The following is a 57,052-nucleotide window of genomic DNA, read 5'->3' on the forward strand; positions in this document are numbered from 1 at the left end:
CGGCAGACACCAGCCCAGGCGGCCGCCGCCTTCGTCGACGCGTGCAAGGCCGCGATCGCCTAGCTGACACGAGGGCGCCGGCCACGCACGCGCGGGGTCGGCGCCCCCGATCGGAAGTTCGGAGAGGAGTCAGCTCGTGGCGTTGACCACGGCGCCCAACCCGACACCGAGCGCCGACGACACCGCCCCGACCCCCGCAAAGCCGCGAGGGTCCGGACGGGTCCGACAGCGTGAGGGTCTGGCGGGGTACGTCTTCCTGTCGCCCTGGCTCATCGGTCTGATGGGCATCACGGCGATCCCCATGCTCTTGTCGCTCTACCTGAGCTTCACCAACTACGACGTCCTCAGCGACTGGTCCGACGTGCAGTGGGTCGGGTTCGCCAACTACGAGCGGATGTTCACCAGCGACCCGTCCTACTGGCACTCGGTGAGCGTGACGCTGTCGTTCGCGCTCATCGCCGTACCGCTCAAGCTGGCCGCGGCGCTCGGCGTCGCCCTGCTGCTCAACCGTGCGTGGCGCGGCGTCGGCCTCCTCCGCGGCCTGTTCTACCTACCGTCCCTGCTCGGCGGCAGCGTCGCGCTCGCCATCGTCTGGGTCAACATGTTCAACCGCGACGGCGCCTTCAACTCGTTCCTGGACCTCTTCGGGATCGAGGGCAAGCCCTGGGTCAACGACCCGGACTGGGCGCTGGAGACGCTGATGGTCCTGGCCATCTGGCAGTTCGGCGCACCCATGGTCATCTTCCTGGCCGGGCTCAAGCAGGTGCCCACCGAGCTCTACGAGGCCGCCTCCGTCGACGGCGCCAGCCCCTGGCGCCAGTTCGTGAGCGTCACGCTGCCGATGCTCTCCCCGGTCATCTTCTTCAACCTGGTGCTGGAGACCATCAACGGCTTCCAGGGCTTCACCGCGGCCTTCGTGCTCAGCAACGGCACCGGCGGCCCGGTCGACTCGACCCTCATGTACACGCTCAACCTCTACATCAAGGGCTTCACCGAGTTGGAGATGGGCTACGCCTCGGCGATGGCGTGGGTGTTCCTGCTCGCCATCGCGCTGATCACGATCGTGCTGTTCAGCACCGGCCGGTTCTGGGTGCACTACTCCGACGGGGAGGACCGCTGATGGTCGCGCAGACACCAACGGTCACCGGCCGCCGCTCGGGCGGCGGCCGGCGCCTGCTCCGGCTGATCATCCTGCTGGGCCTCCTCGCCGCCGTGCTCTACCCGCTGTTCTGGATGATCGGCACCGCGTTCAAGTCGCAAGAGGAGATCGTCAGCAACATCGGGCTGCTGCCGGAGACGTTCACCCCGGGCAACTTCAGCGACGGGTGGAACAACTTCGACGTCAGCTTCGGCCGGTTCTTCCTCAACAGCGCGCTGCTCAGCCTGCTCACGGTGGTCGGCAACGCCACCTCCTGCCTGCTGGCCGCGTACGCCTTCGCCCGGCTGCGGTTCCGGCTGCGCGGCTTCTGGTTCGCCGTCATGATCGGAACGCTGCTGCTCCCCGGTCACGTGCTGATGGTGCCGCAGTACATCCTGTTCCGCAGCTTCGGCTGGGTCGGCGCCGACTGGCCGTACCTGCCGCTACTGGTGCCGCAGTTCCTCGCCACCGAGGCGTTCTTCGTCTTCCTGATGGTCCAGTTCATGCGGGGCATCCCCCGCGAGCTGGATGAGGCCGCGAAGATCGACGGAGCCAGCTCGTACGGGATCTTCCGGCACGTCATCCTGCCGCTGAGTCGGCCGGCGCTGGTGACCACCGCGATCTTCTCGTTCATCTGGACCTGGAACGACTTCTTCCGACAGTTGGTCTTCCTCTCCGACCTGTCGGACTACACCGTTCCGGTGGCGCTGACGCTGTTCATCGACTCCACCAGCCAGAGCGCGGTGGGCCCGATGTTCGCGATGTCGCTGCTCTCCCTGCTGCCGGTGTTCCTGTTCTTCGTGGCATTCCAACGGATGCTGGTCGAAGGCATCAACACCAGCGGCCTCAAAGGGTGAATTCGGATGGTCACGGCGGGGTGGTCGGTGGGCACGGAGACTGGTCGAGCCGAGTCGTCGGCTGAGGTGTCCCGCGGGGGACCGGCGCCTGCTCCGCCATGGTCTGAGTTCGTCGGCGGCGAGTCCGCGCGGCGGGACTGGCGCGACACGGTGCGGGGCGCCGCCGACCTCGCGCTGCTCGGCATCCTCACCACCGTCGCCTCGCTGGGGGTGGTGACCGCGGGCGCCGCGGTCGCCACCGCCAGCGCCGCGCTGCACCACTGGATCGACCAGGACGGCTGGCCCGGCGTACGCCCGGTGCTGCGGACCTTCGTCCGCGCGCTGCTTCCCGGTGCCGCCGCCACAGCGGTCGCCGTCGCGACGGCCGGACTGCTCACCCTCAACCTGCTCGCGCTCGCCCGCGGCGCCGTGCCCGGTGGCGTCCCGCTGATCGCCGTCACGGCCGCGCTCATTCTCGCGGCGGCGGCCTTCGCCGGCCTGACCGTGGTGGAGATGGGGCGCAACGGCGGACAGGGATGGCGTAATGCCGCGCGCGCGGCCGTGGCTACCGCCGAAGCACGGCCCCTCGCTCCCCCCGCCACGGCGGGCGTGATCGCATTGTCGGCCGTGCTCGGCGTCCTGGTGTTGCCGCCGCTCGCGCCGATCCTGGCCGGCTACACGCTCCTCGCCCTGCACGCCGTGACCCGCCGGACGGTCCGTTAGCTCAACCGCGAGCCGCGAAGCCGTCCGCGTCGGCCCACGCCGGAGCACGCCGCCGGGACGGCGGCAGTGCCCGGCGGGAGGGCGTCAGGCGACGAGGCGGCGGCGGGCCACTTCGGCGAGAGTGACCGCGGCCGCGACGCTCGCGTTGAGCGACTCGACCGTGGACATCATCGGAATGCTCACCCGCAGGTCGCAGGTGGCGCCGACCAGGCGGGACAGGCCGCGTCCCTCCGAGCCGACGACGACCACCAGCGGGCCGACCGCGGCTTCGAGCGAGTAGAGGTCCGTCTCCCCGTCGGCGTCCAACCCGACCACGGTGAAGCCCGCGTCCTGGCACGCCTTCAGAGCACGGGTCATGTTGATCACCTGGCTGACCGGCACCCGCGCGGCCGCACCGGCACTGGTCCGCCAGGCGGTCGCGGTGATCCCCGCGGCCCGCCGCTCGGGCACGAAGACCCCTTGAGCGCCGAAGGCCGCCGCCGAGCGGATGACGGCGCCGAGGTTACGCGGGTCGGTCACCCCGTCGAGCGCGACCAGCAGCGGCGCCGGGTGCTCACCGGCCGCGGCCAGCAGGTCATCGAACGGCTCGTACGCGAAGGGCGGCACCTGCAGCCCGACGCCCTGGTGCAGCACCCCGCCGGTCATCCGGTCCAGCTCGGTCCGGCTCACCTCGAGGATCGCGATGCCCCGGTCCCCGGCCGTGCGGACCAACTCGTTGACCCGCTCGTCGATCTCAATGCCCTGCGCGACGTAGAGCGCGGTGGCCGGAACGTGGGCGCGGAGCGCCTCCAGCACCGGGTTGCGCCCGACGAGCAGCTCGGGGGCGTCCCTCGGCGGATTCGACTTGCGTCCCGGCGCGACGCGCGGACCGGACCGGGCCGGTGCCCGACCGCCACCGCGTCCCGCCGCGCCCCGAACCGCGCCACCGCCGCGGCCGCCCTTGACGCCACCGCCGCCGGCGCCCCAGGTGGTGTCCTTCGCCCCCGGGGTGCCGATCTTGGGGGCGCGCCCCTCTTCGGCCGCCGCGCGGCGCTCCTTCTCCTGCTTCCAGGCGGTGCGCTGCGGCAACTGCTCGGTGCCCGAGTAGCCCTTGTGCCACGGCCGCTCATCGGCCGGGAGAGTGCGGCCCCTACCGGCCAGGCTGGCCCTGTTCTTACCGCCCGTGCCTTTGACGGCGCCCTTCTTCGGGGTCAGCCGCTTCGCGCGACGCTGGGAGTTTCCGGGCATCAGTCCTGCTCTCCAATGGTCCAACGGGGGCCCTGCGGGGTGTCCTCGACCGCCACGCCGGCGTGCTTGAGCTGGTCGCGGACCGCGTCCGCGGCAGCCCAGTCCTTACGGGCCCGGGCCTGCGCCCGCTGCTCCAGCGCCAGCGCCACCAGCGCATCGATCACGCCGCGCAGCTCACCAGTCTGCTCCGCCGCGCTCCACTGCGCGTCGAGCGGATCGACGCCGAGAATGCCGAGCATAGCCCGTACCCGGGCGAGGCTGGCCCGGACAACGCTGTCATCACCACTGGCCAACCCGGTGTTGCCGTCGCGCGTCTCCTCGTGGACGTACGCCAGGGCGCCGGACGTGTTGAGGTCGTCGTCCATCGCGGCGGCGAACCCCGCCGGAATCTCGCCGCGCGTCCCGGCGCCGACCCGCTCCACCGCACGCTGCACGAACCCCTCGATCCGCCGGTAGGCGACCGCGGCCTCCTGCAGCGCCTCGTCGGAGTAGTCGATGCGGGACCGGTAGTGCGGCGCGGCGAGGTAGTAGCGCAGCTCCACGGGACGGATGCCGAGCTCCGCGACGTGCGCCAGATCGATGACGTTCCCCAGCGACTTGCTCATCTTGGCCTCGCCGAGATTGAGCAGCGCGTGGTGCACCCAGTAGCGGGCGAACGGCAGGCCGGCGGCCTTGGACTGGGCGAGCTCGTTCTCGTGGTGCGGGAACGTCAGGTCGAGGCCGCCGCCGTGGATGTCGAACTCGGCGCCGAGGTAGCGCCAGGTCATCGCCGAGCACTCGATGTGCCAGCCGGGACGGCCGGGGCCCCAGGGCGACGGCCAGTAGGCGTCAGCCGGCTCGTCCGGTTTGGCGCCCTTCCAGAGTGCGAAGTCACGCGGGTCGCGCTTGGCGCGCTCGACCTCGTCGCCGCCGGCCAGCATCGCGTCGGGTCGCTGCCCGGAGAGCGCGCCGTACCCGGGGTACGACGCGACGTCGAAATAGACGTCTCCGGAACCGTCCCCGGCGACGTACGCGTGCCCGTCGTCGATCAGTTTCTGGATCAACTGGTGCATCTCGGGGACGTGCCCGGTGGCCCGGGGCTCGTAGGTCGGCGGCAGCACGTTGAGGCTGCGGTAGGCCGCCGCCAGGACCAGCTCGTTGGCGTAGGCGATCGACCAGAACGGGCGATCCTGTTCCAGCGCCTTGACCAGGATCTTGTCGTCGATGTCGGTGATGTTGCGGATGAACGTGACGTCGTAACCGGTGTGCAGGAACCAGCGACGCAGCACGTCGTAGTTGACGCCGGAGCGAAGGTGGCCGATGTGCGGCTCGGACTGCACGGTGAGGCCACACAGGTAGATCGCGACCTTGCCAGCCTCCCGCGGGACGAAGTCCCGCAGCGATCGGGTCGCGGTGTCATACAGCCGTAGCGTCACCGTACAAGGGTAGCCGTCAGCACTTCCGTGTGGGCCGCCGGACATACCCGGCAGTAAGCGCGACCGGCCCGACGGGCGCGGGTCGCCGCCGAACCCGGTCGATCAAGGACTTTTCCGTCGATCAAGGGCGTATTCTCGCGATTGAAGATCCAACCATGCGAATATGCCCTTGATCGACGGGCCGGACCCATTGCGGGGCGGGCCGTACGCTCGCGGTGTGGGAGCCCCGATCAGACCGACCGAGACAGCGCAGACCCTCGACCGGGGGCTCCGGCTCCTGCAGCTCGTCGCCGACGCCCCCGCGGGCGTCACCGTGACCCAGGCGGCGACGCGACTCGGCGTGGGGCGGGCGGTCGTCTACCGGCTGGTCGGCACGCTGGTCGAACACGGCATGCTCCGCCGTGACGGCGGCGGGCGGCTCCACCTCGGCGCCGGGCTGCTGCAGCTCGCCCGCCGCGCACAGCCGCTACTCGCCGACGCCGCGCTGCCGGCGCTGCGCCGCCTCGCCGAGCAGGTGGGGGCGACCGCGCATCTCACCATGGCCGACGGTGGCGAGGCGGTGGCGCTGGCCGCGGTCGAGCCGAGCTGGACTGCCTTCCACGTGGCCTACCGGACCGGATCGCGGCATCCGCTCGATCGCGGCGCGGCCGGTCAGGCGATCCTCGCCGGCCGCGCTGGCGACGCAGCCCTGATCGCGACCAGCGGCGAGCTGCAACCCGGGGCGTACGGCGTCGCCGCGCCCGTCCTCGGCGTGGCGGGCATGGAGGCGAGCGTCGGCGTCGTGGCGCTGGGCCCGCTGGACGTCGCCGTCGTCGGTCCGCAGGTGCTGGCGGCGGCCACCGCCGTCGCCGCCGCGCTGTCGTAACGAAACGAACGGGGCCCGGTCGACGACCGGGCCCCGCTGGAATGACGTGCCGTGTTACGGGCGCTTCCAGGGCTGCAGTGGGCTCGTCACCGCGGCGTACGCGTCGACGATGCCGTAGCCGTAGAAGCCGTTGAAGTTCTCGTCGCCCTCACAGAGGGCGTTGAACTCCGCGGACCGACCTTCGTTGGTGTAGGTCTGCAGGCGCGGCTCCGGGCAGGCGTGCTCGGCGGCCGTCCGCAGCAGCTGGTGCTCCACCAGGTCCGGCGACAGGGTCAGGCCGCCGCGACGGAAGTCGGGGCGACCGAACCGGCTCACGATCAGCGACGCGACACCGGCGGCGTGCGGGGAGGCCATCGAGGTGCCCTGCAGGTAGGTGTAGTACCCGCAGCGGCCGTCGGTCTGGCACTCCTTGAAGACGACGCCCTCGTTGCCCGGCACGATGTTGCCGTCGGCGTCGACCAGCCCTTCCTCCTTGAGCACCTTCACCGGGTAGGACGAGAGGATCCGGTTGCCGGCCGCGAGGTAGCTCGGCGTGCCGAAGCCGTCACGGGCCCAGCCGCCGGGAGCGGCGACCGAGATCTGCTCGACCCCGTAGTTGGAGAAGTCGGACTTCTTGCCGGACGGGCCGAGCGAAGAGACGCCGATGACGTGCGGGCCCTCGACCGGCAGGTCCCAGCAGGTGCTGTTGTCGATCGGGCGGTCGTGCGGCGTACCGCCGTAGTTCGGGCTCGACGAGTCGGTGCGGGGCGCGCCGAGGTCCTCGTGGTTGTTGCCGAGAGCGCCGACGAGCGTCACGCCGCGGGCGTGCGCGTAGTCGAGCGCCCGCCGCATGCCCTTGATGGTGGCCTGCTGCGCCGCCTGCTCCTCGGCCGAGTCGGCCGGGTTGTTCAGGCAGTTGAACGCCCACGGGTCGACGTAGAACGACATGTTGACCACGTCGATGCCCTTGTCGGCCGCGTAGACCAGCGCGTTGACGACCGAGTCGAGGAAGAAGTAGCCGGAATCCTGGCCGGTCTTGAGCTCGACCAGCGAGACCTTCGGCGCGACGCCGGAGAGGCCGACCCCGTTCGCGGCGGCGCCGATCGTGCCGGCCACGTGGGTGCCGTGGCCGTTGTCGTCGGTGCCGACCGCGTCGACACAACTGGCCACCTCGCAGGGACCGTCGACGTCGGGGAGATCCTTGGCGAAGTTCTTCGACAGCGCCCAGTTGAAGTTGGCCGCCAGGTCGGGGTTGCTGGCGTCGAGGCCGGTGTCCATGACACCGACGGTGACCCGCCGGTCGCCCGGCTCGACCGCGCGCGCCGCGGTCGCCCGCAGCATCTCCAGACCCCAGAGCTTGTCGTCGAGCGGGTCGGCCTTGACCGGGCCGCGCCGGTTGTTCTTGCCCGCGGTCTTCGCCGCGGCCTGCAGCTCCTCGCGCTCGACCTTCTCGAGGCGGGCCTTCGGCGCGTGGCCGATCGCCTTCCGCTCGGCGGCGCCGACCAGGACGGCGGAGTCGGCGGCGCGCTTGGCGAAGTCACTGCGGTCGCTGACGACCTGGAAGAGGCCCACACCATCGGTGCGGGAAACGACAGTGCCGCCGGCCGCGGTGATCGCGGCGAGCGCAGCGTCGGCGGAGACCCCGTCGGCGGAAACCACGGTGTATTCAGTCGACCGGGTAGGCGCGGCTGTGGCCGCGCCGGTCGGCACCGTCGCCACCATGACCAGTGCCGTCGCGGTCGCGACGGCACCGGCGGTAAAGCGTCTGCTCAACACATTTTTTCCTCTCGTTGAGGCACGTGTGAGCCATCACACCTGATCGCGTTCAGGTCCGCCAGTGGGGAGGCTGAATTACCCCCGTTCGCGCCTCGGGTCTAGGGCTCGGAGCCCGTCGAGCGCGGCGGGCAGGTCGGCCAGAGACGAGATCTCGCTGTCCGGCGCGGGGCCGGCCGGTCGCGGCAGACCGGCCCGGTTGAGCCAGATGGTCCGCAACCCGGCAGCCCGGGCCGCCAGCACATCGTGCTCCCACGTGTCTCCAACGTGGACGATCGAGGACGGCCGCACATCGGCCGCCGCGATCACCGCCTCGTAGAACCCCGGCGCCGGCTTCTTCGGCACGCCGTCGAGGTGCGCGTACAGCTCGAAGGCGAACTCCCCGGCCAGACCGCACCGCTCGGCCCGACTGTTGCCGTTGGTCGCGAAGCCCACGACGTAGCTGCCGCGCAGTCGGGCCAACGTCGGCAGCGCATCGGCGAAGGGGCGGCTCAGCGCGAAACGGCGGGCGAAGAAAAGCTCCGCGACCCGGTCGAGATCGCCGTCGAGGCCGGCGCGCGCCAATGATCGGGCCAGCGCCGCCCGGCGGATCTGCGTCACCGGCGCCGCCGCCAGGTCGCCGAAGACCGCACCCCAGTCGGACTCCAGGTCCGCGAGCGAGACTGCGGCCGCCGCCGGCGTCAGCCGCCGCATCTCTTCGAGTACGGAGACCAACGCCCCGGTCACCGCCGGGCGCAGGTCGATCAGGGTTTCATCGGCGTCGAAGACGACAGTGCTGATCACTCACGCAAGGGTAGGGGGCGCCCGAGCGGTCCCCGAAGGCGCCGCACCAGGCGACGTGTGGCGCCGTTCCGCAGAGCCCGCAAGATCGCGGTGCTTCGGGGATGTGGTGGCTTCGCGCCACGAGGAAGGCACTACATCGGGGCAGTAGCGCGATCCTCAGGGAAATAGCGCGATCTTCATGGCGTGATCACTCCACGCTCGCGGGCGTCTCCGGCACGGGCCGGGTCATCCGCAGCACGTCGAGCGCCTCGTCGAGTTGCTGCTCGGTAAGGCGGCCGGCCTCCACATGCCCGCGCTCGACGACGACCGCCCGGATCGCCTTCCCCTCGGCAAGGGCCTGCTTGGCGATCGAGGCCACTTCGTCGTATCCGAGGAAGCGGTTGAGCGGAGTGGCGATCGAGGGCGAGCCCTCGGCGTACTCCCGGCACATGTCCTCGTCCGCGACGAGGCCCGCCACGCAGCGGTCGGCGAGCAACCGGCTGACGGCGGCCAGCAGCCGGATCGATTCGAGCAGGTTGCGGCCCATCACCGGGAGCATCACGTTGAGTTCGAAGTCGCCCTGCGAGCCGGCGAACCCGACCGTCGCGTCGTTGCCGATCACCTGCGCGCAGACCTGTCGCACCGACTCGCAGACCACCGGGTTCACCTTGCCGGGCATGATCGACGAGCCGGGCTGCAGGTCGGGCAGGAGCAGCTCGCGCAGCCCTGCGCGGGGCCCGGAGCCCATCCACCGGATGTCGTTGGCGATCTTGTAGAGCCCCACCGCGATCGTGCGGAGCTGGCCCGACGCCTCGACGAGGGCGTCCCGCGCGCCCTGCGCCTCGAAGTGGTTGCGCGCCTCGGTCAGCGGCAGCCCGGTCACCTCGCGGAGCCGGCCGATGACGGCGGCGGCGAACCCGGCCGGCGTGTTGATGCCGGTGCCGACCGCGGTGCCGCCGAGCGGCAACTCGGCCAGCCGGGGCAGCGACGACTCCAGCCGATCCACCCCGTAGCGGACCTGCGCGGCGTAGCCGGAGAACTCCTGACCAAGGGTGACCGGGGTGGCGTCCATCAGGTGCGTGCGCCCGGACTTGACCACGGACGCGAACTCCTCCGCCTTCGCGGTCAGCGACTCGTCGAGGTGACGCAGCGCCGGCACCAGGTCGTGCAGCACCGCGTACGTGGCGGCGAGGTGGATCGAGGACGGGAAGACGTCATTGCTCGACTGCGACGCGTTGACGTGGTCGTTCGGGTGCACCGGCTGGCCCAGCTCACGGGCGGCCAGGGTGGCGATGACCTCGTTGGTGTTCATGTTGGACGACGTGCCGGAGCCGGTCTGGAAGACGTCGACGGGAAACTGGTCGTCGTAGCCGCCGCTCGCCACGTGCGCGGCCGCCGTCGCGATCGCCTCGGCCACGCCGGACGGTATGACGCCGAGATCCGCGTTGACCTGCGCCGCCGCCCCCTTGATCTGGGCCAGCGCCCGGATGTGCGCCGGCTCCAGGCCGCGCCCGGAGACCGGGAAGTTCTGCACCGCACGCTGCGTCTGGGCTCCCCACAGCGCGTCGACGGGGACCTCGACCTCGCCCATCGTGTCGCGCTCGATCCGGAAGCCGGGCACCTGGTTCGTCGTCACGCGTCCATCCTGCCCGGAACCGCGTTCGTCTACTCATCAATCCGTCGGACGTGGTCCGGCCGGACGCGGTCACAACACAGGAAAGAATCCTCAGAGGATTTTAGAAAAACGCGGCTGAGCACCGATGATGTCTGATCAACATACGTCCGGAACCAGAACGGAAACTCTCGATGCGACGTACCCCTGCCGTCCTCACCCTGGCCGTCGCGCTCGCCGTCGCCGCCGGTTGCGGCAGCACCAAAACCCCCGTCCCGGCCCCGGCCGCGACCTCCGCGTCCCCGAGCCCTTCACCGACCCCGTCCGCCGACTACACCGCGGACACGAAGAAGATCTGCGACGAGTTCGGCACGCTCGTCGACACGGAGATGAAGAGGTTCGGCGAAGCGGCCGTCAAGATGATGCTCTACAACAACGTCGGCAACGCCACGCAGGCGGCGAAGGCGAAGACCAACGTGCAGAACGTGCTGCGGAAGTTCGCGGGCAACATCCGGACAACCACAGCGAAGGCGCAGAATCCCGCACTGCGGGAGGCGGGCGAGGAAGCCGCCACGAACGTCGAAACGACCGCGGCCGACGGCAAGGTCTTGGACAAGCTGAAGACCCCGGACGACTTGGACAAGGTGTTGAAGCCGGAGTTCACGTCGTGGATCGTGCCGCTCGGGGTGCTCTGCGGCTGAGCCGCCGACCCGTATGGGCGATCATGAGCTTCGCCGCACCGAGCCGCGCCCCGCGCGGCGAAGCTCACCACATGGAGGTCAGCCGCGACCGATCGTCAGCACCGGCTTGGTGACCTCGGCGAAAAATCGTTGCCCTTGTCGTCGACCACCACGCTGCGTCTGGGCTCCCCACAGCGCGTCGACGGGGACCTCGACCTCGCCCATCGTGTCGCGTTCGGCCCGGTAGTCGCTCATCCCCTCATACTGCCGCGTGCCACCGCGACCGCCAGCGCAGTAGCGGTCGCGCCACGTCGGGAGAACGCGGCCGTGTCCGTGCCACAGCAAACGTTCAGGCTTCCCGTAGACTCCGCCGGCCGATCTGATCACTTCGCAGAACAGGAACCACTGATGCGTCGAACCCTCGCTGTCCTCACGCTGGCCGGTGCGCTCGCCGTCGCCGGCGGCTGCGGCACGAAGTCCGAGCCGAAGGCCGCCCCCGCGGCCACCTCCGCCGCCCCGTCGCCCACGCCGTCCGAGGACTACACCGCGGACACGAAGGAGGTCTGCGGCAAGATCGACACCCTGCTCGACAAGGACATCGTGCCGTTCGCCGAGGCGCTCGCCAAGACGGTGGTCTACCGGGAGGCCGGCAACACCGCGCAGGCCAAGAAGGCGAAGGCCACCGGGCAGGCCGAGCTGAAGAAGCTGGCCGCGAAGATCCGGACGGCCACGGCCGCCGCGAAGGACCCGAAGGTGCAGGAGGGGGGCGAGGAGGCGGCCACGAACGTCGAGGCGAGCGCGACCAGCGGCAAGATCTTCGACACGATGAAGGCCAAGGACCTCGAGGACGAGAGCAAGACCCTCGAGAACGAGATGACCGCGTGGTTCGTGCCGCTCGGGGTGCACTGCGGCTGACGCACCGCCCACCCGCTCGCGCTGATCAAGGGGTCCCCCGCACCGCCTCCGGCGTGTCGCGCTGCGGGCCCCTTGATCACGCAGAGGGGCGGGAGCGGTCAGCCGCGGCCGATGGTGAGAACCGGCTTGGTGACCTCGGCGAAGAAATCGTTGCCCTTGTCGTCGACCACGATGAAGGCCGGGAAGTCCTCGACCTCGATCTTCCACACCGCCTCCATACCCAGCTCCGGGTATTCGAGGACCTCGACGTGCTTGATGCAGTCCTGGGCCAGCCGCGCGGCGGGGCCACCGATCGAGCCGAGGTAGAACCCGCCGTTCTCCTGGCACGACCGGGTCACCTGGCTCGACCGGTTGCCCTTGGCGAGCATCACCTGCGAACCCCCGGCGGCCTGGAACTTCGCCACGTACGCGTCCATCCGCCCCGCCGTCGTCGGCCCGAACGAGCCGGAGGCGTAGCCCTCGGGCGTCTTCGCCGGGCCGGCGTAGTAGACCGCGTGGTCGCGCAGGTACTGGGGCATCGGCTCGCCCGCGTCGAGCCGCTCGGCGATCCTGGCGTGCGCGATGTCCCGGGCGACCACCAGTGGACCGGTCAGCGACAGCCGCGTCTTGACGGGGTATTTCGAGAGCTCGGCGCGGATCTCATCCATCGGCCGGTTGAGGTCGACGCGGACCACGTCGGCGCCGGCGTCGAGCTGGGCGTCGGTCACGTCGGGCAGGAAGCGGGCCGGGTCGGTCTCCAGGCGCTCCAACCACACCCCCGACGGGGTGATCTTGGCGACCGCCTGGCGGTCGGCCGAGCAGGAGACGGCGATCGCCACCGGGCAGGAGGCGCCGTGCCGGGGCAGCCGGATCACCCGCACGTCGTGACAGAAGTAGCGACCACCGAACTGCGCGCCGATGCCGAACTGACGGGTCAGCTCCAGGACCTCGGCCTCGAGCTCCACGTCGCGGAAGCCGTGGGCGAGCATCGACCCGGACGTCGGCATGGTGTCGAGGTACTTCGCCGAGGCGAGCTTCGCGGTCTTCAGCGCGTGCTCGCCGGAGGTGCCGCCGATGACGACCGCCAGGTGGTAGGGCGGGCAGGCGGCGGTGCCGATCAGCCGCAGCTTCTCCTCCAGGAACTGCATCATCCGCGTCGGGTTCAGCAGCGCCTTGGTCTCCTGGTAGAGGTAGGACTTGTTGGCCGAGCCGCCGCCCTTGGCCATGAAGAGGAACTTGTAGGCGTCGGGGTGGCCGCCCGGATCCTCCGCGTAAAGCTCGATCTGGGCCGGCAGGTTGGTCCCGGTGTTCCGCTCTTCCCACATCGTGATCGGGGCGAGCTGCGAGTAGCGCAGGTTGAGCTTGGTGTACGCCTCGTAGACGCCGTGCGCGATCGCCGACTCGTCGGAGCCGTCGGTCAGCACGTGCCGCCCACGCTTGCCCATCACGATCGCCGTTCCGGTGTCCTGGCACATCGGCAGGACACCGCCGGCCGCGATGTTCGCGTTGCGGAGCAGGTCGAGCGCGACGAACCGGTCGTTCGGCGAAGCCGCGGGGTCCTCGATGATCGAGCGGAGCTGCGCCAGGTGCGCCGGACGGAGGTAGTGCGCGATGTCGTGCATCGCCTCGGCGGTCAGCGCGGTCAGCACCGCCGGCTCGACGGTGAGGAACCGCCGCCCGCCCGGGCCGTGCACCACATCGACGCCCTCGTCGGTGACCAGGCGATAGTCGGTCTGGTCGTCGCCCAGGGGAAGCAACGGGGAGTACGAGAACGCGGTACTGCTCATGAGCGGCAAGCCTAGGGCAGCCCGCTGCGGTTGGCGTAGCGGCGTGGCGACTGGTGGGACTGGCCACTGCCCCGGCGTGTCGCGCTCCAGCTCAGCGCTCCGGCGCACCGTTCCGCGTCGGGCAGCTCGGCTCCTTCGGTCCGTCGCAGGGCTGGCCGTCCGGCCCCGCATCGTCGGGTCCCGGCCCGCCGTCGCCCGGCGCCGGCCCGGTGTCGCCGGGAACCGGCGCGGTGCCGTCGGGACCGGGGCGCGGGATGCCGGGCTGCTCCGGGACGGCACCGAAGCGCACATATCCGATCTCGCGCCCCTCGCCGATCACCATGCCGCCCGGCCCGAGCGCGAGCACCTTGGCCGACGAGTTCAGCCTGATCAGCTCGCGCCCGGTGCGCGGGTCGAGGGCGATGATCCGGTCGGGCTTGCGCTCCACGACCACCGCGGCGTAGCGGGCGAGCGCCGCGTTGGCGTCCGGCTGGACCGGGCGGTTCCAACGCTGTGCCCGCACGCCCAACTCGTACCCCTTGAGCGACCCGCCGTCCGCCCCGCGGGCGAGGGCGTACCGGTCGTCGACCGCCAGCAGCGGCTCCCCCTCCGCGCCGGTCCAGAGCGTCCGCCCGTCGTACGCGTCGATGACCAACTCCCGCCGCTCGGGCGAGACGCCCACGATCACGTTCTGACTGCCCGCCGGGTTCTCCCGTTGCACGCAGCCCGCCCCGTTCGCCGTACGCAGGTTGACCCCGGCCTTGCGCCAGACCCGCTGCCCGTTCGCCGGGTCGTGCGCCTCGACCGTGAAGTAACAGGTGCCGTCCTCGCTGGTGGCGACAGTCCGCAATACCCGCCCCCCGACCACGCTGATCCGTTGGTGCTGGTCCGGCTGCAACTCCTGCACGGTTCGGCCGAGGGCGGTATCGACCACGTGGACCCGTCCGTCGATCGGGAACCCCAGCAGCGGCGGCATCAACTCCGGACCGCCGGCGTGGACCGCGACCTGGCGGGTGGTCAGCGGCCGGGCACCGAGCAGTTCCGGGTTGTCGGCGAAGAGCACGAATCCGATGCCGGGTAACGGGGTGGTCCACAACGGCTTGGTGCCGCGCGGGGCCCAGGCGCTGAGCAGACAGTCGCGCGGCCCGGCGCAGCGCACGTCGAGCAGCGCGTTCCGGTACGTCCAGACGGCGACCGCCTGGTCGTCCCGCCGGCGCACCGCGCCGCTGGACGGATCCAGCACCTCGTAGCCCTTGACCAGAAGGTGCCCGATCGCGACGACCGCACTGTCGCCGCCGCCCGCGACGGCGGCCCAGTCGACCTTCTTCCGCCACAGCTGCACGCCGGATGCGAGGCTGCGCGCCTCGACCGCGAGCCGCTCCTCCACGACAACCGCCGTGTCGGTGATCGTCACCGTTTTCGGCGTGCCGCCGATGCGCTGCTGCCACACCACGTCGGGCTCCGACAGCGGCTGGTTGCGCCCGACCCAGTCCCAGACGGTCGGAAAGGGGTTCCACACGTTGGTGGCCGCGAGCACGATGATGACCGTCGCCACGAAGGCGACTAAGCACTTCACACACGGCCCGCCGGTGGTCCCCTTCGCCACCCGGCCACGGTAGCGACGGAGGGGTACGGAAATAGACCTTGCCTAATCGGCGTTATTTGCCCGTGTCGATCTGGTTTGGTCCACTTGCCGGCGGTTCACATCTTCCGGGCTCCGTGCCCGGCCAGGGCGTGTCTCGACCGGCCCACCGGCCGCGGAGCGCACCAGCGGCAGCACCCGGTACGGGATCTGCTCGGCCAACGCGATGATCGTCGAGGCGCGGACGATCCCCTCGTACGAGACGATCTGGTCGATCACCCGCTGCAGATCGGTGTTCGACCGGGCGACGATCCGGCAGAGCAGGTCACCGGAGCCGGTGATGGTGTGCGCCTCGAGCACCTCCGGAATGTCCGACAGGTGCGCCGCCACCGCGTCGTGGCCGTACCGCTGACTGATCTCGAGGGTGACGAAGGAGGTCACCCCGAAGCCGATCGCGGCAGGCTCGACCTCGGGACCGAAGCCACGGATCACGCCGCGGGCGAGCAACTTGTCCAGCCGGGCCTGCACCGTGCCGCGGGCCACCCGCAGCCGGCGCGAGCACTCCAGCACGCCGATCCGCGGCTCGACCGCCAGCAGGGCGATCAGCTCAGCATCCAGGTCATCGAGCTGGACATCCTGCATAGCGGTCACAGCAATTGACCCTACCAACTGCGCAACCTGACCAGCGTTCAAGCAGACAGTTGCCCAGGTCACCCCGGTACCGCGATCCTCGCCGCAGAGCCAGTCCGCACGGGTGTCACCAGCGCCCGGCCACCCTGAGAGGGAGTGACCGCGATGACCCACGCCATCGACCGACCGCAGACCACTGAGGACGTCGACGTCGACGAGTTGATCGGTGCGGTCGCCCACGACATCACCGCCGACCCGTTCCCGGTGAAGGGCCTCGACCATGTCCGGTTCCTGGTCGGCAACGCGAAGCAGGCGGCCCACTACTACTCGACCGCGTTCGGAATGACCTGTGTGGCCTACCGCGGGCCGGAGCAGGGCTACCGCGACCACGCCGAGTACGTGCTGACCAGCGGCTCCGCCCGATTCGTACTCACCGGGGCCGTGCACCGCGAGGCGGCCGCGGCGGCGCACGTCGCCGCGCACAGCGACGGGGTGTCCGACATCGCGCTGGAAGTGCCCGACGTCGACGCGGCGTACGCGCACGCCCTCGCCGAGGGCGCGACCGGCGTCACCGCCCCGCACGACCTCACCGACGAGCACGGCACCGTCCGGTTCGCCTCGATCGCCGCGTACGGCGACACGCTCCACTCGCTGGTTGACCGCTCCCGCTACAGCGGTCCCTTCCTGCCGGGCTTCACGGCGCGTAAGCCCATCGTCGACCGGCAACCTATGGTCGACGCCGGCGTGCAGCCCAAGCGTTTCTTCCAGGCCGTCGACCACGTGGTCGGCAACGTCGAGCTGGGCAAGATGGACGAGTGGGTGGAGTTCTACCGCCGCGTCATGGGCTTCACCAACATGGCCGAGTTCGTCGGCGACGACATCGCCACCGACTACTCCGCGCTGATGAGCAAAGTGGTCGCCAGCGGCACCCGCAAGGTGAAATTCCCGCTCAACGAGCCGGCGGTCGCCCGTAAGAAGTCGCAGATCGACGAATACCTGGAGTTCTACGGAGGCCCCGGCGCCCAGCACATCGCGGTGGCCACGAACGACATCCTCGCCAGCGTCGACGCGATGCGGGCGGCCGGCGTCGAGTTCCTGGACACGCCCGACTCGTACTACGACGACCCGGAGCTGCGGGAGCGGATCGGCGAGGTGCGCGCGCCGATAGAGGAGCTCAAGGCCCGCAAGATCCTCGTCGATCGGGACGAGGACGGTTACCTGCTCCAGATCTTCACCAAGCCCGTGCAGGACCGGCCGACCGTCTTCTTCGAACTGATCGAACGTCACGGGTCGCTCGGCTTCGGCAAGGGCAACTTCAAGGCGCTGTTCCAGGCGATCGAGCGGGAACAGGAGCTTCGCGGGAACCTGTAACACTGTTCCGGTGATCCAGGAGCCTTCCGACGCGACGACGTCGCCCCCCGCGCCGCCCCCGCCAGCGTCGTCGGGGACCGGTACGCCACCGGGGTACGGGCCCACGCCCGTCCCCGGTGGCGTCACGCAGCCGCCGAGCCACCCCGCCACGCCGCCCCCGCAGTGGAACCCGGCCGGCTATCCGTCACCCCCGGGATACGGCGCACCGTCGGGCTACGGTCCGCCGCCCGGATACGGGCCGCCGGTGCGGTACGGCGCCCCCGGATATCCGCCGCTGCCGGCGCCGCTCAGTCCGGCGGGACAGCCGCTCGCGACATTCCTGGACCGGTTTCTGGCGCACCTCATCGACAGCGTCGTTCTGATGGGCGTCGCCATGGTGCTCATGGTGCCCGCGATGATCATCTTCTTCACCGCGATCGCGCCGGACATGTTCGTCGTGAACCCGGACGGCACGGTGCCGGAGCCGGACTTCATGAGCTTCTTCCTGCCGCTCCTGCTGCTGGAGTTCGCCCTGATCGTCGTCATGTTGATCCTGACGTACATCTACTACGTGGAGATGATGTTCCGCAGCGGCCAGACGCTGGGCAAGAAGGTGATGAAGCTGCGGGTCGTCCCGCTCGCCCCCGACGCGGCCCTCGACCGCGCATCCGCGGCCAAGCGCTTCCTCGTGCAGTACGTGGCGGCGACGTTCGTGCCGGGGTTCAGCTACCTGGACGGGCTGTGGCAGTTGTGGGACAAGCCCTACCAGCAGTGCCTGCACGACAAGTTCGCCCGCACGGTTGTCGTTAAGGTTCCAGCGTGAGTTCTGTGATGCCGGGGTGGTACAAGGACCCCGCCGAGCCGACCAGCCAGCGCTACTGGGACGGCGGGGGATGGGTCGGCGCGGCGCTGCCGGCCGACGTGACGCCGCCGGAGGGTCCGCCGCCGGCCGAGCCGGCGCCGGAACCCGCGCCGGCGCCGATGGACCAGCACCCGCAGGTCCCACCGCCTGCCGCCCCACCCTGGGCGGCCGGCCCACCGGTTCCGCCCAACATGACCCACCCGCCGACCCCGGTCGCGCATCCGGTTCCGGGAGGGCAACCGTTCCCGCCCGCGCCGGGCCCGCCGCCGCCGGGCTGGCCCTACCCGCCCCCGTACGGCTATGTCATCGCCCCGCCGCCGCGCCCGCACGGGCTAGCCCTGGCCCCGCTCGGCGCCCGACTGGCCGCCCGGCTGATCGACATCGGGCTGGTCCTGCTGCTCAATGTCGTCGTGAACGGCTGGTTCGTCTGGCAGTACGTGCAGGAGATGTCGCCGTTCATCGGCGAATTGTGGCGCCGGACGCTCGCCGGTGACAGTTCGCGCGAGGGGCTGCCCATGCCGGGCGAGCGCGCGGACAGCCTGCAGATCGTGATCGTCCTGCTCGCGGCGGCGCTCTGGTTCGCCTACGAGGTGCCGGCGACGGCCAACACGGGGCAGACTCTGGGCAAGCGAATCATGCGTCTGAAGGTGACCCGGCTGGATCGGGACGGACCGCTCGGCTTCGGCCGCTCGTTCCGGCGCTGGAACACCCTCGGCCTCCCGACCCTGCTCTGGGTCTGCTGCGTCGGGTTCGTGATGCAACTTGTCGACTGCGCCTATGTCCTGTTCGATCGACCGCTCTACCAGGCGCTGCACGACAAGACGGCGCAGACGGTAGTGGTGCGACTCCCCCGGGCGCGCCCCGCTACCGCGGCGACCACCGGGATCTCCGACGCCGACACCGAGGACCGCTCCGACACCCCTGGAGGCTCAGCATGACCCGGTCGTCCGACCCCGAGCAGCGTCCCCGGCGACTCGGGCTGACCCGCGCCGATCTGGACGCGCTCCCCAACTACGTGCCCGGTCGCAGCCCCGCCGACCTCGCCCGCGAGCTCGGGCTGACCGAGGCGATCAAGCTGGCGAGCAACGAGGTGCCGTACGGACCGTTGCCCGGGGTCGTGGAGGCGGTCGCTCAGGCGGTGGCGGGCGTGCACCGCTACCCGGACATGGGAGTGGTGGCGCTGCGCGCGACGCTCGCCGCCCGTTACGGCGTGGCGGCCGACCGCATCGCCACCGGGTGCGGGTCGGTGGCGCTCGCCGAGCACCTGGCCCGGGCCACCTGCCTGCCCGGCGACGAGATCCTCTACTCGTGGCGCTCCTTCGAGGCGTACCCGATCATCGCGGCGACCACCGGCGCGACCAGCGTCCGGGTGCCCAACACGGCCGACCACGGTCACGACCTGGCCGCGATGGCGGCGGCGGTGACCGACCGGACGCGCATGATCCTCGTCTGCAACCCGAACAACCCGACCGGCACCAGCCTGCGCCGTCCCGAACTCGACCGCTTCCTCGCCGCGGTCCCCGACGACGTGCTGGTCGTCCTCGACGAGGCCTACCGCGAGTTCGTCACCGACCCGGACGTCCCGGACGGGCTGGAGGCCTACGCGGACCGTCCCAACGTGGTGGTGCTGCGGACGCTCTCCAAGGCCTGGGGCCTGGCCGGCCTGCGGATCGGCTTCCTCGTCGCGCACCCCGAGGTCGCGGCCGCCGTGCGCAAGGTGGTGACCCCGTTCTCCACGAGCCTGGCGGCTCAGGCGGGGGCGCTGGCCGCGCTCGCGCAGGAGGAGGAGGTACGCCGTCGCTGCGCCCTCGTCGTCGCGGAGCGGGAGCGGGTGACCGAGGCGCTGCGCAAGCTGCTGCCGGACGTGCCAGAGAGCCAGGCCAACTTCGTGTGGTTGCCGCTGGGCGACCGGGCGGCGGCGTTCAGCGCGGCCTGCGAGGCGCGCGGGGTGATCGTCCGCCCGTTCCAGGGCGACGGCGTGCGGGTCACGATCGGGACCGCCGAGGAGAACGACGCGTTCCTGTCGGTCGCCGAAACCGCCCTCTGAACGGATGCTCCCCGTCGACGAGGCAGGGTCCTTGATCGGCGGGGAGCCGGGTGCCCGGGGAGGCGGGGAGCCGGGGGAGCGTCCTCCGGCGCGGCCGGCGGTGCCTCGTCAGGTCGCCCCGAAGATGATCGTTTCGGCGCTGCGGTAGTACTCGGCGTCCTTCGCTGTCGGGTCCACCGGCTCGGTGAGGCGTTCCACCGCGATGAAGCCGTCGCTGGCGTAGACGAAGCCGGGCGCCCAGTTGGTCTTCTCCTGCCCGGTGCGCAGCACGAACTGCGATCGCTGCGCCCCGGTCGCGGGGTCAATGGTGATCAGGTCGCGGCCCGGCGTGAGCAGATGCACCCGGCCGGGCTGGGCAGCGATCAGTCGGGTCGGCTCCGCGCCGACCGGGGTGTCGGCCGCCGCCGGGAGCGACTGACGCCACAGCTCCGCCCCGGTCCGGGCCGACCGGCCGGTCAGCTCCGCACCGTCCGGGCTGAGCCGCACGGCCGCGTCCCCGACCAGCCACGTTTCCGGCTCGTCGAGCGCGGTCGCGGCGAGCGGCGCGGCGCCGTCCAGCAGCCAGCCGCGGGTGGCGCCGCCGCTGGTCGTACGAGCCGCCGGGCAGGCCGACCGGGCGACGGCGCAGCCCACCGGCTGCACGCCGAGCTCCGGGTCGGTCCCGTCCGGGCGCCAGTCGCGCAGCACCCGACCCGTCGTCACCTCCCGGAACCGCAGTGTCCGCGGCGACGCGCACGGGTCCAGCGTGACGTACTCCCCGGCGCGTGTGGTGAAGCCCTCCGGCGGGCACGTCCCGTCGGCGCGCCACAACTCGCCGCCGGTGCGCAGGTCGAACCCGCGCGCCCCGCGATCGCCCTCGACCACGGCGACCGCTCGCCCGTCGCGCGCGACCGCCGTGTGCAGGCCCGGCGCGGCGTAGACGGTGAGCGCGCCGGTGCGGCGGCCGGCGTACGTCCCGGATTGTGGGGGTGGGCCGGCGGTCCGCCAGGTGGGGCGGCCCGTCCGCGCGTCCAGCGCGACCAACCGACCGTCCGACCACCGGGTCAGCACTGTGGAGCCGTCGGCCACCACGCCCACGAGCTGCTGCGGCCAGCGCCGGTAGGACCAGTACGGGGTGACCTGCGCCTTGGCGTTCACCGGACCGTCCGCGCGGACCTGGCGGGCGGCGGCGTACAGCCGGAGCCGGCCGTCGACGATCAGGGGGGCGACCGACAACCGGGCGACCACCCCAGGCCCGACGGTCGGTGGCGGCGGATAGTCGGCCCGTGCGGGCGTGACGACCTCGGTCGGAGCCAGGACGCGGTACGCGATGGCGACGGTGACCGCGAGGGCGACGGCTAACGCCGCCGCGATCGCCGCGGTCCGGGGCCAGCGTCGTACGCCGCCCCGCTCCGCCGTGACCTCGGCGTCCCCCATGCCCGCACCTCCGCGGGCACCCTATCGACCGCGCCCGGATCCGATGCCGGCAGGTCAGGCGGCCGCAGCGGGGTCGCCGTCGGTCCGCGCGGGGCGGGTGACGGCGAGAGCCAGGTCGGCCAGGTCGCGGCGGAGCGCGCCTTCGACGGTGCGGGCGGCGAGACCGCCGAGCACCAGTGCCAGAAACCGGCCGCCCGCGCCGTTGGGCGCTCCGTCCTGCACGATCTCGACGGCGGTGCCACCGCGACGGCGGCCGACGTCGACCGGGGTGAGGGTGTACGTCATGCGGTAGTCGGCGCCATCCCCGCGCGAGGTGACCACGAAGCGGTGGGGCGCGGCGCAGTCGTCGACGTGGAACTCCTCGGTTACGCGGGTGCCGTCCGGCATCGTCCGGGACTCGCACCAGATGGTCCCGGGGCCGAACCGACCGGGGGTCAGCACCCGCACGTCGTCCACAGTGGAAAGCCAGGTGACCCGGTCGGTCAGGTCGGTCATGACCCGCCAGATGCGCTCGGCGGGCGCATCGAGTATGCGTGTCACCGTCACCGTCGACATGGCGCCTCCCTGCGTCAACAGTACGGGGACGCGCCGGGAACCTGTAGCCGTTTCGCGACCGTGTGCTGCGCGGGTAGGCGAACTGAACCCACCCGGCACTGTCACACCGGCGTTCACTGCTTGTCGCGTTGGCCTGCGCCGCCACCCGCTGACACCCGCGCCGCGTCCCCGCGTCGGCGGCCCCGGACCGGTCACGCTCCCGTGTCACACCTCCCGGCGGCGCATGTGCTTGCGCTTGCGCGCGGCGATATACAGCGCGGCGCCGACGAGGATGAGTGCGACGCCCGCCCCGAGGTAGCCGATGGTGTCGGAGCCGGTGCGGGCCAGCCCACCCGAGGAGGCGGCCACGGTGATCCTGAGATGGCGGCTGATGGGGGTGCCGTCGGGTGCGGTACCCACGGCCACGACGTTGTGCGATCCGGTGACGCCAGCCGGCAGGGAGGCGTTCAGCGTCGCGACGCCGGCCTCGTCGGCGACGGCCGTACCCAGGAACACGGGCTTGGAGTGCAGGTAGAACTCGACGATGCTGCCGGTCCGGTACCCGCGCGCGGTGAGCGTGATCGTGCCGCCCTGCACCGGTTCGGTGTCGTCGACGGTCAGCGTGGTCGTGGTCGACGTGGCGGTGGGCGTGACCGCGACGCTGGCCGCGCTGGCCGGCGAGTCACCGGCGCTGGAATGCGCGACGACCGTGAAGGTGTACGCCGTGCCGTTGGACAGCCGACCGACCGTGCAGGTGGTGGCCGGCGCCGTCGCGTTGCAGGTCAACCCCCCGGGCGCGCTGGTCACCGTGTACCCCGTGATCGTCGAACCGTTGCTCGCCGGCACGGTCCAGTCCACCTTCACCGAGCGGTCCCCGGCGCGGACACCGGGCGTGGCGGGCGCCGTCGGCGTGGTCGACGTGGCGGTGGGCGTGACCGCGACGCTGGCCGCGCTGGCCGGCGAGTCACCGGCGCTGGAATGCGCGACGACCGTGAAGGTGTACGCCGTGCCGTTGGACAGCCGACCGACCGTGCAGGTGGTGGCCGGCGCCGTCGCGTTGCAGGTCAACCCCCCGGGCGCGCTGGTCACCGTGTACCCCGTGATCGTCGAACCGTTGCTCGCCGGCACGGTCCAGTCCACCTTCACCGAGCGGTCCCCGGCGCGGACACCGGGCGCGGACGGCGCTGCGGGGCGGCCGGCGGCGTTGGCCCAGGTCACGGTCGCGGTCACGGTCTCGGTGCCGACGGCGACGCGCACGGTGTCCGTGCCGGTTTGGGCACCGGTGTAGCAGACGCGCGCCGTACCATCCGAAGCCGTGATCGCATTGCCGGTCGCACCGTTGTTGGCCCCGGTGGCCGTGATGTCGACCCGAACCCCAGCGACCGGGGCGTTCCCGGCGTCGGTGACGGTGGCGGTCAGGCAGGCGTTCTTCCCGACGGTACCGGTGACGCTCGCCGGGTTGACGGTCACACGCGCGACCGAGGCGACCGGGGACAGGCCGGCCCCGCCCGGGTAGGCGTAGGAGTTGTAGTCGTTGGCGCCGTAGGCGAACGCCCCGAACGGCGCGCTGGCGCGCAGGTTGTGCGTGCCGAGCCCGACGCTGAGTTGGGCGGAGGAGAAGCCGGTGCTGCCGATCGCAGCGAACGAGCCGGCCGGGACGGGCTCGCCGTCCAGAGTCAGGCTGCCGATCGCGCTGGTCGGGATCGCGACGTTGACCGCGTTGAAGGCGAACCCGCTGCCCGGCGTGGCCAGCGTGTACGAGTCGAGGTACTGCTGATACGGGGGTACCAGCATCGAGGACGGGTCACCCGTCACTGTGCTGCCGGAAGGGCCGTACGCATTGTTCGTCATGTACTGCGCGACGAGCGCAGGCTTGCTCGTGGTGATCAACGCGCCGGTGTTGCCGCCGCTGGCCATCAGCGTGCCCTCGTAGAACTCACCGGCCGCGAGCGTGGCGACCACCGAACCGTCAACCTTCACCTCGGTACCGTCCTGATCCGCGAGCACCCTCACCGGGTCGCCGCCCGACGCCTTCGCGTAACGCACCAGGAGGAACGACGTACCCCACGACTTCGTCGGCGTCATCGCTTCGACAATGTGATCGCAGGCGCCGACGCCGATATTTCCACAGCCGACCCCGGCGTAAACGGCGACCGGCTTGTCCGAGGCGACCAGCGCGCCCGTGACGTCGGCCTCCGCCCCGGCCGTCGTGGTCGACGCGACCGTGTAAACCTGACCGGCGTTAAGGGAAACGGTGTAGGGGGTTCCCGCGGGACGGCCGCCGATCGCGTTCTTCGGCGTCACCGTCACGGTGGTGCCGTCCCCGGTCGCCAGCACGGTCAGCCGGCTCGGGTATCCCGGCTGCGTTGTCTTGTGGGCCAGCGCCCGGTACCGGGTGCCCAGCGTCGTGGTCGGAAGCGCCACGTAGGCGTCCGAGGTGCCGTTCATGAAGTTCAAGCCGTACACCGTGATCGGCAGTCCCGCGGTGATATGGATACCCACGTTCGCGGTGCCCTCGAGCGGCATGGTGGCCACCGACGTCGGAACGGGGACCGCCGCCACCTCACCCGCCGTGACGGAGAACGCGCTCGTGGTCGAATCCGGCCAGCGCACCGTACCGCTGGTGTCCGCCGCCCCCGTCAGGAACAGCGTCAAGGTGCTCGACAGGTTCGGTGGAAAAGCGACCCAGAAATCGGTCCCGGCGGTCGACGGGCTGGCCGCTGGAACGGCCGTCGCCGGACCGGTACCCATGACCGCCCCCGCCCCCGCCGCGATCGCCACGGCCAGTAAAGCCGTACGTACCCTAAGTCGCACAAGAACTCCTGTAAGAAGGTCAAAATCCCCCAAAGAGCGACCTTCAGGGCCTTATGCAGGATAGGGGCGGACGGCGGTAGAACCGGCGATCCATTAGGTTCGCGTCGGCGACCGCACGTTGATCTGATCTTGGCTATTCAGCCGATGCGCATGTCGGTTCTGCTCAGCCGACGGCGCGGGCCGGCAGTACAGTGCCGGTCACCTCGCCCAGCCCGATCGTCGTGCCGTCCGGGCCGGGCGCCGTCGCGCTGATCGTCACGGTGTCGCCGTCTTCGAGGAAGGTCCGGGTGCTGCCGTCGGCGAGCGTCATCGGCTCCCGCCCACCCCAGGTGAGCTCGAGGAACGACCCGGTCTGATCGCGCTCGGGACCGGACACGGTGCCGGAGGCGAAGAGATCGCCGGACCGCAGCGACGCGCCGTTCACGGTCAGGTGCGCGAGCTGCTGCGCGGGGGTCCAGTACATGGTCGAAAACGGCGGCCGGCTCACGACGCCGCCGTTCCATTCGACCTCGATGCGCAGGTCGAGACCGTGGTGCGGCTCGTCGCGCAGGTAATCGAGGACCGGCGGGTCCTGCGGCGGTGCCGGCACCCAGGCGTGCGCGAGCGCGTCGAGCGAGACCACCCACGCCGAGACCGAGGTGGCGAAGGATTTGCCGAGGAACGGCCCGAGCGGCTGGTACTCCCACGCCTGGATGTCCCGCGCCGACCAGTCGTTGACCAGCACCACCCCGAAGACGTGCTCGGCGAAGCGCTCCACCGGCACCCGGTCACCCAGCCCGGTCGGCACGCCCACCACGAACCCCACCTCGGCCTCGATGTCGAGGCGCGCCGAGGGGCCGTAGACCGGCCCGTCGGAGGTGGGGCGCTGCCCGCAGGGGCGGATCACCGGCGTGCCGGAGGAAACCACGGTGCCCGCCCGGCCGTGATAGCCGATCGGCAGGTGACGCCAGTTGGGGAGCAGCGCGGGCTGGCCCGGCCGGAAGATCTGCCCGACGTTGCTCGCGTGGTGCTCGGACGAGTAGAAGTCGACGTAGTCGGCGACCGCGAACGGCAGGGTCAGCTCGACGTCGGCGAGCGGGATCAACAGGGGCTCGACCGCGGCCCGGTGCTCCGGCATCGTGAGCAGATCGACGATCCGCTGCCGCACCGCGGCCCACTGCGGACGGCCCAGGGCGAGGAAATCGTTGAGAACCGGCTGGCGCAGTACACCGCCGGCCAGGATCAGGTCCGCGGCCTCCGCGCCGTCGAGGTCGAGCACGAAATCCCCGATGCGTACGCCGAGCCGCGGCGCCCGCCCGTCGTGGCGGAATGCCCCGTACGGCAGATTGTGCACGCCGTACGGCGAGCCCGTCGCTCCATCGACCCATGTCATTCCGCGAAGCCCCCGTTGATCAGTCCGAGTCGGATCAGGTCGGTCAGCGGCTCGCTGATGCTGCACGAGCCAAAGCCGACCCAGAGTGGACGTTGCGTGGCGCGTCGCGCGCGGGCTCCCTCGACCAGCGGCAGCGCGTCGGTAAGTGCGAGCAACTCGGCGATCTCCGCCACCTCCGCGCCGTCCACGGCGGCCGCCGTGGCGACGAGCACGTTGAGGAGACCGTGATGCGCGAACCCGGTCTCCGGGTCGGTGTCGCGTACCGCGTGGTGCAGGCCCGCGGTGAGCTTGAAGGGCAGTTCCCGGTCCCGGCACGCACAGATCACCGCGGCGAGTTCGACCGGGGTGGGGAAGAGTTCCGCGGCGAGGCCGCCGGTGCGGAACTTCGCCGCGATCGGCGCGCCCCGCGAGCGCTCGCCGGCCAGCGTGTCCAGCGCGTCCAGCAACCCCCAGGTCAGGGGGACCTCGGCGTAAACGTCGACGCCGTCGAGGTGCGGGCGCAGCGCGACGAGTTCGGCGAGTCCGGGCTGTGGATCCTCGCCGCGCTTGGCGACCGCGACCTCGACCTGCCGGATCCGGACCCGCGGGTCGAGGCCGTCGCGCAGGGCGGAGAGCCGCCCGATCGCGGACGGGTCGCCGATCACGCCGACCTCGATCCGCTCATCCTCGGCGAGCAGCGCCGGCACGTCGGCCAGGGCCGATGTGGGCACGAGTAGCGGACCGACCAGTTCGGCGTACCAGGCGGCGCGGTGCTCCCGGTGCGCGGTCACGGCGGCGGGGAGCGTCGCACTGCCGGGCGGGAAGACCGCAGCGTCGTCGACGAGTCCGGCGAAGAGCCGGGGCACCTGCGTTGACACGAACACAGAACTTAGTGGACGCTACAAGAAACGGACAATAGCGTCCGATTATCGGACGCTATCGGCCGGTGAACGCGACATTACGGAGGGTCGACATGCCCTACTACCGCAGCGTCGGCGAGCTGCCCCGTAAGCGGCACACCCAGTTCCGACAGCCGGACGGCACCCTCTACGCCGAGGAGCTGATGGGCCAGGAGGGCTTCTCCTCCGACTCCTCGCTCCTCTACCACCGCCACCTGCCGACCGCGATCGTGGCCGCCGAGGAGTTCAACCCACCGGCGTGGTCGCGCGTGCCGAACCGCCCACTCAAGCCCCGGCACCTGCGCACCCACAAGCTCGACGGGGTCGGAGCCGATCCCGTGCTCGGGCGCCAGCATCTGCTCGCCAACGACGACGTCCGCGTCTCGTACGTCGTCGCGGACCGCCCCTCCCCGCTGTACCGCAACGCCATCGGCGACGAATGCCTCTACGTCGAGTCCGGGGCCGCCAGGATCGAGTCCCCCTTCGGGGCGCTCGACGTCGCCGCCGGCGATTACGTGATCATCCCGACCTCGGTCATCCACCGGATCGTCCCCGTCGGGCCCGGGCCGCTCCGCCTGCTGACCATCGAGGCGACCGGCCACATCGGCCCGCCCAAGCGTTATCTGTCGGTGCGCGGGCAGTTCCTCGAGCACGCGCCCTACTGCGAACGCGACGTACGCGGACCGGACCAGCCGCTGCTCGTCGACGGCGAGGACGTCGAGGTCTACGTGCAGCACCGGCGCGGCTGGACCCGCTACGTCTACGCCAACCACCCGTTCGACGTGGTCGGCTGGGACGGCCACCTCTACCCGTGGGCCTTCTCGATCCACGACTTCGAGCCGATCACCGGACGAATCCATCAGCCCCCGCCGGTGCACCAGACCTTCCAGGGTCCCAACTTCGTCATCTGCTCGTTCGTCCCGCGCAAGGTCGACTATCACCCCCTGGCCATCCCCGTGCCGTACAACCACCACAACGTGGACTCGGACGAGATGCTCTTCTACACCGGCGGCAACTACGAGGCGCGGCGCGGCTCCGGCATCGAGCAGGGGTCCATCTCGCTGCACCCGGCGGGCTTCACCCACGGACCGCAGCCGGGCGCCGCCGAGCGCGCGATCGGCGCGGACTACTTCGACGAGCTCGCGGTCATGGTCGACACGTTCCGGCCGCTCGATCTGTGCGAACCCGCGCTCTCCTGCGAGGACAGCGGATACGCCTGGACATGGGCGCGGCGGGGTCCGTCCGCCTAGCCGTCACTCCTGCGGCAGGACCTGCCGCCACACCACGAACTCCGCCGCCGCGCCGACCGCGATCGCCAGCACCAGCGGCCAGGGCGTGCCGAGGAGCGCGTACAACAGGAGCAGGCAGGGCGCCGCGGCGACCGCGTAGATCGCCAGCGCGAGCGGACGGTCGGCGCGCAGCAGACCCGGCAGTATCGCGGTGACCGACCCGGGCACCCGGCCGGCGAGCACCCCGGCGGTGACGAAGCCACCGACCGCCAGCAGCACCGCCCACACCCGCGACATCGGTCCGTTGCCGGCGGCCACGAACGCGACCACCACGGCTGCGACCATGCCGTACCCGGCGCCGTAGAGGACGAGGCGACGCAGAGCGGTGCCGGCCGTACGGGGGTCGTCGATCCGGGTCGGCCGCACCACGACGGCGTCGGCGATGTCCTCCAACGCCTCGGCGTAGCGGCGCTGCTCCAACCGGACCACGCCGATGTCGTGCCGCGCGTCGGCGAGCCGTGGGTCTAGCCGCAGGGCCTCCCGGTAGGCCCGCTCGGCCAGGTCGAAGAGCTCCAGCCGCGCTGCCACCAGGCTCAGCACCAGATGCGCCTCCGGCTCCTCCGGCGCCAACTCCACGCCGCGCCACGCCGCGTTGAGCGACTGTTGCCCGTTGCGCGCCTCGGCGAGGATCGCCGCCGCGCTCCGCTGGGCGTAGGCGTCTTCGGGCGCCCGGGCCAGCACGTCGTCGGCCACGCGCGCCGCTTCGGTGAACCGGCGCAGGTCGGTGAGGGCGAGCCCACGCGCGACGAGCGCGGGGATGACGGTGGGCGCGGCGGAGACCGCCGCGTCGGCCGCCGCCAGCGCGTCGTCCGGCCGCCGCGCCGCGAGGTGCACGCGGGCCAGCATGGTCAACGTCACCGGATCGCCGGGTCCGAGCGCAACGGCGAAGCCGAGCTCATCCGCCGCCTCGCCATAGCGGCCGAGATCGGCGAGGAGTCGCGCCCGCTGGAGGTAGCCCTCCGCGGCGGCGTCCTGGTCGGAGGCGGGGTCGCTGGACACGCGGCCGAGCCTAGCCGCCCGGCGCCCATCCGGGTCAGCGCGGATAGACCATTGCCACCGCGAGGCCGGCCAGCCCTTCACCGCGGCCGGTGAGACCCAGGCCGTCGGTGGTGGTCCCGGAGACGGTGACTGGCGCGGCGATCGACTCGGAGAGCACCCGCTGCGCCTCGTCGCGACGCGGTCCGATCTTCGGACGCACGCCGATGACCTGGATGGAGACGTTGCCGATCTCGAAGCCCGCGGCACGTACCCGGCGCGCGGTCTCGGCGAGCAACGTCACCCCGGCCGCCCCGGCCCACTCGGGCTCAGCCACGCCGTAATTGGCGCCCAGGTCGCCCAGGCCGGCGGCGGACAGCAGCGCGTCGCAGGCCGCGTGGGCGGCGACGTCACCGTCGGAGTGCCCGGCCAGGCCGTCCACCCCCGGCCACCGCAGACCCGCCACCCAGCACACCCGGCCGGCTTCGAATGCGTGTACGTCGGTGCCGACGCCGACCCGCGGAATGATCACGCGGGAAGCGTACGCCGATCAGTGCGGCGCGGAGGTCGCGAGCAGATGCTCGGCCAGCACCAGGTCAAAGGGCCGGGTGATCTTCATTGCGCGTTCGGAGCCGGCCACCGTGGTCACACGTACCCCGTGTTTCTCGACGAGCCCCGCGTCATCGGTCAGCGCGTCGCCCGCGGCGGCGTGCGCGGCGGCGAGGACGTCGCGCCGGAAGCCCTGCGGCGTCTGGACCGCCCGCAGGGCGGACCGGTCGACGGTGCCGAGCACGACACCGTCGGCGGAGACCTCCTTGACGGTGTCGACGACCGGGAGCACCGGAATGACCGCGTCGGCTCCGGCCCGCACGGCCGAGGCCACCGACTCGACCAGCGACGGCGGCGCCAGTGCCCGCGCCGCATCATGGACCAGGATGATCTCCGGGCCGGGCGGCACCGCCCGCAGCGCGGCGGCGACGGACTCCTGCCGGGTGGCGCCCCCCGGTACGACGATGACCGGGGCGACGGCGGCGAGCAACTCCCGCACGGCATCGAGCTCGGCCGCCGGGGCGGCGATGACGATGGTCCTTACGGACGACGCGGCGGCCACCCGGCGTACGGCGTGCACCAGCAGCGGCTCACCACCGAGGAGGCGCAGCGCCTTGGGCGCGCCGGGACCCAGCCGGACGCCGGCGCCGGCAGCCGGAACGAGGACCGCGACGTCACCGCGCGGATTGAGATGCGCGGTCACGTCGCGGTCCTCGACTTCGCAGCTTGCGCTGAAAATGGCAACGAACGACTGGCTCAGACAGCCTTACGCTTCGCTCAGCACCTTGTCGAGGAGGTTCTCCGCCTCGTCCTTGGTGCTCTTCTCGGCGAGCGCGACCTCGCCGACGAGAATGTCCCGCGCCTTCGCGAGCATCCGCTTCTCACCCGCAGACAGACCGCGCTCCCGCTCCCGGCGCCACAGATCGCGCACGACCTCGGCCACCTTCAGCGGGTTGCCGGACGCCAGCTTCTCCAGATTCGCCTTGTACCGCCGCGACCAGTTGGTCGGCTCCTCGGTGTGCGGGGCCCGGAGGACGTCGAAGACCTTGCCCAGGCCCTCTTCGCCGACCACTTCGCGCACGCCGACGATCTCGGCGTTCTCGGCGGGCACCCGCACCGTCAGGTCACCCTGGGCGACCCTGAGAACGAGGTACAGCTTCTCCTCGCCCTTGACGACCCGAGTCTCGATTGCCTCGATGAGTGCGGCCCCGTGGTGGGGGTAAACAACGGTCTCGCCGACACTGAAAACCATAGGTTCGAAACCCCTTTCGCTGTGTCTAGGGTAACACGCTCAGGCACCGATGTCCTACTTCGGTGCTGACCATTAGCCCAGCTCAGAGGCCTTGTGAGAGGTCTTTCTCCGGCTTGACAAGCGGCCGATCCGATGATTTCGACACGCTCCGTGATCTTTGGATCACCAGCCTGCAAGCATCGTCGTAAATATCGGATGTAGGGCGTTTCGGTGCTTCAAGCATATCTCTCTCCGCACGCGACCGACCAGCACTGGCGGTACATGCCCCGATACGGGACCCTGGGCAGAGGCCCCGATCAATCTTCAGGTGACGGCAGGGGGCGGCCATGGCCAGACCGGGCAACACCGAAGGATGGCCGGACGACCTGCCCGAACTGCCCCCGGGTTGGGGCCCCGTCGTGATCCCGGACGATCCCGCCGAACTCGCCGCGGAAGCCGTCCTGGTCCGCGCCGAGCTGCGCCGCGAAGCCCTGCTCCACGACCACGGACAACCGGTCGGCGCGCGTGCGTCCGCTCCCGCACCGGACGCTCCCGAGCCGATGTCGCTGCGCCTATCCCTGCTCATCATGGCCATCACCGTGCTCACGACATTGGCCAGTCTGTTCGCCGTCACCTGGTCCGGGCCACAACGTCGCCTCGTCGGACAGACCGGACCGCCCGGCGGCAGCCCGACCATTCGCTCCCTGCCCGCGCTGGAGGTCGTCGACGCGAACGGGGTCACCGTCCCGCTCCGCGGGCTGCTGCCTGCGGTGATCATGCTGACCGACCGCTGCTCCTGCCCGGAGCAGATCGCGGCGACCGCCGCAGCGGCGCCTACCGGAGTCACGGTCGTGACAGTGACCATCGCCACCTCGCCGAGCCCGGCCGTCGGCACGGGGCCGTCCGGTGCGCCCGTACGGGCGCTCGCCGACCCCACCGGCGAACTGCGCGCCTCCGTCAAGGTCACGGCGTCGCGCGGAACACCCACCGTGCTGCTGGTCGACGCCGCCGCCGACATCGTGCGGTTGGTACCGGCGAGCAGCACAGCGGAGGAGTACCGCGCCGACCTCGCGCTCCTTGCCGGCCGGTGAGGACGGGCAGTCGGCCACGAGCCGGCAGGTCATGCCGGTGGCACGTACTCCAGCAGCGCCGCGTAGAGCGTCAGACCCGGACCGAAGGCGAGCATGACGGTCCATCGTGGTGGACTCGGCGCACGCCGCAGCCGGTCCAGGATCAGCAGCACGGTCGGCGACGAGCAGTTGCCGTGATCGGCAAGGGTCGCCCGGGACGCCGCCAGGGCCTGCGGGGGCAGACCGAGATGCTGCTCGACGACCGTGAGGATCCGGGGACCGCCGGGATGCACCGCCCAGCCGTCCACGTCGGCCACCCCCAGCCCGTGCCGCTCGAGCAGCCGGTCGACGAGCCCACGTACGTGCAGCGAGAGCACCTGGGGCACCCGTGGTGACAGTCCCATCCGGAACCCGAGGTCCGTCACATCCCAGGTCATGTGGTCCGCGGTGGACGTGTCCGTCACGGCGGCCACCTCGCGCACCGCGTACCCGGACCCCGCGTGCGGAGCGACCACGACGGCGGCCGCGGCGTCCGAGAAGAGCGCGTGGGCGACGATCTGCTGGGTGTCCACCCTGATCGCCGAGGGCTGCAGATGCAGGCTGGTCAGCTCCGCGCAGAGCAGCAACGCCGGGCGCCCCCGCGCGGCGACGAAGTCGGTCACCGCGCCCAGGCCGGGCAGGGCGGCGTAGCAGCCCATGTGCCCGACGAAGAGCCGCTGTGTATCGGCCCCCATGCCCATGTCCCGGGCGAGCAGGATGTCGAGGCCGGGGGTGACGTATCCGGTGCACGAACAGACCGCGAACAGCCCGAGGTCGCGGGCGGCCAGTCCGCTCGCGGTCAACGCCCGGTCGACCGCCTCCTTACCGAGCGGCAACGCTTCGACGAGGTAGCGACGCATGCGCCGCTCCGTCGGCCAGTCCCCGACGTCCTCCAGCAGCGGACTGACCGCTGCCTGCCGCCGGGTCACCCCGGAGTTGGCGAAGATGCGCTCAGCGAGTGCCCGCGTCGTTCCCGCGTAGCGGTCGGCGAAGAAGCCCCGCCACAGTTCGTCCTGGGTGGTCGAGGGGGGTAGCGCGACACCCAGCCCCGCGATGACCGGCACGCTCACCATCGGGGCGCCGATCCGTCGCGGTCCGGGTCCCCGCCGAGCGTGGCCACGCCGAGCCAGTCCGCGCAGACGTCGGAGGTGGGCGGATGCAGCGACCCGCAGCGCGCGTCCCGGTAGAGCCGCTCCAGCGGATGTCCCCGCCGCGTCGCCGACGTCCCCGCCGCCTCGAGCATCGACGCCGCGACCTCGGCCGCGGTCGTGCCCGCCAGCAGCTTCGCCCGCCACACCCAACGGTTGGTCTCCGTCTCGCCCGGCGCCTCGTCGACCCGGCGCGCCGCCTCGGCGACCGCCAGGCCGGCCGCCGCGACGCAGGCCTCGGCCCGGCCGATCCGCGACCGGATCGCCGACAGCCCCGCCAGCCGCCGGGCGTTGACATGCTCGACCGCCGCGTCGACCGCCGCCTGCGCCACCCCGACGTAGACCGCGGCGTAGCTCGCCACCATCCAGTGCGGCATCAGTTGCGCGACCACCAGGGCCAGGCCCTCCACCCCGCCCAGCAGGGTGTCGGACGGCACCGTGACGTCCACATGCAGATCGTGCGACGAGGTGGCCCGCATGCCGAGGGAGTCCCAGGTCGGCTCGACGTGCAAACCGTCGAGCGTCGCCGGAACGAGGAACTGCGACACCACCGACTGGTCGGCGCCGCTGCGGGCGGCGACCAGGTACGCGTCGGCCTGCCCGGCGCCCGAACAGAAGCTCTTCGCCCCCTTGATGTGATAGCCGCCGTCGACCGGTTCGTAGACGGTGGCGAGCTGGGAGAGGCGCGAGCCGGCGCCACGCTCGCTCATCGCCACCGCGTACCAGGCACCGGCCGCCGCCTGCGCCAACAGCCGGTCCCGCGCGGCGAGCGCCTCGTCCGGCACCCCCAACGCCTCGGCCAACTCCTCGGTCACCGCGCCGAGCGCCCCGGTCACCGACGCGTGCATGTTGAACACCAGCGCCGTCGCCCCGTTACCCCGCGCCAGCTCGTAGGCGACCGCCGCGTACTCGGCGAACCCCGCCCCCGAGCCGCCGAGCCGGGCCGGCACCATCAGCCCGAACAGTCCCGCGTCCCGCAGCTCCGCGAAGTCCTCGACCGGAAACCCGCCCGTCCGGTCGTACTCTCCGGCCCGCGCCGCCAGCCGCGGCGCCAGCCGGCGCGCCACCCCCACCGCATCCACCGTCATGACTTCCCCCTTCGGTCCTACCCCGTACCCATCGACGCCGGGCGCTTCCCGTCCTTGGCCCCCCGCCCCTGATAGAGCACGGCCGTCGACCAGGTCGGCACGATCTGCGCCCGGCGGGCGGCGGGCGCCCCCCGGCCCGCCCGCAGCAGCCAGCGCAGCAGGGCGGGGACGGTCGGCCGGACGCCGCGGACCTCCAGGCGCACGCCATGCCGGACGCATTCCGCCGCGAGCCGCCGCGGGTCGACGAAGAGCGCCGGGTCGTGGATGCCGCGCGGGACCCCGGGCATCCGCTCCCCCAGCCCGACCGCGAGCACCCGGCTCAGCAGCGTGGCGTTGAGCGTGTCCAGCACGAGCAACCCGCCGGGGCGCAGCACCCGACAGACCTCAGCCACGGTCGCGGTCAGGTCGGGAACGTGTTCCAACAGCTCACCGGCGGCCACCACGTCCACCGCGCCATCGGCGACCGGAAGCGCCGCGGCGTCACCCACGATCGCGGTCACCCCGTGCTCCGCCGCCTGATCCAATGCGGAACGCACCAGATCGACGCCGACGTGCCGGTAGCCCTTCGCCCGTATGTGCGGGGCGAGCAGCCCCGCCCCGCACCCGATGTCGAGGAGCACCGAGTCCGGCCGGCGGGCGGGCGGCACGAGCCTCGCCCGGGCCTCGGCGAGCCAGTGCAGCAGCTCGAAGGCACCATCCGGCCGCCACCATTCCCCCGCCAGCCGGTCGTACTGCCGGGGATCGTTGCGCGGCAGATTGCGCATGGTTCTGAGCGTGACACGACCGCCCGGTAACAACCAGACTTCCCCTATGTCATCTGGGGTGTTAGGCCATGTCTGACAGATTCCGCCGCAGCGCGCCGGCATCGCGACGCGGGTCCGGATCCGGGATGGGGCTGGTCCGCGCGAGTCACCCCGAGCCCGCGGTCGCGGTCACCACCGTAACGGCCCTGTTGGCGTGGGGCGTCGGGCACGAGCCCGGCACCGGGCTCGCCGTCGCCGGCGCGATCCTGGCCAGCCAACTCGCCGTCGGCTGGATCAACGACGCGCTCGACGCGGATCGCGACACGCTGGCCGGCCGGGCGGACAAGCCGATCCCGACCGGCGCCGTACGCCGGCGGACCGTGGTGATCGCCGGGGTGCTGGCCGCGCTGACCACACCACTGGTGGCGCTGCACGCCAACGGGGTCGCCGCCGCCTGCATGACCCTCGCACTGGTGTCGGCGCTGCTCTACAACTGGCCGCTCAAGACCACCCCGGTCTCCGTCCTCCCCTACATGGTCTCGTTCGGCGCCCTGCCGGCCTTCGTCGTGCTGGCGCTGCCCGGCAGTCCCGCCCCTCCGGTCTGGCTGGTCGCCGCCGGGGCGCTGCTCGGCGGCGGCGCCCACTTCGCCAACGTGCTGCCGGACTTCGACGACGACGCCCGGACCGGCGTGCGCGGCCTTCCGCACCGGATCGGCCCGGCGCGGTCGCGACTCGCCGCGATGGGGCTGCTGCTCGCGGCGACGCTCGTGCTGGTCTTCGGACCGCCCGGACCGCCGTCGTCGGCCGGCCTCGCCGCGGTCGTGGCCGCCGCCGTGGTGCTGCCCGTCGGGTGGTACGCCAGCCGCGCCGCGCAACGGCGGGGAGCCCGGTCGGTGGCCGTCTTCCGCGCGGTGATGGTCGTGGCGGTCGTCGACGTGCTGCTGCTGGTGGCCGTCGGCCGGGTGGTGTGACGTGGTGTTTCGCGGAATGGCGGGTCGGCGCCGATCGCGGATCACGGGCAACTACGCTGGAACGCGGTCTGCGCGGGTGTAACCACCGCGCCCGGTGCCCAGTGTCGGGCGCTGATCGCAACGAGGAGGACCCACGTGACGCGCTCGATCCGGGGAACGCGCCGGGCCGCGGTGCTGCTGGCCGGCGCCGCCGCCACCACCCTGCTGGTGTCCGGCTGCGGAGCAGGTCAGATCGCCGAAACCGCCGCGAAGGCGTCGGCCGTGCCGGGAGTGAACGTCGACTCCGCGGACGGTTCGATCCAGCTGCGCAATCTGCTGGTCGCCTACAAGGACACGAAGGGCTACCCGCAGGGTGGCAGCGCGCCGATCACGGTGGCGATCTACAACGCGTCCGATGCCCCGATCTCCGTACGGGTCACGAGCGCCCCGTCGACCGACCCGACGGCCGGGGACACCCTGGTGTCCGGCCGGTCGGTCGTGCTCGGCCGTGGCGCTTCGGCGAGCCCCTCCGCCTCGGCCACCCCGGGTGGCGCGGCCGGCGCGAACGCTTCGCCCAGCCCCAGCGGTTCGGCCAGCCCGAGCGGTTCCGCGAGCCCCAGTGGTTCCGCGAGCCCCAGTGGTTCGGCGAGCGCGAGCCCTTCCGCCAGTGCTTCCCCGACACGGGAGCCCGAGCGGCCCGCGGTGATCACCGTCCCGGCCGGCGGCTCGGTGCACTTCGGCGTGGACAGCCGCGAGCCGCTGCAGGTGACCGGGCTCGACAAGGCGTTCGTCCCCGGCAAGTCGGTGAACCTGCTCTTCGAGTTCGAGCGCAACGGCAAGCGGCAGGAGATCCGGACGACAGCGCCGATGGTCGTGCCGCTCAGCCCGGCGCCCCGGGGCAGCAACGAGCACGAGGACGCCACCAAGGCGCACTGACGGCTGAGCACGACAACGAGTTACCGGCCGGGCCGGGCGTGGCGAGCCACGCCCGGCCCGTTTCGTCTTACCCGTTGGCTAGCGTTCTGCCGTGACTTCCCGATCCGGCCCCCGTGCCACTGCCGCGCGATCGCGCGAGCCCCGGCCGGCCTTCGAGTGCGACGCCTGCGGCCACCAGCCCCCGAAATGGGTGGGGCGGTGCCCGGAGTGCGGCGAGTGGGGGTCGGTGATCGAGTCGACCCTGACGGGTCCGGTCGTCTCCGGCCGGGTGGTGAGCTCGCGGATGCCCGCCGAGCCGGCCCGCCCCATCTCGACGATCAGCGCCGCGCCGGCCAAGGCCCGCCCGACGGGGGTGGCCGAGCTCGACCGGGTGCTCGGGGGTGGACTCGTGCCCGGCGCGGTCGTGCTGCTCGCCGGTGAGCCGGGGGTGGGCAAGTCGACCCTCCTGCTCGACGTCGCCCAGCAGTGGGCGGCCGGCTCGGGCACTCCCTCGCTCGTCGTCAGCGGCGAGGAATCGGTGAGCCAGGTGCGGCTCCGGGCGGAACGGATGGGCGCCCTGCACGACCAGCTCTACCTGGCGGCGGAGAACGATCTGGGCGCGGTCCTCGGCCACCTCGACGCGGTCAAGCCGGGGCTGCTCGTGCTCGACTCGGTGCAGACCATCTCGACGCCGGGGACCGAGGGCGTGCCGGGTGGGGTCACGCAGGTCCGCGCGGTCACCGCGGCGCTGGTCTCCATCGCGAAGGAACGCAACATCGCCACCGTGCTGGTCGGCCACGTCACCAAGGACGGTCAGGTCGCGGGGCCCCGGGTGCTCGAGCACCTCGTCGACGTGGTCCTGCACTTCGAGGGCGACAAGCATTCGTCGCTGCGCATGGTGCGTGGTGTGAAGAACCGGTTCGGGGCCGCCGACGAGGTCGGTTGCTTCGAGATGCACGAAGGCGGCATCACGAGCCTGGCCGACCCGTCCGGGCTCTTCCTGACCCGCTACGCCGAGGCGGTTCCCGGCACCTGCGTGACGGTCGCGATGGAGGGTCGCCGGGCGCTGCTCACCGAAGTGCAGGCGCTCATCGGGGCGACGGTGGCGGGATCACCACGACGCACGGTGTCGGGACTGGACGGCGCCCGGCTGGCGATGGTCCTCGCCGTGCTGCAGCGCCGCACCGAGCGTCTGACCCTGCACGACCGGGAGGTCTTCGCGGCGACCGTGGGTGGCATCCGGGTGGTGGAGCCGGCGGCGGACCTCGCCGTCGCGCTCGCCGTCGCCTCCGGCGGGCTCAACCTGGCGATCGCACCGCGGCTGGTCGCGATCGGCGAGGTGGGGCTCACCGGCGAGGTGCGCCGGGTCGGCGCGGTTCCCCGCCGCCTGGCGGAGGCCGCACGCCTCGGCTTCCGGTTCGCACTGGTGCCCCCCGGCTGCGGGCCCGAATCGACCGGAGTTAAGCCGGAGAACATGCGCGTGACAGAGGTCACTGACGTCCGCGCGGCGCTGCAGTGGGCGGCAAAGGTGTCGGCCGAGTGATGCCGCCGCGGCGTCCGCCAGGGGTTATTCCGGCCGGCACCGCCGGACAAGAGCCGCCAACACGGCTCAACCGGGCAGCCTTCGGCCTCCGGATCGACGGGCGTAGCCGCATCCCTCTCCTGCGCCGCGCGCTGCGGCCCGGCCGCCCGGGGCAGAGCGCAGTAACCGCGACAGCACCGAGCGCATGACGGTCCGTAGACTGTGCCCGTGCCGATCGACCGCGATGCGAACAGAGCCGCCAGCGCCAGCCCCCCGGGCCGCGCCGGCGTCGTCGGCTCGCCTGCGCGCCCCATCAGCGTCAGCGGGAGCACCCTGAGCGGGTCCGGCCCCACCGGGGACCCACTCCGCGCCAACCTCGCCCTGATGGCCCCCGGGACCGCGCTGCGCGACGGCCTGGAGCGGATCCTGCGGGGACGCACCGGCGCCCTGATCGTGCTCGGCTACGACAAGGTGGTCGAGTCGCTCTGCACCGGCGGCTTCCCGCTCGACGTCGAATTCTCGTCCACCCGCGTGCGCGAGCTGTGCAAGATGGACGGCGCGGTCGTGCTCTCCAGCGACGGCACCCGCATTGTGCGGGCCGCCGTGCACCTGATGCCGGACCCGTCCATCCCGACGGAAGAGTCCGGCACCCGCCACCGCACCGCTGAGCGGGTCGGCCGGCAGACCGGCTACCCCGTCATCTCGGTCAGCCAGTCGATGCGGATCATCAGCCTCTACGTCAACGGGCAGCGGCACGTCCTCGACGACTCGGCGGCCATCCTGTCCCGCGCCAACCAGGCGCTCGCGACGCTGGAGCGTTACAAGCTACGGCTGGACGAGGTCTCCGGCACGCTCTCCGCCCTGGAGATCGAGGACCTGGTGACGGTCCGCGACGCGGTCGCCGTCGTACAGCGCCTGGAGATGGTCCGTCGGATCGCCGACGAGATCTCCGGTTACGTCGTCGAGCTCGGCACGGACGGCCGGCTGCTCGCGCTGCAGCTCGACGAGCTCATGGCCGGCGTCGACGCCGACCGCACGCTGGTCATCCGCGACTACCTGCCGATCGGCCGGAAGGCCCGCACCCTCGACGAGGCGCTGGTCGAGCTCGATCTGCTGACGTCGACCGAGTTGATCGACCTGGTCGCGGTCGCCAAGTCGATCGGCTATCCGGGCGCATCCGACGCCCTGGACGCCGCCGTGAGCCCGCGCGGGTTCCGGCTGCTCGCCAAGGTGCCGCGCCTGCCCGGCATGGTGGTCGACCGGCTGGTCGATCACTTCGGGAGCCTGCAGCGGCTGCTCGGCGCCACCGTCGAGGATCTGCAGGCGGTCGAAGGCGTCGGCGACGCGCGCGCCCGCGGCGTACGGGAAGGGTTGTCCCGGCTCGCCGAGGCCTCCATCTTGGAACGCTACGTCTGACCGTCAGGCCTTGATAGTGAGCTTCACCGGGTCACTCACCTTGCTGCCGACGCGACCGAAGAGCTGGTATTCGCCGGGCTGCGGGTACGGGCCGGCAGCCGTGCCGTTGGCGCAGCGGCTGGAGTCCCGGCCGTTCCAGGAGACCTGATATTCGCGTTCGAAGCCGGGCGCGAACGCCTCCACCCTCGACCCCTTGAGGACGCCGCACTTGTCGGACGACCAGACCGGCTGGGCAGCCAGCTTGATGTAGATCTCCTGCAGGTCCGCGCCCACGTCGCGGCTACAGGTGCGGTTGGCGAGGTTCTTGATTTTCAGCCGGAGTTCGATCGTCACACCCACCTTGGGGGCGTTCTGCGACGCGACCGGAGTCACCGAGATCTCCGCGTCCGTACACGCGTCACCGACCGGCACCCCCGGCGCGGCCGGCTCCGGGGCCGGCTGGCTCTCACCCGGCGGGTCGGCGCTCTCCGCCGGTGGAACGGCTTCCTCCGACCCGGGCGGGGCACCGGTCTCCGGTGTCAGCAGGGCCGGGCCGGTCGGCGTCGGAGCGTTGGGGCTCGATGAGCCGCTCGCTCCGGTCTTCTCGCCGGAACGTCCGGGACCGCTGCAGGAATAGGCGAGGACCATCAGGAACAGAAACAACGCGCCGAGCACGACGGCTCGTCGCCGCCAGTAGACGGCGGATGGCAGTGGGCCGACCGTCAGTCGCATGATGCCCTCACCGTATCGGGGTGGATCGCGTCGGTCCCGGCGACGCGCCGGGGTGACGCGCACAGGCGCGTCCCCGATTTCAGAGACCGTTGTGCGTCACAGGTACACCTTGCGTTGGTATACCGCATGCGCCCCCGCGACCCGGTCCAGGAAGAGCAGCCCGGCGCAGTGGTCGATCTCGTGCTGCAGGGCACGCGCCTCGAACCCGTCGGTGGACAACCGTACCGGCTCGCCGGTCCCGGGAAGGACCGCCTCCACCACCACACGACTCGCGCGCTTGACGTCACCGGTCAGGTCCGGCACCGACATGCAGCCCTCGCGGCCCGGCCGCCACCGCGTCGCGTCGACCAGGGTGGCGTTGCAGAGCACGAAGGTCCCGTGGACCGTCAGCGATTTCGGATGGCCGGTCACGTCGACGGCGAACACCCGGGCGCCGACGCCGATCTGCGGGGCGGCCAGACCGACACAGCCGGGCGACACCCGCATCGTGGCGATCAGATCCGCGGCAAGCTGAACGGTCTCCGCGGAGGTCGGGTCCACCTCCTCACCCGCCCGGCTGAGCACCGCGTCGGGAGCCGTGACGACCGGCTGTACCTGCCCCGGTACGCCGAGCGCGTCGACATCCCAGCCACCCAGGGCGGTAGTCTCGCCGCTCACAGCACGTCCGACTCGGAGCGCCGCAGGGTCACCTCGACGTCGAGGCGGGCGGCCACCTCGGCGAGCCGGGCCGACACCTGCTCCTCGACGTCCGGCGCCAACTCCACCTCGGCGATGAGGACGTAGAGCGGCCCGGTCAGCCGGGTGGTGAGGTCGGTGACGCTTCCGCCGGACTCGGCCAGCACGCGGGTCACCGCCGCGACGATGCCGAGGCGGTCCGCGCCGTACACGCTCATCAGGTACGGCTCGCCGGCCTGCGAAGCCTGCCCGTCGGAGCGGACCGCCCGTACCGTCGCCAGCAGTTGGCCGTCGGCGGTCAGCGGTTCGAGCGCGGTTTCGACGTCGGCGACGGCGGGCCCCGAGCAGACCAGCGTCATCGCGAAGTGCCCACGCAACCGGGTCATGGTCGAGTCCGTCAGGTTGGCGCCGAGCCCGGCGAGCACCTCCGCGACGTCCGCGACGATGCCGGGCCGGTCCTGACCGATCACGGTGATCGCGAGCTCATTCATCCGGGCAGTCTGCCCGATCCGGAGCTGCGGCCGGGGTGACCTGGCCGGCGCGTCCACGCTGCGGGACGTGACGGTCGTCATGCGGCCCCGGACCGCATCCGGATGCGGAGGCTATCCCCCGGCGGTGACCCGGCGGCACGGCACGGCGGGGGCGTGACAGGATCGACGGCGCTATGTCGGAGACGAAGCTCGCCGCCGCGGTGACCCGGTGGTACGACGAGAACGCGCGCGATCTGCCGTGGCGGGAGCCCGACGTCGGGGCGTGGGCGATCCTGGTCAGCGAGATCATGCTGCAGCAGACCCCGGTCGTCCGGGTGCTGCCGGCCTGGCGGGCGTGGCTCGCCCGCTGGCCCACCCCGGCGGCGCTGGCGGCCGATACCCCGGCTGAGGCGATCCGCATGTGGGGCCGGCTGGGCTATCCGCGGCGGGCGCTGCGGCTGCGCGAGTGTGCGATCGCGATCGTGGAGCGGCACGGCGGCACGGTCCCGACGGATCTGGACGAATTGCTGGCGCTGCCGGGCGTGGGCACCTACACGGCGCGCGCGGTGGCGGCGTTCGCGTACGGGCAGCGGCATCCCGTGGTGGACACCAACGTACGACGCTTCGTCGCGCGCGCCGTCGCTGGCGAACCCGACGCCGGGCCCGCGACCCGGCCGGCGGATCTCGTGGCGACGGCGGCGCTGCTCCCGGTTGAACCGGCCGCCGCGGCCCGGGCGAGCGCCGCTTTCATGGAGCTCGGCGCGCTGGTCTGCACCGCCCGGGCGCCCCGCTGCGGCGACTGCCCCGTGGCGCTGACGTGTGCCTGGCACGCCTCGGGCCGCCCCGCGCCGACCGGTCCGACGCGCCGTCCGCAGCGGTACGCCGGCACGGACCGGCAGGTCCGGGGAATGCTGCTGGCCGTACTGCGGGAGACGGCCGGTCCGGTGCCGCGCGAGCGGCTGGACCTGGTCTGGGCCGACGGCGTGCAGCGGTCGCGGGCGTTGGCGGGTCTGGTCGAGGACGGGCTGGTCGAGGTGGTCGGCGACGCCTGTGTGCTCGCCGGCGACCACCACGTCACGTGACCCGGAAGTCGTGAGCAGAAACGAATCGGCCCCGGTCGGGCGGCGGAGCCGCTCGACCGGGGCCGATTCCTAACTGACCAGCCGATTACTCGTCCGCACCAGCGGCGGCGGTCCCGCCGAGGTCTGCCGGCACGGCGTCCGGCACGGCGACGGGCTTCTCCGCGCCGCGGAACACCAACTTGGACTTGTCGGTGTCCTCCGGGTCGCCCTCGCAGTCGATGACCACGATCTGACCCGGCTTGAGCTCGTTGAACAGGATCCGCTCCGACAGGTTGTCCTCGATGTCGCGCTGGATCGTCCGACGCAACGGCCGGGCGCCCAGCACCGGGTCGAAGCCCTTCTTCGCCAGGTACTTCTTGGCGTTGTCGGTCAGCTCCATGCTCATGTCCTTGTTGCGGAGCTGAGTCTCGATCCGCTGGATCATGATGTCGACGATCGAGAGGATCTCGGTCTGCTGGAGCTGGTGGAAGACGATCGTGTCGTCGATCCGGTTCAGGAACTCCGGGCGGAAGTGCTGCTTCAGCTCGTCGTTGACCTTCTGCTTCATCCGCTCGTAGTTGGACTCCTGGTCCTCCGACGCCTGGAAGCCGAGCGACACCGCCTTGGCGACGTCCCGGGTGCCCAGGTTGGTGGTCAGGATGATCACCGTGTTCTTGAAGTCCACGATGCGCCCCTGACCGTCGGTGAGCCGACCGTCCTCGAGGATCTGCAGCAGCGTGTTGAACACGTCGGGGTGGGCCTTCTCGATCTCGTCGAAGAGGACCACCGAGAACGGCCGACGGCGCACCTTCTCGGTGAGCTGGCCACCCTCGTCGTACCCGACGTAGCCGGGGGGCGCCCCGACCAGCCGCGACACGGTGTAGCGGTCGTGGAACTCGCTCATGTCGAGCTGGATCAGCGCGTCCTCGCTGCCGAAGAGGAACTCGGCGAGCGCCTTGGAGAGCTCGGTCTTACCCACGCCGGACGGACCGGCGAAGATGAACGAGCCCGACGGACGCTTCGGGTCCTTGAGGCCGGCCCGGGTGCGGCGGATGGCCTTGGAGACCGCCTTGACGGCGTCCTCCTGGCCGATGACCCGCTTGTGCAGCTCATCTTCCATGCGCAGCAGCCGGGAGGTCTCCTCCTCGGTGAGCTTGTAGACCGGGATGCCGGTCCAGTTGCCCAGCACCTCGGCGATCTGCTCGTCGTCGACCTCACTGACGACGTCGAGGTCGCCGGCCTTCCACTCCTTCTCCCGCTGGGCCTTCTGCCCGAGGAGCTGCTTCTCCTTGTCGCGCAGCTGCGCGGCCCGCTCGAAGTCCTGCGCGTCGATCGCGGACTCCTTGTCGCGACGCACCTGTGCGATGCGCTCGTCGAAGTCACGCAGGTCTGGCGGCGCGGTCATCCGGCGGATGCGCATCCGCGCGCCGGCCTCGTCGATCAGGTCGATCGCCTTGTCCGGCAGGAACCGGTCGGAGATGTAGCGGTCGGCGAGCGTGGCGGCGGCCACCAGCGCGGCGTCGGTGATGCTCACCCGGTGGTGGGCCTCGTAACGGTCGCGCAGACCCTTGAGGATCTCGATGGTGTGGGCCAGCGACGGCTCACCCACCTGGATCGGCTGGAACCGCCGCTCGAGGGCGGCGTCCTTCTCCAGGTGCTTGCGGTATTCGTCGAGCGTCGTCGCGCCGATGGTCTGCAGCTCGCCACGGGCCAGCATCGGCTTGAGGATGCTCGCCGCGTCGATCGCGCCCTCGGCGGCGCCGGCGCCGACCAGGGTGTGGATCTCGTCAATGAACAGGATGATGTCCCCGCGGGTGCGGATCTCCTTGAGCACCTTCTTGAGCCGCTCTTCGAAGTCGCCGCGGTAACGGGAACCGGCCACCAGCGCACCCAGGTCAAGCGTGTAGAGCTGCTTGTCCTTGAGCGTCTCCGGGACCTCACCCTTGATGATCTTCTGGGAGAGCCCCTCGACGACCGCGGTCTTACCGACACCCGGCTCGCCGATCAGGACGGGGTTGTTCTTGGTGCGGCGGGAGAGCACCTGCATCACCCGCTCGATCTCCTTCTCGCGCCCGATGACCGGGTCGAGCTTGCCCTCGCGGGCGGCCTGGGTGAGGTTGCGGCCGAACTGGTCCAGCACGAGGCTGGTCGACGGCGCGGCCTCGCCCGGGGCGGCACCGGCAGCGGCCGGCTCCTTGCCCTGGTAGCCGGAGAGGAGCTGGATGACCTGCTGGCGCACCCGGTTGAGGTCGGCGCCGAGCTTGACCAGCACCTGGGCGGCAACGCCCTCGCCCTCACGGATCAGCCCGAGCAGGATGTGCTCCGTGCCGATGTAGTTGTGGCCGAGCTGCAGCGCCTCGCGCAGAGACAGCTCCAGCACCTTCTTGGCCCGCGGCGTGAACGGGATGTGCCCGCTCGGCGCCTGCTGACCCTGGCCGATGATCTCCTCGACCTGCTGGCGGACGCCCTCCAGGGAGATACCGAGACTCTCCAGGGCCTTCGCCGCCACGCCCTCACCCTCGTGGATGAGGCCGAGCAGGATGTGCTCTGTGCCGATGTAGTTGTGGTTGAGCATCCGGGCCTCTTCTTGGGCCAGGACGACAACCCGTCGCGCTCGGTCGGTGAACCGCTCGAACATGCCCTCGTGCTCCTCACGTGCCGTGCGCCATTGATCTGGCGGGGCCAGCGCCCGGACGTCCAGGTGGACGCCCGTGGCAACACTCTATCGCCGCGGACCGACTCTGCTCCTGCCGTGTCTTGCCCGACCGGACCCTCTCCGCGACGTTTTATCCAACTGTGCAGGCTCCACGGCTGTTCCCCACGCCGAGCCGTCTACGCGCTGAGCGAAATCCCGCCGAGCGCGTCGCGCCGTAGCGTCGTCCACAGCCCCCGACGCTTCCGTCCACAGCCTGTGGACAACCCGTCCACGGCTGTGGACAACTCACAGGAGCGGACAACCACCCTTAAAAAAGGACAGAAAACCCAAAGGCACCGGGTACGCGGCGCAGACGCGCCACGGTCCCGGTGCCAGATGGCCAGCCCTGTTCGGGCAGAGCTCAGCGCCCCGCCTTGGCGTGGTATTCGTCAACGATCTCCTGCGGGATCCGGCCGCGGTCGGAGATGTCCTTGCCTTCCTTCTTGGCCCAGGCGCGGATCGCCTTGTTCTGCTCGCGGTCAGCCGCGGCACCACCGCGCCCGCGGGCCGCGCGACCGCCGACCACAACGCCGCCGCGGCCCATCTTCGAGCCCGCCGCCACGTACGGGGCGAATACGTTCCGCAATTTGTCGGCGTTCTTCGTCGACAGGTCGATCTCGTACTGAACGCCATCGAGCGAGAACTTGACGGTCTCGTCCGCGTCGCCGCCGTCCAGGTCGTCGACCAGCTTGTGAATGATCTGCTTGGCCACGGGCCGGTATCCTTTCGAGCAGGGTGTTCCGCAAACAAGAGAACAATAGCTTGAAAGATGCGCCGGACGTCAATAGGACCCGCGAACTACTCGGGACGAACCAACGGGAACAGGATGGTTTCCCGAATACCGAGGCCGGTCAGGGCCATCAGCAGCCGGTCGATTCCCATTCCCATGCCGCCCGCCGGAGGCATTCCGTACTCCATGGCGCGCAGGAAGTCCTCGTCCAGCTGCATGGCCTCGTCATCGCCCTTTGCCGCCAACTGCGCCTGCGTAACCAGTCGTTCACGCTGAACAACCGGGTCGACGAGTTCGCTGTACGCCGTCGCCAACTCGAAGCCGAGCACGTAAAGGTCCCACTTCTCGGCGAGGCCCGGCCGCTCGCGGTGCGCGCGGGTGAGCGGGCTGGTCTCGATCGGATAGTCGCGCACGAACGTCGGTTGGCGCAGCCGCGGCACGACAAGCTCTTCGAAAAGCTCCTCGGCGAGCTTGCCCGGTCCCCACTTCGGGTCGACGGGGAGATTGTGCTTCTCGGCGTACTGCACCAGACGCGCCATGTCGGTCTCGACCGTCACCTCCTCGCCCAGCGCCTCGGAAAGCACGCCGTAGAGCGTTACCGACCGCCACTCGCCGCCCAGATCGAACTCCGTGCCGTCGGCGTGGGTAACCACGTGCGATCCGGTCATCGCGCGCGCCGCGTCCTGCACGAGTTCGCGGGTGAGCGTGGCCATGGTGTCGTAGTCGCCGTACGCCTCGTAGCTCTCGAGCATCGCGAACTCCGGCGAGTGCGAAGAGTCCACGCCCTCATTACGGAAGTTCCGGTTGATCTCGAAGACGCGGTCGATGCCGCCGACCACACAACGCTTGAGGAAAAGTTCCGGAGCGATTCGCAGGTACAGATCAGTATCGAGCGCATTGCTGTGCGTCACGAATGGGCGGGCGGTGGCGCCGCCGTGCAGCAACTGCAGCATCGGCGTCTCGACTTCGAGGAAATCGCGCCGGTAGAGCGATTCGCGGAGACTGCGGACAACCGTCGAGCGGGTGCGCACGGTCTGCCGGGCCTGCGGCCGCACGATCAGGTCGACGTACCGCTGCCGGACCCGCGCCTCCTCGCTCAACTGCTTGTGCGCCACGGGAAGCGGCCGCAGCGCCTTTGCCGTCAACTCCCACGACTCCGCCAGAACAGAGAGCTCACCGCGACGGCTGGTGATCACCTCACCGGTCACGCCGACGTGGTCCCCGAGGTCCACCAGGCGCTTCCACGCCTCCAGCCGCTCCGGGCCGACTCGGTCGAGGGAGAGCATGGCCTGCAACTCGGTCCCGTCGCCCTCACGAAGCGTTGCGAAGCAGAGCTTGCCGGTGTTGCGGAGGAAAATCACCCGTCCGGTCACCGACACCGTCTCCCCGGTGGCCGTGTCGGTCGGCAGCTCGGCGAAGCGGTCGCGGAGCTCGGCGAGGCTGGTGGTGCGCGGATAGCCCACCGGATAGGGCTGAACGCCCTCGGCGAGCATGCGTTCCCGCTTCTCCCGGCGGACCCGCATCTGCTCCGGTAGGTCGTCGGTCACGTCAAAAGCTGCGGGCGTCTGCTCGGTCACGTCAAGCTTCCTCAGAAATGGCTTCGGCGGTTTCGGCAAGCGTACTCAAGGCCCATCTGCCGGGTTACCGGATAACGGGGCGACGGAATGTGTGACCGGAACGGCGTGTCCGCGATGACTGGTTCCGGCCCGGCTGCCATCGAAGGTGGCGGCGCGTCCGCCGCCACGCGCGGCGTCAGATGTTGCGTTCGTAGACCATCCGCAGCCCGATCAGCGTGATCATCGGCTCGTGGTGCGTGATGCTCCGGCATTCCCCCATCACAACCGGGGCGAGCCCGCCGGTGGCGATCACCGCCTTCAGCTCCCCCAACTCCTCGGCCATCCGCTCCACGATCCGGTCGACCTGTCCGGCGAAGCCGAAATACATGCCGGACTGCAGGCATTCGACGGTGTTCTTGCCGATGACCGAACGCGGTTTCGCCGGCTCGACCTTGCGTAGCTGCGCCGCCCGGGCCGCGAGCGCGTCGAAGGAGATCTCGATTCCGGGGGCGAATGCGCCGCCGAGGAATTCACCGCGCGCGCTGATCACGTCGAAGTTGGTCGTCGTGCCGAAGTCGACCACGATCGACGGACCGCCGAACAGGGCGTGCGCGGCCAGCGTGTTGACCACCCGGTCCGCGCCCACCTCCTTCGGGTTGTCGATGGCCAGCTGCACGCCGGTCTTCACTCCGGGCTCCACCACGACGCTCGGGATATCGCCGTAGTAGCGGGCGAGCATGTTCCGCAGCGAGCGGAGCGCGGCCGGAACGGTGGAGCAGGCGGCCACCCCGGTGATCTCGACCGCGTCGCCGGCCAGCAGGCCGCGGAACATCAGCCCGAGCTCGTCGGCGGTGGACCGGGCGTCGGTCTTGATCCGCCAGGAGTGGACCAGTTTCTCCCCGTCGAACGTCGCCAGCACGGTGTTGGTGTTACCGATGTCGATGCAGAGCAGCACGGCGTCATCCCCTCGGCGGCGGATCGGACAGGGCCCGGCCGTTGCCGGTCGGCCGGAGGTCCAATGCGATGTCCAAGATAGGCGAGGAGTGGGTCAGCGCCCCCACCGAGAGATAGTCGACGCCCGTCGCCGCGTATTCCGCCACCACCTCCAGGGTCAGCCCCCCGGTCGCCTCCAGCTCGGCCCGGTCGCCGACCACGGAGACGAGCTCACTCAACGTCTGCGGCGACATGTTGTCGCAGAGCAGGAAGTCCGCCCCGGCCTCCACCGCCTCGACCGCCTCCGCGACCGTGGTGACCTCGACCTGCACCGGCACCTCCGGGAACGCCGCCCGCACCCGTCGGTACGCGGCCGGGATCCCGCCCGCCGCCAGCTTGTGGTTGTCCTTGATCATCGCGACGTCGTAGAGGCCCATTCGCTTATTGGTGCCGCCCCCGGCGCGCACCGCGTACTTCTCCAGCACCCGGAGCCCCGGCGTGGTCTTCCGGGTGTCGAGCACCACCGCCTTCGTGCCGGCCAGGGCGTCGGCCCAGGCACGGGTGTGCGTCGCCACCCCGGACATCCGGCTCAGCAGGTTGAGCGCGGTGCGCTCCGCGGTGAGCAGGGCCCGGGTCGGGCCGGTCACCGTGGCGAGCACGTCTCCGCGCGCCACCCGCGCCCCGTCGCGGGACCGGAGCAGAACCTCGACGGTACGGCCGGCCGCGCCCGCGGCGAGGTCGAAGACCGCCGAGAGCACCGCGAGCCCGGCGACAACCCCGTCGGCACGCGCCACGACGTCGGCCGTGTCGACCTGGTCGTCGGGGATCGTGGCGAGACTGGTCACGTCCCGCGGCTCCGGACCGAGATCCTCCGTCAGCGCCAGCCGCACGATCCGCTCCACCTCCGGCACGGGCAGACCGGACTCCTGAAGCGCCTGCAGAGTTGACGGTGTCAGCACGAACCCTCCCATGTCAGCTGCGCCGACCCGCTCGGCGCGATCCCGCCCACCAGATGACCGAGCCACTCGTCGCTCGCCTCCGGGAAGTCCTCCCGCCAGTGACAGCCCCGGGTCTCCCGCCGGACGTACGCGGCAGCGACCAGTGCGGACGCCACGGTCACCAGGTTGGCCGCCTCCCAGCTCGCCATCCTCGCGTCGGCGTGCAGCGCACCCAGCCGGGTCAGCTCTCCCGCGGTCGTCTCCAGCGACTCCGCCGACCGCAGCACGCCCGCTCCCCGGGTCATCGCCCGCTGCAGTCCGGCACGGGTCTCCGGCTCGACCGCCCAGCCCTCCCGGGCGCCGCCGGCGGACTCCGGTTCGGCCTGCGCCGGCAGACCCTTCGCGATGTCGTCCGCGAGGCGGCGGGAGAAGACGAGCCCTTCGAGCAGCGAGTTGCTGGCCAGCCGGTTCGCCCCGTGGACCCCCGTGCAGGCGACCTCGCCGCAGGCGTACAGGCCGGGGATGGAGGTGCGGCCGTGCAGGTCCGTCCGGACGCCGCCGGAGGCGTAGTGCGCGGCCGGCGCCACCGGGATCGGATCGGAGACCGGGTCGATGCCGGCGGCGCGGCACGAGGCCACGATGGTCGGGAAGCGCTGCTCCAGGAAGTCACCGCCGAGGTGCCGGGCATCCAGGTAGACGTGGTCGGCGCCCTCGGCGAGCATGACCCGGTGGATGCCCTTGGCGACGACGTCCCGCGGCGCCAATTCGGCCAGCGGGTGCTGGCCGAGCATGAACCGTTTCCCGTCGCCGTCGACCAGATGGGCGCCCTCACCCCGCAGCGCCTCGGAGACCAGCGGCTGCTGGGCGCGGGCCGCGCCGCCGCCCGACGGCATCACCAGGGCGGTCGGATGGAACTGGACGAATTCGAGATCGGTCACGACGGCGCCGGCCCGCAGCGCGAGGGCGACACCGTCGCCCTTTGAGACGGCCGGGTTGGTGGTCGAGGCGAAGATCTGCCCCATGCCGCCCGTCGCGAGGACGACCGCGCGGGCCAGGATCGCCCCCACCCCGTCCTCGGTCCCCTCGCCGAGCACATGCAGCGTCACCCCGCACGCGCGGCCACCGTCGCCGTCGCGGCTGCGCAGCAGGTCGAGCACGAGCGCGTGCTCGACCAGCCGGATCCACGGGTCGCGCCGGACGGCGGCGTGCAGTGCCCGCTGCACCTCGGCACCGGTGGCGTCGCCCCCCGCGTGCACGATCCGGTTGGCCCGGTGGCCGCCTTCGCGGGTGAGCATCAGCGAGCCGTCGGCGTTGCGGTCGAATTCGGCGCCGAGCCGCATCAGCTCACGCAACCGGGTCGGTCCCTCCCGGACCAGGGCACGCACCGCGACCGGGTCGCACAGCCCCACACCGGCGATCTCGGTGTCCGCGGCGTGCGCGTCCGCCGAGTCCACCGGATCCAGCACCGCGGCGATCCCGCCCTGCGCCCACCGGGTCGAGCCGTCGTCAATGTTGACCTTCGTGACGACGGTGACGTGCAGGCCCGCCTCGCGCAGGTGCAGCGCGGCCGTGAGCCCGGCGATGCCGGATCCGACGACCACCACGTCGGTGGTCTCGACCCAACCGGGCTCCGGCGCGGCCAGCCGGCGGGGCAGCGCGGGCAGGTCAGGTCTCCGCAGGTGCATCCGGACAGTCAACCGCGCCCCGACAGCGGGGCGACGGCCGGGGGCGGCCTGGCGCGCCCGCTGTCGACGCGGGTCCTCCTACTCGTACTGGATCGGCAGTGCGTCGGCGCCCGCGCCCTTGAGCGACTTGGTCACCGTCCGGCCGCTGAGCCACAGGTAACAGCGCACGCCGCGGTTGCCGGCCTTCCAGTCACCACTGCCGCCGGGGAGCGAGATCACCCCGGTGCGGTACTTGAGGTTGCTGTCGTTGGGCAGGCCCACGTACCTGGCGATGACCTTGCGGCACTCGTCGTGGAACCGGCTCCAGTCCGCGTCCTTCGTCGGGTAGGCGATGTCCGGTGCGGTCCACACCCCGGCGAACTCACCGTTGTGCGGCTTGGCGCAGTTCGCCGCCGGCATCGTGTCGATCGAGTCGTCCTTCGCGAGCTTGATGGCGTAACAGCCGAGACTCAGCGGGGAGGACTTCTTCAGCGCGTCACGCAGCTCGGACGTACGGGTCGCGGTGTCGCCGTTGTCCTCGACGTTGGTGAGCTCCGTGACGTCGCAACGGAACCAGCGCGACCCGCCCGTCCACGCCGGCGTGGACGGGAGCGCCACGCCCAGCCAGAGGCGCGCGCCGCGCCATGCGCCGCCCACGTACTCCTTGGTCTTGGCATCGCACTCGGCGTAGGCGGCGCGGAGCTCGGGCGAACCGGGCGGCGGCGGGGTCGCCCGGTCGGCGCTCTGTGACCCGAACGTTCCGACGTGGACCGTCTCGACGCGGTGGCTGGTCGCGCAGTCGACCGGCTCGAAGGCCGACAGGTAGGCGGTGTCGGCGAAGTCCGCGGCGTAGCAGGTGCCCGCCGGCGGGGTGAACGACGCCGGCCGCGGGATCTGGCCCCAGTCGTCGATCAGCAGACCGTCGACCCCGGCCGGCTTCCCGCAGCTCGTGAGGAGCAGGGCGACGGCCCCGCCCAACGCCACAGTGGCCAACCAACGACGCATCGCGTCCCTCCCCAGGGGCACCGGCAGTCCGGATGGCCGAGCATACGGCACGCGGCCGGTGACTCTACGGGGTCGGCTCGCCCGCCTGTGTCACGCCTCAGGCGGCCTCGCTCCGATCACCGCGGCGCAGCTCCCCCGCCATCCCGGGCGCCACGCCCGCCGGGTCGCCATCGAGTTGGATCACCCGGTTGGCCGCGTCGACGTGCACGACCCGCGGCTCGTAGACGCGCGCCTCGGCGTCGTCCATCTGCCCGTACGAGATGAGGATCACAAGATCGCCCGGCTTCACCAGGTGCGCGGCCGCACCGTTGATCCCGATCACGCCGCTGCCCCGCTCGCCGGGGATGACGTACGTCTCCAGCCGGGCGCCGTTGGTGACGTCGACGATGGCCACCTGTTCGCCGGGGATGAGGTCCGCGGCGTCGAGGAGGTCCCGGTCGACGGTGACCGATCCGACGTAGTGCAGATCGGCCTGGGTCACGGTGGCCCGATGAATCTTGGACTTGAGCATGGTGCGGAACATCGGGATCCCTTCCCGTCGGTCACGGAGTTTGTCGCCGATCAAGGGCTGATGCACACGATTCCGCGTGCGTTCTCCTTGATCGACGTTGGGGCGGTGCGCGGTCAGTTGGCCGGTGCGGTGGGAGCCAGGTGCGCCGGCGCGTTGTCGATCAGCCGGGTCGCCCCGACCCGGGCGGCCACCAGGATGCGGGCCGCGCCGGATTCGGGAGCCGGCCCGAGGTCGGGATCGGTCAGGACGAGGTAGTCCAACTCCGCCCCTTCCCGCTCCTGGAACACCGCGCGGCCCGCCGCTATTGCCGCGTCGCCGCCGAGCCCACGCGCGGCCGCGTCCGCAGCCGCCCGAAGCGCCGCCGACAGGCTGAGCGCCGCCTGCCGCTCGGGCGCCGACAGGTACCGGTTCCGGCTCGACAGGGCCAGTCCGTCCGATTCGCGCACGGTGGGCACGCCGACGATCCGCACCGGCACCTCCAGGTCGCGCGCCATCAGCCGGATCAACGCGAGCTGCTGGTAGTCCTTCTCTCCGAAGAACGCGAGATCGGGGCGGGTGAGCTGGAGGAATTTGAGTACCACGGTGAGCACACCGTGGAAGAAGCCGGGGCGGCTGGACCCCTCCAACCGCTCGCCCAGCGGGCCCGGGTTGACCCGTACCGCGGGCTCGCCCGCCGGATAGATCTCGGCCGGACTCGGCGCGAACACCAGGTCCACGCCGGCGCGCCGGCAGAGTTCGAAATCGGCGTCGAAGGTGCGCGGATACCGGTCGAAGTCCTCGTTCGGGCCGAACTGCAGAGGGTTCACGAAGATCGTCACGATGACGTGGTCGGCGCTCTCGCGGGCGGCGCGCAGCAGCGTCGCGTGCCCCTCGTGCAGCGCGCCCATGGTCATCACGACCGCCACGGTGCCGATCATCGCGTCGCGCGCGGCAGCAAGGTCGGGCCGCGTCCGCACCACGGCGAGATCCCCGTGATCAGGGGCCGGTTCCGTGTCCGCCCGGCGAGTCACCGAGAAGCCTCCCTGATCGCCGCGATCTTGGATGGTCATGCGGCCGTCTCCCGCTCCGCCGGCTCCGCATGCCCGGTCGCCAGCACGTCGAGCAGCGACTCGGCGTCCACCGGACGCAGCCGACCGCCGGCGATCGCCCGGTCGGCGGTGCGCCGGGCCAGGGCCAGGTAGCTGGGCACCGACTCGGGCGCGGAGTCCGCGAGCCGGTCGAGGTGGCGCGCGACGGTGCCGGCGTCGCCCCGCGACACGGGACCGGTCAGCGCGGCGTCACCGAGCCGCAGCGTGTTCTCCAGAGAAGCGCGCACCAGCGGGCCGAGCACCTTCTCGGGGTTCCCGACTCCGGCGTCCCGGAGCCGGTCCAGCGCCTCGTTCAAGAGCGTGACCAGGTGGTTCGCCCCGTGCACGAGGGCGGCATGGTAGAGCGGCCGGTCCGCCTCGGCGATCCATTCCGGGCTGCCGCCCAACTCGGCCACCAGCCGTTCGGCGAGCGGCCGGAGCCCGGCCGGCGCGGCCACCCCGTACGAGATGCCGGCGAGCCGGTCCAGATCCTCCACCTCGCCGGTGAAGGTCATGGCCGGGTGCAGGGCGAGTGGGCTGGCGCCGGCGTCGACGGCGGGCGCCAGGATGGCGAGACCGTGGGCGCCGGACGTGTGCGCGACGACCTGACCCGGTCGCAGCGCGCCGGTGTCGGCGAGCCCGGCGACCACCGCGGCGAGCGCGTCGTCGGGTACGGCGATGATCAGCACGTCGGCGGCGGCGCGGGCGACCTCGTCGGCCGGGAGGTTGGCGGCACCGGGCAGCAGGCGGGCGATCCGCCCCTTCGCGGCGGCGGAGACGCCGGAGGCGGCGACCACCCGGTGACCGGCGCGGGCGAGGGCGGCGCCGAGCACGGCACCGACCCGACCGGCGCCGATGACACCGATAGTCAGGGAAGAAAAGGGGCGGGCGTTTCCGGCGGAGCCGGCGGCGGCCTCAGGCGCGGCGCTCCGGGCGGGAAGGTCCGGGCGCTCGCGCGACGGTGCGCTCATGGCGTGATCCAGTCCTCGAGATGTGGTACCGGTCGCCCGCCAGTATGCGCCGCCGTTACAGACAGGGGACAAGGATGTGTGAAAACCTTCACCCGCCGCCGACGAGGAAAACGATCTTGGCTGAAATGCGGAATTTTCCAAGATCACGAGAGGGGGTTGACGCGCCGTGGCCGTTCGCTGGCGGGACGCGATGAGAGACGCGCTGTACGGGCCCGGCGGGTTCTTCGTCACGCCCGGTCACGGCCGGAACGACCGCGGGCCGGCGGGTCACTTCCGGACCAGCGTGCACGCCTCCCCGCTCTTCGCGGTCGCCCTGCTGCGCCTGCTCCACCGGCTCGACACCGCGCTCGACACCCCCGAGCGGCTCGACGTCGTCGACATCGGCGCCGGTCGCGGCGAACTCCTCGTCCGCCTCACCGAACTCGCCCCACCGGCCCTCTCCGAACGGCTCCGCCCGACCGCCGTCGAACTCGCGCCCCGGCCGGACGAACTGCCGCCCGCGATCGGGTGGCGCGCCACCCCGCCGACCGACGTGACCGGCCTGCTGATCGCCACGGAGTGGCTCGACAACGTCCCGCTCGACGTATCGACCGACGGTCGCTACCTCATGGTCGACCCGGACACCGGCGACGAGACACCGGGGCAGCCGCTGGACGCGCCGGACGCCGCCTGGCTGCGCGAGTGGTGGCCGGCCGCCCCGGAAGATCGGGTGGAGATCGGGCGCGCGCGCGATGAAGCCTGGTCCGGCGCGGTCGCGTCGCTGCGGCGCGGGCTGGCGCTCACGGTGGACTACGGGCACGTACGCGCGGGCCGGCCGCCGGGCGGCACCCTCACCGGATACCGGCACGGACGCCAGGTGGCCCCCGTGCCGGACGGCAGCTGCGACGTGACCGCGCACGTCGCCATCGACGCCTCCGCCGCCGCCGGCTCGAGGGCCCGCGGCCTGCCGTACACCCTGCTGACCCAGCGGGAGGCGCTGCACGCGCTCGGGGTCGACGGCCGTCGACCACCGCTGGCGCTCGCCTCCACCGATCCGGCCGGCTACGTGCGGGCGCTCGCCACCGCCGGCGCCGCGGCCGAGCTCACCGACCCGGCCGGCCTCGGCGGGCACTGGTGGCTGCTGCAACCGGTCGGCGGCGACCTCGGCGAACTGCTCGACCACCACCACGCGGCAGGCGTGGCACGATGCTGAGCATGACCACGGAGACCAGCCCCCTGCGCGAGCTGACCGTCGGCACCGGCGCAGGCCTCGACACGGCGGACATGGTGCTCAACATCGGCCCGCAGCATCCCTCCACGCACGGCGTGCTCCGACTCAAGCTGGTCCTCGACGGGGAACGCGTGGTGGCCTGCGAGCCGATCATCGGCTACATGCACCGGGGGGCCGAGAAACTCTTCGAGGTACGGGACTACCGCCAGATCATCGTGCTGGCCAACCGCCACGACTGGCTCTCTGCCTTCTCCAGCGAACTCGGCGTGGTGCTCGCGGTCGAACGACTCATGGGCATCGAGGTGCCGGAGCGGGCCATCTGGCTGCGCACCGCCCTGGCCGAGCTCAACCGGGTGCTCAACCACCTGATGTTCCTCGGGTCCTACCCGTTGGAGATCGGCGCGATCACGCCGGTCTTCTACGCGTTCCGTGAGCGGGAGACGCTGCAGGCCGTCATGGAAGAGGTCTCCGGCGGGCGGATCCACTACATGTTCAACCGGGTCGGCGGGCTCAAGGACGAGGTCCCGGCCGGGTGGACACGGCGGGCCCGGGAAGCGATCGACCAGGTCCGCCGACGTCTACCCGACCTCGACAACCTGATCCGGCGCAACGAGATCTTCCTCGCCCGGACCGTCGGCGTCGGGGTGCTCTCGGCCGAACAGGCCGCCGCATTCGGCGCCTCCGGCCCGGTCGCGCGCGCGTCCGGCCTCGACTTCGACCTACGCCGCGACGACCCCTACCTCGCGTACGGCTCGCTCAACGTGC

53 protein-coding genes and 1 pseudogene (2 of these 54 only partly in view) are annotated in these 57,052 nt (G+C 71.5%); 20 read left to right on the forward strand and 34 right to left on the reverse strand.

Annotated elements, in window-relative coordinates:
• From AB0J06_RS02255 to AB0J06_RS02270, 4 genes are all read left to right on the forward strand, one after another.
• Positions 1–63: the 3' portion of an extracellular solute-binding protein gene (locus tag AB0J06_RS02255; protein ID WP_357423684.1), read on the forward strand. It extends 1,284 nt beyond the left edge of the window; the window shows 63 of its 1,347 coding nt (coding positions 1,285–1,347); its start codon lies beyond the left edge, outside the window; its stop codon occupies positions 61–63.
• Positions 64–136: 73 nt separating this feature from the next.
• On the forward strand, positions 137–1,120 hold the full coding sequence (locus AB0J06_RS02260) for a sugar ABC transporter permease (RefSeq protein WP_357423686.1): 984 nt from the start codon (positions 137–139) through the stop codon (positions 1,118–1,120).
• A complete protein-coding gene (locus tag AB0J06_RS02265) occupies positions 1,120–1,995 on the forward strand; it encodes a carbohydrate ABC transporter permease (RefSeq protein ID WP_357423688.1) in 876 nt (291 codons plus the stop codon). The genes AB0J06_RS02260 and AB0J06_RS02265 overlap by 1 nt, the downstream gene beginning before the upstream one ends.
• 6 nt (positions 1,996–2,001) lie before the next feature.
• Positions 2,002–2,697, forward strand: a complete 696-nt coding sequence (locus AB0J06_RS02270) for a hypothetical protein (protein WP_357423690.1) — start codon at positions 2,002–2,004, stop codon at positions 2,695–2,697.
• Between the two features lie 84 nt (positions 2,698–2,781).
• Here AB0J06_RS02270 and rlmB read toward each other — a convergent pair whose 3' ends face one another.
• Together rlmB and cysS are read right to left on the reverse strand one after the other, a co-directional pair.
• Positions 2,782–3,924 carry a 23S rRNA (guanosine(2251)-2'-O)-methyltransferase RlmB gene (gene rlmB / locus AB0J06_RS02275; RefSeq protein WP_357423692.1) on the reverse strand — a complete coding sequence of 381 codons (1,143 nt, stop codon included), beginning with the start codon at positions 3,922–3,924 and terminating at the stop codon, positions 2,782–2,784.
• Positions 3,924–5,339: a cysteine--tRNA ligase gene (gene cysS / locus AB0J06_RS02280; RefSeq protein ID WP_357423694.1), complete on the reverse strand. Its 1,416-nt coding sequence runs from the start codon at positions 5,337–5,339 to the stop codon at positions 3,924–3,926. The genes rlmB and cysS overlap by 1 nt, the downstream gene beginning before the upstream one ends.
• A 217-nt stretch (positions 5,340–5,556) precedes the next feature.
• Here cysS and AB0J06_RS02285 point away from each other — a divergent pair, with 217 nt between their 5' ends.
• Positions 5,557–6,204, forward strand: a complete 648-nt coding sequence (locus AB0J06_RS02285; protein WP_357423696.1) for a helix-turn-helix domain-containing protein — start codon at positions 5,557–5,559, stop codon at positions 6,202–6,204.
• A gap of 54 nt (positions 6,205–6,258) precedes the next feature.
• Here the strand turns inward: AB0J06_RS02285 and AB0J06_RS02290 are convergent, their stop codons facing one another.
• From AB0J06_RS02290 to AB0J06_RS02300, 3 genes are all read right to left on the reverse strand, one after another.
• Positions 6,259–7,956 carry a S8 family serine peptidase gene (locus AB0J06_RS02290; RefSeq protein WP_357423698.1) on the reverse strand — a complete coding sequence of 566 codons (1,698 nt, stop codon included), beginning with the start codon at positions 7,954–7,956 and terminating at the stop codon, positions 6,259–6,261.
• A 78-nt stretch (positions 7,957–8,034) separates the two neighbouring features.
• Positions 8,035–8,739 (reverse strand): HAD family hydrolase, encoded by a 705-nt coding sequence (locus AB0J06_RS02295; RefSeq protein ID WP_357423700.1) that lies wholly within the window; start codon positions 8,737–8,739, stop codon positions 8,035–8,037.
• Positions 8,740–8,926: 187 nt separating this feature from the next.
• A complete protein-coding gene (locus AB0J06_RS02300; RefSeq protein WP_357423702.1) occupies positions 8,927–10,354 on the reverse strand; it encodes a class II fumarate hydratase in 1,428 nt (475 codons plus the stop codon).
• Between the two features lie 170 nt (positions 10,355–10,524).
• On the opposite strand from AB0J06_RS02300, the gene AB0J06_RS02305 reads away from it, so the two are divergent.
• On the forward strand, positions 10,525–11,031 hold the full coding sequence (locus AB0J06_RS02305; RefSeq protein ID WP_357423704.1) for a hypothetical protein: 507 nt from the start codon (positions 10,525–10,527) through the stop codon (positions 11,029–11,031).
• A gap of 78 nt (positions 11,032–11,109) precedes the next feature.
• Here the strand turns inward: AB0J06_RS02305 and AB0J06_RS02310 are convergent, their stop codons facing one another.
• Positions 11,110–11,265 carry a hypothetical protein gene (locus tag AB0J06_RS02310; protein WP_357423706.1) on the reverse strand — a complete coding sequence of 52 codons (156 nt, stop codon included), beginning with the start codon at positions 11,263–11,265 and terminating at the stop codon, positions 11,110–11,112.
• Positions 11,266–11,418: 153 nt separating this feature from the next.
• On the opposite strand from AB0J06_RS02310, the gene AB0J06_RS02315 reads away from it, so the two are divergent.
• The gene (locus AB0J06_RS02315) at positions 11,419–11,925 is read left to right on the forward strand and encodes a hypothetical protein (protein ID WP_357423708.1); all 507 of its coding nucleotides are present in this window, start codon (positions 11,419–11,421) and stop codon (positions 11,923–11,925) included.
• A 98-nt stretch (positions 11,926–12,023) separates the two neighbouring features.
• Here the strand turns inward: AB0J06_RS02315 and AB0J06_RS02320 are convergent, their stop codons facing one another.
• From AB0J06_RS02320 to AB0J06_RS02330, 3 genes are all read right to left on the reverse strand, one after another.
• Positions 12,024–13,691: a fumarate hydratase gene (locus AB0J06_RS02320; protein WP_357423710.1), complete on the reverse strand. Its 1,668-nt coding sequence runs from the start codon at positions 13,689–13,691 to the stop codon at positions 12,024–12,026.
• A 91-nt stretch (positions 13,692–13,782) separates the two neighbouring features.
• Positions 13,783–15,276, reverse strand: coding sequence for a PQQ-binding-like beta-propeller repeat protein (locus AB0J06_RS02325; RefSeq protein ID WP_357423712.1), 1,494 nt, complete (start codon positions 15,274–15,276; stop codon positions 13,783–13,785).
• 42 nt (positions 15,277–15,318) lie between these two features.
• The gene (locus AB0J06_RS02330; RefSeq protein ID WP_357423953.1) at positions 15,319–15,894 is read right to left on the reverse strand and encodes an Lrp/AsnC family transcriptional regulator; all 576 of its coding nucleotides are present in this window, start codon (positions 15,892–15,894) and stop codon (positions 15,319–15,321) included.
• A gap of 153 nt (positions 15,895–16,047) precedes the next feature.
• Between AB0J06_RS02330 and hppD the strand changes: the two genes are divergently transcribed.
• The 4 genes from hppD to hisC are packed head-to-tail and all read left to right on the forward strand — an operon-like array spanning position 16,048 to position 20,141.
• On the forward strand, positions 16,048–17,253 hold the full coding sequence (gene hppD, locus AB0J06_RS02335; protein WP_357423714.1) for a 4-hydroxyphenylpyruvate dioxygenase: 1,206 nt from the start codon (positions 16,048–16,050) through the stop codon (positions 17,251–17,253).
• A gap of 10 nt (positions 17,254–17,263) precedes the next feature.
• Positions 17,264–18,055, forward strand: a complete 792-nt coding sequence (locus AB0J06_RS02340; protein WP_357423716.1) for an RDD family protein — start codon at positions 17,264–17,266, stop codon at positions 18,053–18,055.
• 8 nt (positions 18,056–18,063) lie between these two features.
• Positions 18,064–19,032 carry an RDD family protein gene (locus AB0J06_RS02345; RefSeq protein WP_357423955.1) on the forward strand — a complete coding sequence of 323 codons (969 nt, stop codon included), beginning with the start codon at positions 18,064–18,066 and terminating at the stop codon, positions 19,030–19,032.
• Positions 19,029–20,141, forward strand: a complete 1,113-nt coding sequence (hisC, locus tag AB0J06_RS02350; RefSeq protein ID WP_357423718.1) for a histidinol-phosphate transaminase — start codon at positions 19,029–19,031, stop codon at positions 20,139–20,141. The genes AB0J06_RS02345 and hisC overlap by 4 nt, the downstream gene beginning before the upstream one ends.
• 108 nt (positions 20,142–20,249) lie before the next feature.
• Here hisC and AB0J06_RS02355 read toward each other — a convergent pair whose 3' ends face one another.
• The 5 genes from AB0J06_RS02355 to AB0J06_RS02375 form a co-directional block, all read right to left on the reverse strand.
• Positions 20,250–21,557: a PQQ-binding-like beta-propeller repeat protein gene (locus tag AB0J06_RS02355; RefSeq protein WP_357423720.1), complete on the reverse strand. Its 1,308-nt coding sequence runs from the start codon at positions 21,555–21,557 to the stop codon at positions 20,250–20,252.
• A 54-nt stretch (positions 21,558–21,611) separates the two neighbouring features.
• Positions 21,612–22,112, reverse strand: coding sequence for an SRPBCC family protein (locus tag AB0J06_RS02360; RefSeq protein ID WP_357423722.1), 501 nt, complete (start codon positions 22,110–22,112; stop codon positions 21,612–21,614).
• Between the two features lie 204 nt (positions 22,113–22,316).
• On the reverse strand, positions 22,317–24,746 hold the full coding sequence (locus AB0J06_RS02365) for a fibronectin type III domain-containing protein (RefSeq protein WP_357423724.1): 2,430 nt from the start codon (positions 24,744–24,746) through the stop codon (positions 22,317–22,319).
• 322 nt (positions 24,747–25,068) lie between these two features.
• Complete coding sequence (fahA, locus tag AB0J06_RS02370; RefSeq protein ID WP_357423726.1) at positions 25,069–26,277, reverse strand: fumarylacetoacetase; 1,209 nt, start codon at positions 26,275–26,277, stop codon at positions 25,069–25,071.
• Complete coding sequence (locus tag AB0J06_RS02375) at positions 26,274–27,134, reverse strand: hypothetical protein (protein ID WP_357423728.1); 861 nt, start codon at positions 27,132–27,134, stop codon at positions 26,274–26,276. Before AB0J06_RS02375 ends, fahA begins: the two co-directional genes overlap by 4 nt.
• 95 nt (positions 27,135–27,229) lie before the next feature.
• Between AB0J06_RS02375 and AB0J06_RS02380 the strand changes: the two genes are divergently transcribed.
• Positions 27,230–28,405 (forward strand): homogentisate 1,2-dioxygenase domain-containing protein, encoded by a 1,176-nt coding sequence (locus AB0J06_RS02380; RefSeq protein WP_357423730.1) that lies wholly within the window; start codon positions 27,230–27,232, stop codon positions 28,403–28,405.
• 3 nt (positions 28,406–28,408) lie between these two features.
• Here AB0J06_RS02380 and AB0J06_RS02385 read toward each other — a convergent pair whose 3' ends face one another.
• The 4 genes from AB0J06_RS02385 to AB0J06_RS02400 form a co-directional block, all read right to left on the reverse strand.
• Positions 28,409–29,443, reverse strand: coding sequence for a tetratricopeptide repeat protein (locus AB0J06_RS02385; RefSeq protein ID WP_357423732.1), 1,035 nt, complete (start codon positions 29,441–29,443; stop codon positions 28,409–28,411).
• A gap of 34 nt (positions 29,444–29,477) precedes the next feature.
• A complete protein-coding gene (gene ispF, locus AB0J06_RS02390) occupies positions 29,478–29,951 on the reverse strand; it encodes a 2-C-methyl-D-erythritol 2,4-cyclodiphosphate synthase (protein WP_357423734.1) in 474 nt (157 codons plus the stop codon).
• 18 nt (positions 29,952–29,969) lie between these two features.
• Positions 29,970–30,671 (reverse strand): 2-C-methyl-D-erythritol 4-phosphate cytidylyltransferase, encoded by a 702-nt coding sequence (gene ispD / locus AB0J06_RS02395; RefSeq protein ID WP_357423736.1) that lies wholly within the window; start codon positions 30,669–30,671, stop codon positions 29,970–29,972.
• Positions 30,672–30,734: 63 nt separating this feature from the next.
• On the reverse strand, positions 30,735–31,220 hold the full coding sequence (locus AB0J06_RS02400; protein ID WP_357423738.1) for a CarD family transcriptional regulator: 486 nt from the start codon (positions 31,218–31,220) through the stop codon (positions 30,735–30,737).
• A gap of 326 nt (positions 31,221–31,546) precedes the next feature.
• On the opposite strand from AB0J06_RS02400, the gene AB0J06_RS02405 reads away from it, so the two are divergent.
• Positions 31,547–32,290: a hypothetical protein gene (locus AB0J06_RS02405; protein ID WP_357423740.1), complete on the forward strand. Its 744-nt coding sequence runs from the start codon at positions 31,547–31,549 to the stop codon at positions 32,288–32,290.
• A gap of 29 nt (positions 32,291–32,319) precedes the next feature.
• Here the strand turns inward: AB0J06_RS02405 and AB0J06_RS02410 are convergent, their stop codons facing one another.
• From AB0J06_RS02410 to AB0J06_RS02420, 3 genes are read right to left on the reverse strand one after another with little or no spacing between them, the layout of a single operon-like run.
• Positions 32,320–33,381, reverse strand: a complete 1,062-nt coding sequence (locus AB0J06_RS02410; RefSeq protein WP_357423742.1) for a type III polyketide synthase — start codon at positions 33,379–33,381, stop codon at positions 32,320–32,322.
• On the reverse strand, positions 33,375–34,544 hold the full coding sequence (locus AB0J06_RS02415) for an acyl-CoA dehydrogenase family protein (RefSeq protein ID WP_357423745.1): 1,170 nt from the start codon (positions 34,542–34,544) through the stop codon (positions 33,375–33,377). Before AB0J06_RS02415 ends, AB0J06_RS02410 begins: the two co-directional genes overlap by 7 nt.
• Before the next feature lie 17 nt (positions 34,545–34,561).
• Positions 34,562–35,308, reverse strand: coding sequence for a methyltransferase domain-containing protein (locus AB0J06_RS02420; RefSeq protein WP_357423747.1), 747 nt, complete (start codon positions 35,306–35,308; stop codon positions 34,562–34,564).
• Between the two features lie 79 nt (positions 35,309–35,387).
• Here AB0J06_RS02420 and AB0J06_RS02425 point away from each other — a divergent pair.
• The 4 genes and pseudogenes from AB0J06_RS02425 (at position 35,388) to disA (ending at position 40,090) form a co-directional block, all read left to right on the forward strand.
• Positions 35,388–36,258: pseudogene (locus AB0J06_RS02425) on the forward strand (UbiA family prenyltransferase).
• A 135-nt stretch (positions 36,259–36,393) separates the two neighbouring features.
• On the forward strand, positions 36,394–37,173 hold the full coding sequence (locus tag AB0J06_RS02430) for a hypothetical protein (RefSeq protein ID WP_357423749.1): 780 nt from the start codon (positions 36,394–36,396) through the stop codon (positions 37,171–37,173).
• Positions 37,174–37,264: 91 nt separating this feature from the next.
• Positions 37,265–38,695, forward strand: a complete 1,431-nt coding sequence (gene radA, locus AB0J06_RS02435) for a DNA repair protein RadA (protein WP_357423751.1) — start codon at positions 37,265–37,267, stop codon at positions 38,693–38,695.
• A 207-nt stretch (positions 38,696–38,902) separates the two neighbouring features.
• Positions 38,903–40,090: a DNA integrity scanning diadenylate cyclase DisA gene (gene disA, locus AB0J06_RS02440; RefSeq protein WP_357423753.1), complete on the forward strand. Its 1,188-nt coding sequence runs from the start codon at positions 38,903–38,905 to the stop codon at positions 40,088–40,090.
• 3 nt (positions 40,091–40,093) lie between these two features.
• Here the strand turns inward: disA and AB0J06_RS02445 are convergent, their stop codons facing one another.
• The 3 genes from AB0J06_RS02445 to AB0J06_RS02455 form a co-directional block, all read right to left on the reverse strand.
• Positions 40,094–40,801 carry a hypothetical protein gene (locus AB0J06_RS02445; RefSeq protein ID WP_357423755.1) on the reverse strand — a complete coding sequence of 236 codons (708 nt, stop codon included), beginning with the start codon at positions 40,799–40,801 and terminating at the stop codon, positions 40,094–40,096.
• 96 nt (positions 40,802–40,897) lie between these two features.
• Entirely contained in the window at positions 40,898–41,458 is a 561-nt protein-coding gene (locus AB0J06_RS02450) for a peptide deformylase (protein ID WP_357423757.1), read from the reverse strand.
• Complete coding sequence (locus tag AB0J06_RS02455; protein ID WP_357423759.1) at positions 41,455–41,967, reverse strand: ACT domain-containing protein; 513 nt, start codon at positions 41,965–41,967, stop codon at positions 41,455–41,457. The genes AB0J06_RS02450 and AB0J06_RS02455 overlap by 4 nt, the downstream gene beginning before the upstream one ends.
• A 173-nt stretch (positions 41,968–42,140) precedes the next feature.
• Here AB0J06_RS02455 and AB0J06_RS02460 point away from each other — a divergent pair, with 173 nt between their 5' ends.
• On the forward strand, positions 42,141–43,028 hold the full coding sequence (locus AB0J06_RS02460) for an A/G-specific adenine glycosylase (protein WP_357423761.1): 888 nt from the start codon (positions 42,141–42,143) through the stop codon (positions 43,026–43,028).
• Between the two features lie 85 nt (positions 43,029–43,113).
• Here AB0J06_RS02460 and AB0J06_RS02465 read toward each other — a convergent pair whose 3' ends face one another.
• From AB0J06_RS02465 to AB0J06_RS02510, 10 genes are all read right to left on the reverse strand, one after another.
• Entirely contained in the window at positions 43,114–45,645 is a 2,532-nt protein-coding gene (locus tag AB0J06_RS02465; protein WP_357423763.1) for an ATP-dependent Clp protease ATP-binding subunit, read from the reverse strand.
• A 418-nt stretch (positions 45,646–46,063) separates the two neighbouring features.
• A complete protein-coding gene (locus AB0J06_RS02470; protein WP_357423765.1) occupies positions 46,064–46,414 on the reverse strand; it encodes an Lsr2 family protein in 351 nt (116 codons plus the stop codon).
• Positions 46,415–46,500: 86 nt separating this feature from the next.
• A complete protein-coding gene (lysS, locus tag AB0J06_RS02475) occupies positions 46,501–47,955 on the reverse strand; it encodes a lysine--tRNA ligase (RefSeq protein ID WP_357423957.1) in 1,455 nt (484 codons plus the stop codon).
• Between the two features lie 229 nt (positions 47,956–48,184).
• Positions 48,185–48,943, reverse strand: a complete 759-nt coding sequence (locus AB0J06_RS02480; protein ID WP_357423767.1) for a type III pantothenate kinase — start codon at positions 48,941–48,943, stop codon at positions 48,185–48,187.
• Positions 48,944–48,947: 4 nt separating this feature from the next.
• A complete protein-coding gene (gene nadC, locus AB0J06_RS02485) occupies positions 48,948–49,892 on the reverse strand; it encodes a carboxylating nicotinate-nucleotide diphosphorylase (protein WP_357423769.1) in 945 nt (314 codons plus the stop codon).
• Positions 49,874–51,544: an L-aspartate oxidase gene (locus AB0J06_RS02490; protein WP_357423771.1), complete on the reverse strand. Its 1,671-nt coding sequence runs from the start codon at positions 51,542–51,544 to the stop codon at positions 49,874–49,876. The genes nadC and AB0J06_RS02490 overlap by 19 nt, the downstream gene beginning before the upstream one ends.
• 78 nt (positions 51,545–51,622) lie before the next feature.
• Entirely contained in the window at positions 51,623–52,528 is a 906-nt protein-coding gene (locus AB0J06_RS02495) for a septum formation family protein (RefSeq protein ID WP_357423773.1), read from the reverse strand.
• 97 nt (positions 52,529–52,625) lie between these two features.
• Positions 52,626–53,051, reverse strand: coding sequence for an aspartate 1-decarboxylase (gene panD, locus AB0J06_RS02500; RefSeq protein WP_357423775.1), 426 nt, complete (start codon positions 53,049–53,051; stop codon positions 52,626–52,628).
• Positions 53,052–53,152: 101 nt separating this feature from the next.
• Positions 53,153–53,998: a pantoate--beta-alanine ligase gene (gene panC, locus AB0J06_RS02505; protein WP_357423777.1), complete on the reverse strand. Its 846-nt coding sequence runs from the start codon at positions 53,996–53,998 to the stop codon at positions 53,153–53,155.
• A gap of 86 nt (positions 53,999–54,084) precedes the next feature.
• Positions 54,085–55,077: a DUF2520 domain-containing protein gene (locus AB0J06_RS02510; RefSeq protein WP_357423779.1), complete on the reverse strand. Its 993-nt coding sequence runs from the start codon at positions 55,075–55,077 to the stop codon at positions 54,085–54,087.
• Between the two features lie 166 nt (positions 55,078–55,243).
• On the opposite strand from AB0J06_RS02510, the gene AB0J06_RS02515 reads away from it, so the two are divergent.
• Both AB0J06_RS02515 and AB0J06_RS02520 read left to right on the forward strand, forming a co-directional pair.
• A complete protein-coding gene (locus AB0J06_RS02515; protein WP_357423781.1) occupies positions 55,244–56,269 on the forward strand; it encodes an SAM-dependent methyltransferase in 1,026 nt (341 codons plus the stop codon).
• Positions 56,263–57,052: the 5' portion of an NADH-quinone oxidoreductase subunit D gene (locus AB0J06_RS02520; protein WP_357423783.1), read on the forward strand. The gene runs 374 nt beyond the window's last position; the window shows 790 of its 1,164 coding nt (coding positions 1–790); it begins with the start codon at positions 56,263–56,265; the stop codon falls past the right edge of the window. The genes AB0J06_RS02515 and AB0J06_RS02520 overlap by 7 nt, the downstream gene beginning before the upstream one ends.

This window comes from Micromonospora sp. NPDC049679 (genome assembly GCF_040659735.1).
In the GTDB taxonomy this organism is placed as follows: domain Bacteria; phylum Actinomycetota; class Actinomycetes; order Mycobacteriales; family Micromonosporaceae; genus Micromonospora_I.

Excerpts from the sequence above, each read along its gene's own strand:
- AB0J06_RS02265 (WP_357423688.1), top strand. The coding sequence starts at position 1,120 with ATGGTCGCGCAGACACCAACGGTCACCGGCCGCCGCTCGGGCGGCGGC.
- AB0J06_RS02270 (WP_357423690.1), top strand. The coding sequence starts at position 2,002 with ATGGTCACGGCGGGGTGGTCGGTGGGCACGGAGACTGGTCGAGCCGAG.
- rlmB (WP_357423692.1), bottom strand. The coding sequence starts at position 3,924 with ATGCCCGGAAACTCCCAGCGTCGCGCGAAGCGGCTGACCCCGAAGAAG.
- AB0J06_RS02305 (WP_357423704.1), top strand. The coding sequence starts at position 10,525 with ATGCGACGTACCCCTGCCGTCCTCACCCTGGCCGTCGCGCTCGCCGTC.
- AB0J06_RS02310 (WP_357423706.1), bottom strand. The coding sequence starts at position 11,265 with ATGAGCGACTACCGGGCCGAACGCGACACGATGGGCGAGGTCGAGGTC.
- AB0J06_RS02315 (WP_357423708.1), top strand. The coding sequence starts at position 11,419 with ATGCGTCGAACCCTCGCTGTCCTCACGCTGGCCGGTGCGCTCGCCGTC.
- AB0J06_RS02320 (WP_357423710.1), bottom strand. The coding sequence starts at position 13,691 with ATGAGCAGTACCGCGTTCTCGTACTCCCCGTTGCTTCCCCTGGGCGAC.
- AB0J06_RS02330 (WP_357423953.1), bottom strand. The coding sequence starts at position 15,894 with ATGCAGGATGTCCAGCTCGATGACCTGGATGCTGAGCTGATCGCCCTG.
- hppD (WP_357423714.1), top strand. The coding sequence starts at position 16,048 with ATGACCCACGCCATCGACCGACCGCAGACCACTGAGGACGTCGACGTC.
- AB0J06_RS02345 (WP_357423955.1), top strand. The coding sequence starts at position 18,064 with ATGCCGGGGTGGTACAAGGACCCCGCCGAGCCGACCAGCCAGCGCTAC.
- hisC (WP_357423718.1), top strand. The coding sequence starts at position 19,029 with ATGACCCGGTCGTCCGACCCCGAGCAGCGTCCCCGGCGACTCGGGCTG.
- AB0J06_RS02355 (WP_357423720.1), bottom strand. The coding sequence starts at position 21,557 with ATGGGGGACGCCGAGGTCACGGCGGAGCGGGGCGGCGTACGACGCTGG.
- AB0J06_RS02360 (WP_357423722.1), bottom strand. The coding sequence starts at position 22,112 with ATGTCGACGGTGACGGTGACACGCATACTCGATGCGCCCGCCGAGCGC.
- fahA (WP_357423726.1), bottom strand. The coding sequence starts at position 26,277 with ATGACATGGGTCGATGGAGCGACGGGCTCGCCGTACGGCGTGCACAAT.
- AB0J06_RS02380 (WP_357423730.1), top strand. The coding sequence starts at position 27,230 with ATGCCCTACTACCGCAGCGTCGGCGAGCTGCCCCGTAAGCGGCACACC.
- AB0J06_RS02400 (WP_357423738.1), bottom strand. The coding sequence starts at position 31,220 with ATGGTTTTCAGTGTCGGCGAGACCGTTGTTTACCCCCACCACGGGGCC.
- AB0J06_RS02405 (WP_357423740.1), top strand. The coding sequence starts at position 31,547 with ATGGCCAGACCGGGCAACACCGAAGGATGGCCGGACGACCTGCCCGAA.
- AB0J06_RS02410 (WP_357423742.1), bottom strand. The coding sequence starts at position 33,381 with ATGGTGAGCGTGCCGGTCATCGCGGGGCTGGGTGTCGCGCTACCCCCC.
- AB0J06_RS02415 (WP_357423745.1), bottom strand. The coding sequence starts at position 34,544 with ATGACGGTGGATGCGGTGGGGGTGGCGCGCCGGCTGGCGCCGCGGCTG.
- AB0J06_RS02420 (WP_357423747.1), bottom strand. The coding sequence starts at position 35,308 with ATGCGCAATCTGCCGCGCAACGATCCCCGGCAGTACGACCGGCTGGCG.
- AB0J06_RS02445 (WP_357423755.1), bottom strand. The coding sequence starts at position 40,801 with ATGCGACTGACGGTCGGCCCACTGCCATCCGCCGTCTACTGGCGGCGA.
- AB0J06_RS02455 (WP_357423759.1), bottom strand. The coding sequence starts at position 41,967 with ATGAATGAGCTCGCGATCACCGTGATCGGTCAGGACCGGCCCGGCATC.
- AB0J06_RS02460 (WP_357423761.1), top strand. The coding sequence starts at position 42,141 with ATGTCGGAGACGAAGCTCGCCGCCGCGGTGACCCGGTGGTACGACGAG.
- AB0J06_RS02465 (WP_357423763.1), bottom strand. The coding sequence starts at position 45,645 with ATGTTCGAGCGGTTCACCGACCGAGCGCGACGGGTTGTCGTCCTGGCC.
- lysS (WP_357423957.1), bottom strand. The coding sequence starts at position 47,955 with ATGCGGGTCCGCCGGGAGAAGCGGGAACGCATGCTCGCCGAGGGCGTT.
- nadC (WP_357423769.1), bottom strand. The coding sequence starts at position 49,892 with ATGGGAGGGTTCGTGCTGACACCGTCAACTCTGCAGGCGCTTCAGGAG.
- AB0J06_RS02490 (WP_357423771.1), bottom strand. The coding sequence starts at position 51,544 with ATGCACCTGCGGAGACCTGACCTGCCCGCGCTGCCCCGCCGGCTGGCC.
- AB0J06_RS02495 (WP_357423773.1), bottom strand. The coding sequence starts at position 52,528 with ATGCGTCGTTGGTTGGCCACTGTGGCGTTGGGCGGGGCCGTCGCCCTG.
- panD (WP_357423775.1), bottom strand. The coding sequence starts at position 53,051 with ATGTTCCGCACCATGCTCAAGTCCAAGATTCATCGGGCCACCGTGACC.
- AB0J06_RS02510 (WP_357423779.1), bottom strand. The coding sequence starts at position 55,077 with ATGAGCGCACCGTCGCGCGAGCGCCCGGACCTTCCCGCCCGGAGCGCC.